This is a genomic window from Bradyrhizobium sp. LLZ17, assembly GCF_041200145.1.
In the GTDB taxonomy this organism is placed as follows: Bacteria; Pseudomonadota; Alphaproteobacteria; order Rhizobiales; family Xanthobacteraceae; genus Bradyrhizobium.
In genome coordinates, this window is record NZ_CP165734.1 from 5,741,380 (window position 1) to 5,799,050 (window position 57,671).

Genomic DNA, 57,671 nt, shown 5'->3' on the forward strand with positions numbered 1-57,671 from the left:
CGGTCGATCCGAACGAGCTCAATGCGGTGGCGACCGATCTTCAGCACCTGCCGGGGGTGCGCCACGCCACCTGGGAACTCAGCACCACTGACTAATGGCGGCGCGCTAGCGGCGCAAAGCGTGCGGTTCCCGTCTTGTCGGGCACGGAACCGCTGTCGGGCAAATTCGTTGATCCCGCGGACAAAGGCGGTGATCGAGATGGCCGGCAAAAACCAAAAGGGCAAACTGACACGAGACGTGTTGATCGCCTGCTCGCTGTTTATGGCTGGCGTCGTGATCTCGGGCCTGTCGCTGGCACAAATCCGGGCCGAACGCCGGATGGAACTGGCGCAGGGGACGCAGCCGCTCCAGGGCACGCCCTCGGACAATCAGACCAGGACGCCGGCGGAATCAAAACCCGGCGGTGAGCGCCCGACCACCCCGGCGCCGGAGCCCGCGCGCCCCGATCCGCAGACCCAGGGCGCGGCCACCAAACCGGTGCTGCCGCAGGCGCCCGCGGAGAAGATCGCGCCGCCGATCAAGGAGAAGTAGAAGCGGTCACCATGCAATTGGTGTCATCGTCCGCGAAAGCGGACGATCCAGTATTCCAGCGACCATGCGTGGATACGGAGAGGCCGCGGCGTACTGGATGCCCCGCCTTCGCGGAGCATGACAGCGGAGTGTTGGGCTGGCCCCCGGAATGACGAGCATTAAGTCCGCGTCGTCACCGCACCAGAATATTCCGGAACTGCCAGGGATCGCTGGTATCGATGTCCTCCGGGAACAGCCCCGGACGATCCGTCAGCGGCGTCCAGTCGGTATAAAAACCCTTCACCGGGCCGAGATAGGGCAGCTGGATTTCCAGCAGGCGATCGAAATCCATCTCGTCGGCTTCGACGATGCCTTCGTTGGGGTTTTCCAGCGCCCAGACCATGCCGCCGAGCACGGCGGAGGTCACTTGCAGGCCGGTGGCGTTCTGATAGGGCGCGAGCTTGCGAGTCTCCTCGATCGAGAGCTGCGAGCCGTACCAGTAGGCGTTGTTGTCGTGGCCGAACAGCAGCACGCCGAGCTCGTCGATGCCGTCGACGATCTCGTTCTCGTCGAGGATGTGGTGCTTTTCCTGCATCTTCGCAGCGCGGCCGAACATTTCATGCAGCGACAGCACGGCATCGTCGGCCGGATGATAGGCATAGTGGCAGGTCGGCCGATAGACCGCCGTGCCCGATCCGTCGCGTACCGTGAAATAATCGGCGATCGAGATCGACTCGTTGTGGGTGACGAGGAAGCCGTACTGCGCGCCCCGGGTCGGGCACCATGTGCGCACGCGCGTGTTGGCGCCGGGCTGCATCAGATAGATGGCGGCGCCGCAGCCGGCTTCGTGGGTCCGGGCATTCTCGGGCATCCATTTTTCGTGGGTGCCCCAACCCAGTTCGGAGGGCTGCACGCCTTCGGACAGGAAACCTTCCACCGACCAGGTGTTGACGAAGACATCCGGCTCTTTCGGCTTTTTGGAGCGCTGGGTGTCGCGTTCGGCGATGTGGATGCCTTTGATGCCGGCCTGCCGCATCAAGTCGGCCCATTCCGCCTTGGTCTTCGGCTTGGGAGCGTTGAGCTTCAGATCAGCGGCGACATTGAGCAGCGCCTGCTTGACGAAAAAGGAGACCATGCCGGGGTTGGCGCCACAGCACGACACGGCCGTTGTCGAGCCCGCCGGGCGCGCCTTCTTGGCGGCCAGCGTCGCTTCGCGAAGGGCGTAGTTGGAGCGCGCTTCCGGGCCCTTCGAGGAATCGAAATAGAAGCCGAGCCAAGGCTCGTTGACGGTGTCGATATAGAGAGCGCCAAGCTCGTTGCAGAGCTCCATGATGTCGGTGGAGCCGGTGTCGACCGAGAGATTGACGCAAAAACCCTGGCCTCCGCCTTCAGTGAGCAGCGGGGTCAGCAACTCGCGATAATTGTCCTTGGTCACGCCCTTCTGGATGAAGCGGACATTGTGCTTCTCGCAATGCGCCTTGCGGCCCTCGTCCTTGGGATCGATCACGGTGACGCGCGACTTGTCGTAGTCGAGATGCCGCTCTATCAGCGGCAACGTGCCTTTGCCGATGGAGCCGAAGCCGACCATGACGATGGGACCAGTGATCTTCGCGTAGATCTGCGAGGCGGGGCTCATGGGATGGTTTCTCCGGAACGTGCTGGCGGACAAGTTGTGAGGGATGGATCAGGCGCTGCGGCGCTTGGCGGTCGCTTCGATCTCGACTTTCATCTCGGGCTTGTAGAGCGCCGAGACGACCAGAAGCGTTGCCGCCGGACGGATCGCGCCAAGGACTTCGCCGCAGACCGCGAAGTGCGCGTCTGCGTCATTGGCGTCGGTGAGGTAGTAGGTCACGCGGACGATGTCGGCCATCTCGAATCCGCCCTCCTTCAGGGCAGCTTCGATGGTCTTGAAGCAGTTGCGTGACTGGCTGGTGACATCGGCCGGCATCGTCATCGTAGTGTAGTCATAGCCGGTGGTTCCTGCGACGAACGCGAACTCGCCGTCGATCACGGCGCGGCTGTAGCCGGCGGTCTTCTCAAAGGGAGAGCCAGTGGAGATCAGGCGACGGGACATCGGTTTCGGCCTCGACTGAAGGGCTGTTTCGCGGGTTAAAGGGCGTTTCCGGGGCGCGCGCAACCCCAAAGGAATAGGCACGCGCGAGCATCGCGGCTCGATGCGGCTCTGGTCGTCGCCATCATGGCAATCCCTTAGGCCGCGTGCGCCTGGAGGGCGCGAACTACCCTCCGTTTGGGCAAGGCCGCGCCGGTCGGGACGATCATCCCCTCGGCGCCATCCAGCGCACCGGCCTGGAATTCGATCGCCAGCAGGCGGTCGCGCTCGAATGGGCCGGGCAGCACCAGCGCGCCGGTCTTCTCGGGCGAGAAGCCGAAGCGGGCGTAATAGGAGGCATCGCCGAGCAGGACCACGGCGGCATGTCCGCGTGCCCGGGCGGCGGCCAGCGCTTGTTGCATCAGCGCGGCGCCGATCCCGAGCTCGCGGCAAGTAGGGTCCACCGCCAGCGGTCCGAGGACCAGAGCGGGCCTGCCTCCGGCGCTGACGTGCCACAGCCGCACGGTTCCCACGAGTGTCCCCTCGTGCACCGCGGCCAGCGCGAGGCCGGCAGCGGGTGCGCGTCCGTCGCGCAGGCGCTGGCAGGTGCGGCCATGGCGGTTCTCGCCAAAGCTGGCATCGAGCAGCGCTTCACGGGCGGCGACGTCGGCAGCACGCTCGTTGCGGATCGCGAACGGAGCGGTTTTCGAAGTGGCGGCGATCTGTGGCTTCCGAAGAGCAGTCATGGCGCGTCAGTCCCCGCTTGAGACCTGCGTGCCAAAAGCACGCCGGTCCAAGGCGTCGTCAGAAATCAGGATGTCAGGGAAGGGAGCCGGCGGACCGGCTCCCGGGTTCGTCGGGCCTCGAGAGAGAGGCTGCTTAGATGTGGTACGTCTTCAGCGGCGGGATGCCGTTGAACGCCACCGCCGAGTAGGTCGACGTATAGGCTCCGGTGCCTTCGATCAGCAGCTTGTCGCCGATCTCCAGCGTCACCGGAAGCGGATACGGGTTCTTCTCATACAGCACGTCGGCGCTGTCGCAGGTGGGTCCGGCGAGCACGCACGGCGTCATGTCGGCCCCGTCATGCGGGGTGCGGATGGCGTAACGGATCGACTCGTCCATGGTCTCGGCGAGACCACCGAACTTGCCGATGTCCAGGTACACCCAGCGCACCTCGTCCTCGTCGCTCTTCTTCGAGATCAGCACGACCTCGGACTCGATGATGCCGGCGTTGCCCACCATGCCGCGGCCGGGCTCGATGATGGTCTCCGGGATCTGGTTGCCGAAGTGCTTGCGCAGCGCCCGGAAGATCGAGCGGCCGTAGGTCACCACCGGCGGCACGTCCTTCAGGTACTTGGTCGGGAAGCCGCCACCCATGTTGACCATGCTCAGGTTGATGCCGCGCTCGGCGCAGTCGCGGAACACCTGCGAGGCCATCGCCAGCGCACGGTCCCACGCCTTCACCTTGCGCTGCTGCGAGCCGACATGGAACGAGATGCCGCACGGCTCCAGGCCCAGGCGCTTGGCGACGTCGAGCACCTCGACGGCCATTTCCGGGTCGCAGCCGAACTTCCGCGACAGCGGCCATTCGGCGCCGGCGCAGTCATAGAGAATGCGGCAAAACACCTTCGCGCCGGGAGCGGCACGGGCGACCTTCTCCACCTCGGCGGTGCAGTCGACCGCGAACAGCCGAATGCCGAGCGCGAAGGCGCGCGCGATGTCGCGCTCCTTCTTGATCGTGTTGCCGAACGAGATGCGGTCGGCCGTCGCACCGGCGGCCAGCGCCATCTCGATCTCGGCAACCGTCGCGGTGTCGAAGCAGGAACCCATGGACGCGAGCAGCGCCAGCACTTCCGGCGCCGGGTTCGCCTTGACGGCATAGAACACGCGGCTGTCGGGCAGCGCCTTGGCAAAGGTCTGGTAATTGTCGCGCACGACTTCGAGATCGACCACGAGGCAGGGCTCGGTGTCCCGGCCCTCGCTGCGGCGGTTGCGCAGGAATTCCTGAATACGTTCGGTCATAGCACTCTCCCAAACGGCCCAGCGACGGGGATCCGTTCAAAAAATGACGTCAGATAAGAGCGCTCCGGCCAGATCGCGCGATGGAGGCGCGACAAGCCAAAGACTCAAACCAGACTGTGCTGCCGTGGATTGGTTGGGAATTTTCCCGCCCGCACACCTGGCAATGAAGGACAAGCCTTTTCAGTAGCCCGCGCCGGCGTTGGACTGCCGGTAGAGACCAAAAAAGCCCGATCCGTCGTTGCTTTAAGTCGCGTCCCCCGTTGAGAGCGGGGTGCGCCGGTTCGCCTCCGGCTGCCAGTCACGGTTGCAAAGAGTGAAGTCACCTTCGACAAGGCATCTCTTGAGAGAGATGCTGGACGCTCCGGGTTTGCTTTCGTCTTCCGGCTATGAGCCTTCCGACTTCCACACTTCCGAAGAGCCCCTCGGCTTCTTCACCCCTTGGCGGCTGTCCGGCCTCTTGTCCGGATACCTACCGACTGACACACGACCACAGGCACGTGCGAAATTGGGCAAGTCCGCACATAAGTGTTTTGACTCTGGTTCGCAAGAGATTTTTTAGGCTGCGAACAGAATTGCCTAACATCTGCTTGCGCAGTGTCGCGCGAGCGATGCTGAAGATGAACGCGCGTTAAGCTTTGTGCGCAGTGCGCGTGTCTCTCGCGCGCGAGAGGCGTCAGCCGCGCTTCGTGAAGGGCTCGACGCGCCGAGCCGCGCGGATGAAGGCAGTCATCACGAGCACGCCCAGTGCAAATAGCGCGGCCTGAAGGATGTGCGCGCCCTGCTCGCCGAGTCCGGTCAGAACTGCGAGTGCCCAGCCGCCGGCAAACGCCGCGCCGAACACCTCAGCGCCGATCAGGATGGCGGCGCTGACGACGGTGATGACGTTCGGCCAGACGATCTGACGGGAGGATGAGGAAGGCGCGTTCATGTGCTGTGGGGTCCGTGTCTGCGAGGGCCGCAATCTCCTCGAAAAGGCGGTCCGGAGCAAGGCCAAATGGCCCAAAAAAGCCCTATGGCGTGCTATAGCTCGGCCCAACAATCGAGCCTCGAAAACGGGACGAACGATGTCAGAAACCCGCCAAACTACGGACTCCGAGACCAACCCCCTGCTGAAGGCCTGGGTGACGCCGTTTGCGACCCCGCCGTTCCACGAGATCCAGCCGGAGCACTTCCTGCCGGCGTTCGAGCAGGCCTTCGCCGATCATTCCGCGGAGATCGCGGCCATCACCAATGATCCCGCCGCGCCCGACTTCGCCAACACCATCACGGCGCTGGAGCGCTCCGGCAAGCTTCTGAACAAGGTCGCTTCCGTCTTCTACGACCTGGTCTCGGCGCATTCCAACCCGGCCATCCTGGAGATCGACAAGGAGGTCTCCTTGCGGATGGCACGGCATTGGAATCCGATCACGATGAATGCCGTGCTGTTTGGCCGCATCGCTCAGCTGCATGAGAACCGCGCCAATCTCGGCCTCGACCCCGAGCAGCTCCGCCTTCTGGAGCGCACCTACACCCGCTTCCACCGCTCGGGTGCCGGTCTGTCCGAAGAGGCCAAGAAGCGCATGGCCGAGATCAACGAGCAGCTCGCCCAGCTCGGCACCGGCTTCAGCCATCATCTGCTCGGCGACGAGCAGGACTGGTTCATGGAGCTCGGCGATGCCGATCGTCAGGGCCTGCCGGAAAGTTTCGTCGCGGCTGCCAAGGCCGCGGCTGAAGAGCACGGCCTGCCCGGCAAGGCTATCGTCACCCTGTCGCGCTCCTCGGTCGAGCCGTTCCTGAAGAGCTCGGCCCGGCGCGACCTGCGCGAGAAGGTCTACAAGGCTTTCACGGCGCGCGGCGACAACGGCAATTCCAACGACAACAACGGAACCATCGTCGAGATCCTGAAGCTGCGCGAGGAGAGCGCCACGCTGCTGGGTTACCCGACTTTTGCCGCCTACCGGCTCGAGGATTCCATGGCCAAGACGCCGGAGGCGGTGCGGGGCCTGCTCGAGCGGGTCTGGAAGCCGGCCCGCGCCCGGGCGCTGGCCGATCGTGACGAGATGCAGGCGCTGATCACGACCGAGGGCGGCAATTTCAAGCTCGCGCCCTGGGACTGGCGCTTCTACGCCGAAAAGCTCCGCCTGCAGCGCGCCAATTTCGACGACGCCGCGATCAAGCCGTATCTCACGCTCGACCACATGATCGCCGCCGCCTTCGACTGCGCCACGCGCCTGTTCGGCATCACCTTCGAGGAGCGCAAGGACGTTCCGGTCTGGCATCCTGACGTCCGGGTCTGGGAGGTGAGGGGCCCGGACGGCAAGCACAAGGCGCTGTTCTACGGCGATTACTATGCCCGGTCCTCGAAGCGCTCAGGCGCCTGGATGACCTCGTTGCGCGACCAGCAAAAGCTCGACGGCGAGATCGCGCCCTTGATCATCAATGTCTGCAACTTCGCCAAGGGCGCCGGCGGCGAGCCCTCGCTGCTGTCGCCAGACGACGCCCGCACCCTGTTCCACGAGTTCGGCCACGGGCTGCACGGCATGCTCTCCAATGTGATCTATCCGTCGCTGTCGGGCACCTCCGTGTTCACCGATTTCGTCGAGCTGCCCTCCCAGCTCTACGAGCATTGGCAGGAACGCCCCGAGGTGCTCCAGCAGTTCGCAAAGCATTACCAGACCGGCGAACCCTTGCCGGACGACTTGCTGCAACGGTTCCTCGCCGCGCGCAAATTCAACCAGGGCTTCGCCACCGTCGAGTTCGTCTCCTCGGCGCTGATCGACCTCGAATTCCACACCCAGCCGGCCGCGGCAGCCGCGGACGTGCGCGCCTTCGAGAGACGCGAGCTGGAGAAGATCGGTATGCCCGAGGAGATCTCGCTGCGCCACCGGCCCACGCAGTTCGGCCACATCTTCTCCGGCGACCATTATGCCGCGGGCTATTACAGCTACATGTGGTCGGAGGTGATGGACGCCGACGCCTTCGGCGCGTTCGAGGAGGCCGGCAACATCTTCGATCCGGCGGTCGCGAAACGCCTGCACGACGACATCTATTCGAGCGGCGGATCGGTCGATCCGGAAGCCGCCTACGAGGCCTTCCGCGGCCGTCCGCCGGAGCCGGACGCGCTGCTGCGCCGTCGCGGCCTGCTCGACGCTCCCAAGGCGGCCTGACGGGCATGCGCGCTCTGCTGGGATGGCTTCTTGCCACTGCCCTGATGTTCGCATCAGGCGCGGCGAGCGCGCATCCGCATGTCTGGATCACCGCGACCAGCGAATTGCTGTACGCCGAGGATGGCTCGATCACCGGCGTGCGCCACGCCTGGACCTTTGACGACATGTTCTCGGCCTATGCAGTGCAGGGGCTCGAGAGCAAGACCAAGGGCGCCTACACGCGCGAGGAGCTCGGGCCGCTGGCGCAGACCAACGTCGAGTCGCTGAAGGAATACGCCTACTTCACCTTTGCGCGCGCCGACGGCAAGAAGGAGCGCTTCAACGAGCCGGTCGACTATTTCCTCGACTACAAGGATACGGTGCTGACCCTGCACTTCACTTTGCCGCTGAAGACGCCGGTCAAGCCGAAGCAGCTGATGCTGGAAGTGTTCGACCGCTCCTTCTTCATCGACTTCCAGATGGCCAAGGACAATCCGGTCAAGCTGGTCGGCGCGCCCGCGGGCTGCCAGATGAAGCTGGAGCGTCCGAGCGACGGCACCGCGACCGCGCAGAAGCTCAACGAGCAGACCTTCATGGACGGCCCGAATGCCAATTTCGGCATGATGTTCGCCAACAAGATCACGGTGGATTGCCCTTGAGACCGCAACTCTCTCCGTTTGCACGCGGCCTGCTCGCCTGCGCCGCAGCTGTCGTCGTGGTCGGCCTGGCTGATGCGGCGCTTCACGACCTGCTCGCGCAAAATCCGTTTGGCGCGCCGCGGCCGACGCAGGCGGCTCAGCCAGAGGCCAGCGGCATCGTTGGCTGGCTATTGGCAAAGCAGTCGGAATTCTATCGCCAGATGTCGGCGACCATCCGCGCCGCCAAATCCGACGGCTCGGCGGTGTGGACGCTGCTCTTCATCTCGTTTGCGTACGGCATCTTCCATGCCGCCGGTCCCGGCCACGGCAAGGCGGTGATCGCCTCCTATCTCGTCGCCAATCGCGAGACCGCGCGGCGCGGCATCGCGCTGTCGTTTGCCTCGGCCCTGATGCAGTCGCTGGTGGCGATCCTGATCGTCGGCATCTCGGCCTGGGTGCTGAACGCGACCGCGAAAACCATGTGCAAGGCGGAAGGCGCGATCGAGATCGCAAGCTACGGCCTGATCGCGCTGTTCGGCCTGCGGCTGGTCTGGGTCAAGGGCGGCACCTTCATCCGCGCGCTCCAGGCGTCTCAGCCGGTGCCGGCGATCGCGGGCGTGCCGCATGAGCATGATCACGGTCATCACCATCATCATGATGCGCATGACGATCACGGCCATGGTCACGCCCACACCCATCATGCCAACGCCCATCACGGGCACGCCCACGTCCACGACGAGCATTGCGGCCATTCCCATGGCCCCGCGCCGAGCGAGCTTGCCGGGCCCGGCGGCTGGCGTCGTGGCTTCGGTGCGATCCTCACGGTCGGCATCCGCCCCTGCTCGGGCGCGATCCTGGTGCTGGTGTTCGCGCTCGCCCAGGGCCTGTTCTGGGCCGGCATCGCCGCCACCCTGCTGATGGGGTTGGGCACGGCGATCACGGTCGCGGCCATCGCGGTCGTCGCCGTTTCCGCCAAGACCATCGCCGGCCGCCTCAGCGCGGGCCGCGACGGCGGCGGCGCGCTGTTCATGCGTGGCGTCGAATTCGCAGCCGCCGGGCTCGTGCTGCTGTTCGGTGCGGGGCTGCTGTTCGGCTACATCGCGGCCGAGCGGACGACGTGTTTTTGAGCTCTTCCCCTCTCCCCTTGTGGGAGAGGGTGGCTCGCCGCGTAGCGGCGAGACGGGTGAGGGGTTGTCTCCGCGGGCGATTCTCTTGCAGCTGTGCTCGCGGATCGAACCCCTCATCCGGCGCTTCGCGCCACCTTCTCCCACAAGGGGAGAAGGAAAAAAGAGTCACACCGGCAAGAACCGCTTCAACATCGGCATGAAGAAGATCCCGAGATTGATCGCAAAGCCGATGCTCCACAGGATCGAGCGCAGCGTCGGGCGGTTGCCGAGATAGGTCAGCACGTAGGCGACCCGCACGATCAGGAACAGCACGGCGAGCTCGTCGATCAGCCGCTGCGGCGAGTCGCGGAATTCGGCAAGCAGCACCGCGAAGGTGAAGAACGGGAAGGTCTCGATGCCGTTCTGGTGCGCGCCGAGCGCGCGCTGCGCGATCGCGTCCTCGTAGAAGGCGGGATCGCGCGGCCGCGAATTGTCGAAGCCGCGAAACCTGATCCATTTGATCGAGACGATCGTCAAGAGATAGAGCAGCAGCGCCCCAAATACGCACCATTCCGCCAGCGTCATGGTTCCTCCCCCTCCACGCCGACCCTAGCGAAACCGGCCCAATCTTGACAAGTTCCGAGCAACGCGCGACGCAACAGAGCATGACGACAATAGTCCCCCTCGAGACTGCGAAGCCGGCGGTGCAAGCCGCCTTGCCGCGCGTCGGCGTGCTCCTGGTCAATCTCGGCACGCCCGATACCGCCGATGCGCCCGGCGTGCGGGTCTACCTCAAGGAATTCCTATCCGATCCCCGCGTCATCGAGGACCAGGGCCTGATCTGGCAGCTGGTGCTGAACGGCATCATCCTGCGCAGCCGTCCCCGGACCAAGGCGCTCGATTACCGGAAGATATGGAACACCGAGAAGAACGAGTCGCCGCTCAAGACGATTACGCGGTCGCAGCGTGACAAGCTCGCTGCTGCGCTGTCGGATCGCTCCCATGTCGTGGTGGATTGGGCCATGCGCTACGGCAATCCGTCGATCAAGGCCGGCATCGACGCGCTGATCGCGAAGGGATGCGAACGCATTCTGGCCGTGCCGCTCTATCCGCAATATTCCGCACCGACCTCGGCGACCGTCTGCGACGAAGTGTACCGTGTGCTCGCGCGCCTGCGGGCGCAGCCGACGTTGCGGGTGACGCCGCCTTACTACGAGGACGAGGCGTATATCGAGGCGCTCGCGACCTCGGTCGAGGCGCATCTGGCGTCGCTGCCGTTCAAGCCGGAGCTGATCGTCGCCTCCTTTCACGGCATGCCGAAATCCTATGTCGAGCAGGGCGATCCCTATCTGGGTCACTGCGTCGCCACCACCGAGGCGCTGCGCCGCCGGCTCGGGATGGACGAGACGCAACTGCTGCTGACCTTCCAGTCGCGCTTTGGCAATGCCGAATGGCTGCAGCCCTACACCGACAAGACGATGGAGCGCCTCGCGAAAGAGGGCGTGCGTCGCATCGCGGTGGTGACGCCGGGATTTTCCGCCGACTGCCTGGAGACGCTGGAGGAGATCGCGCAGGAGAATGCCGAGATTTTCAAGCATAACGGCGGCCAGCAGTTTTCCGCGATCCCCTGCCTCAACGACAGCGGGCCCGGCATGGACGTGATCCGTACGCTGGTTTTGCGCGAGCTTCAGGGCTGGGTTTAGGGAGGGCTCCGTGAACCGCCGCGACTGTCTGGCGCTTCTTGGGACCATTGCGGCGTGGCCGGTCTCAGTGCTGGCGCAGCAGCCGACCGCGCAACGTCGGCTCGGTGTGCTCTCGGTCACCGCCGCCGATGACGTGATCGGGCAGACGCGCAGCGCCATCCTGGTCGAGGCGCTCGCGGCCGACGGCTGGAAGGAGAACGGCAACCTCACGATCGATTGGCGCAGCGGCGCCGGCGACCGGGCGCGGATTTCAGGGCTTGCCGATGAGCTGATCGCGCTCAAGCCCGACATCCTGCTCGCGGTCGGTACGCCCTCGGTCGAAGAGCTGCGCCGGCGTACCGCGACGACCCCGATCGTGTTCGCCGTGGTCACCGATCCCGTCAGCCAGGGCTTTGTCGAAACCCTCGCTCATCCCGGCGGCAACATCACCGGCTTCACCGACTACGACGGTCCGCTCGCCGGCAAATGGCTGGAGATGCTGACGCAGATCTCGCCGAAAGTGTCCCGCGTTGTCATCGTCTACAATCCCGCCACCGCACCGTTCGCGCCCCTCATGCTGCGCACGATTGAGGACGCCGCGCGGACGCTTCACGTGACGATCGAGCCCGCGCCGGTCCACGATGCCGCAGGTATCGCGGCGCTGGCCTCACGCAAAGACGGCGGCTTCCTGATCTTGCCGGACTTCTTCACCATGGCCAACCGCGCCAATCTGCTCGCGGCGATCAGCGAGGCGCACGTGCCCGCGGTGTTCTGGAGTCGCAGCTTCGTCGACGAGGGCGGGCTGATGTCCTACAGCACGGACAGCGCCGAGCAGCTGCGCCGCGCCGCGTCCTATATCGACCGCATCCTCAGGGGCGCGGAAGCCGCCGACCTCCCGGTCCAGAATCCCACCAAGTTCGAGCTGGCGATCAACCTCAAGACAGCCAGGGAGCTTGGTGTCACGCTGTCCCCAAACCTGCTCGCGACCGCGAACGAGGTCATTGAATAGCAGCGAGTTTATTAACCTTTGCCGCTAGGTCTGCGCCTTCATGCTTTCAAGAGCGCTTCGCAAATACATAATCGTGGCCGTTTCTTCCCGTGGCGTCTTGTGCAGAATGGCGTGGATGCCGACGTGAAGAGCGGCCGCTGAACCGGTAGGGTCGTGATCCCGACCAATGACAGCGCGGGAAGGGTCTTTTTCCCGCCTTGGAGGAAATATGAGCGGTTTCGATATTTTCGCGATTGTCCTGGTACTGCTCGTCATCATCACGCTGTTCGCCGGCGTCAAGACGGTGCCGCAGGGGTTTGACTGGACCATCGAACGCTTCGGCAAATACACCCGCACGCTGGCACCGGGACTGAACCTGATCGTGCCCTATTTCGATCGGGTCGGGCGCAAGATGAACATGATGGAGCAGGTGATCAATATTCCCGAACAGGAAGTGATCACCAAGGACAACGCCACCGTGACGGTCGACGGCGTCGCCTTCTTCCAGGTGTTCGACGCCGCCAAGGCGAGCTATGAGGTCGCCAACCTGACCCAGGCGATCATCGTGCTGACCATGACCAATATCCGATCGGTGATGGGCTCGATGGACCTCGACCAGGTGCTGTCGCATCGCGACGAGATCAACGAGCGCCTGCTGCGCGTGGTCGATGCCGCGGTCTCGCCCTGGGGGCTCAAGGTCAACCGCATCGAGATCAAGGACATCGTGCCGCCGGCCGATCTGGTCGAGGCGATGGGCCGGCAGATGAAGGCGGAGCGCGTCAAGCGCGCCGACATTCTCCAGGCCGAAGGCCAGCGCCAGTCTGAAATCCTGCGCGCCGAGGGCGCCAAGCAGGGGCAGATCCTCCAGGCGGAAGGCCGCAAGGAAGCCGCGTTTCGCGACGCCGAGGCCCGTGAACGCTCCGCCGAGGCCGAGGCCAAGGCAACCCAGATGGTCAGCGAAGCCATCGCCAAGGGCGACGTGGCTGCGCTGAACTACTTCATCGCCGACAAATATATCAAGGCGTTCGGCCAGTTTGCGGATGCGCCGAACCAGAAGATCATCATGCTGCCGATAGAGGCCGTGAGCCTGCTGGGCTCGCTCGCCGGTATCGGCGAGATCGCCAAGGCGACGTTCGGCGAAAGCGCTGCGTCCGCGACAGCGGCAGCCCGCCGCGGTTCGGTGCCGCCGGTCAGCGGCACGCCGCCGACGGTGCCGCCGCGGTAACGCTCTTCAAAGAGGTCGTGTCATGACCGACATGTTCGTATCGCTCGGCACCTGGAACTGGTTGGTCTTCGGCTTCGTCCTGATGGCGCTGGAGGTGCTGGCGCCTGGCGTGTTCCTGTTCTGGCTGGGGCTTGCGGCCCTGCTGGTCGGCCTGATCTCGTTCGCCTTTGTCATGTCCTGGCAGATCCAGCTTGTGATGTTCGCGGTGTTCGCAGCCGCCGCCGTGCCGGTGTGGCGCCGGCTGGCGCGCGGACGGACGGACGCAAGCACGAGCCCATTCCTCAACAAGCGCACCGAGGCGTTGTTGGGCCGCGAGTTCACGCTGGAGAAACCGATCATCGACGGCAACGGCACCGTGCGCATCGGCGACACCGTGTGGCGTGTCGCGGGTCCGGATACACCGGCCGGGACGAGGGTGAAGGTGGTGCAGGTGGACGGTGCAGATCTGACGGTCGCGGCGGCGTAGTCCGCCGTCATTGCGAGCCATCGGGCCGCGCTTTGCGCGGACCCGGTGGCTCGCAATGACGGTGGAGCGGGCGCGCCACACCCTCACTGTCATTCCGGGGCACGCGAAGCGTGAACCCGGGATCTCGAGATCCCGGGCTCATCGCTTCGCGATGCCCCGGGATGACGATCAGGCCACACCCGCCCGCAACAGATCGTGCAGATGCACGATGCCGACCACCTTGTTCGCCTCGGTCACGACCAGCGTCGTGATCTTGCGTGCGTTGAGCACCTCGATCATCTCGGTCGCGAGCATCGAGGGCGGCACGGTCTTGGGCTGCTTCGTCATGATGTCGTCAACGGACGCCGTCAGAAGATCGGGCCGCATGTGGCGGCGCAGATCGCCATCGGTGATGATGCCGATGGCTTCGTTCGCATTGTTGACGATGCAGACGCAGCCCAGGCCCTTGGCGGACATCTCCATCACCGCATCCGACATCTTGGTGCCGACCGGCTTGACCGGGATCTCCGCGCCGGTGCGCATGTAGTCGCGGACGAATTTCAGCATCGCCCCTAACTTCCCGCCGGGGTGGAAATGCGCGAACTCCAGCGCGGTGAAGCCGCGGCCTTCGAGCAGCGCGATGGCGATGGCGTCGCCGATCGCCGCCTGCATCAGCGTCGAGGTGGTCGGCGCCAGATTGTGCGGACAGGCCTCGCGCGCCTTCGGCAGCTCGATCACGATGTCGGCGGCCTGGCCGAGCGAGGAGGCGGCGTTCGAGGTCACCGCGATCATGGGGATCGCGAACCGCGCCGAATAATTCACGAGGTTCTTCATCTCCGGCTGCTCGCCGGACCAGGACAGCGCCATGATCACGTCGTCTGTCGTGATCATGCCGAGATCGCCATGGCCGGCTTCGGCGGCGTGCACGAAGAAGGCGGGCGTGCCGGTCGAGGCCAGCGTCGCCGCGAGCTTGCGCGCCATGTGGCCGGACTTGCCGAGCCCGGTGACGATGACGCGGCCCTTCGCCTGCCGGATCAGGTCGACCGCGTTGGCAAAGCTCTCGCCGAGCGGGCCGCGCAGCGCAGCTGCGAGCGCGTTGATGCCGCCGCTCTCAGTCTCCAGCGTGCGGAGCGCGGATTCGACGCTTGTGGGGGTGGGGCCGGATGATTGGGTCATCAGCGGTTTCGAACTCGGCATGCTCTGATCCAGGGAGGTCAATTGGCGCTTGCTTTAGCACGCCCAAACCGACGAGGCGACGCGCGACCCAGGACCCGCAACGGGTCATTAACCATAATTGTTTTAACTCCATTAACGATGGTTCCCGCGGTTCGCGGAGGATCGTCGTTGAAGTAGCTGATTTCGTTGGAGTTATTCCATCGTGGGGTCGCCTCCAGGTAGGGGCCGGAGCCATCGCGCGTTCGCCTTTCGCGCCGCTTTGCCATGCCTGCTACTGGCGGCGCTGGAAACTGCGCCCGTGGTCGCCCAGACCCTGACGCCCGAGCTCTTCAATCCCACCCGCGGCGGCTTCGCCGCGCCCGACACGCTGCCGACGCGTCGCACGGCCGCCGTGCCGCAACCGCCGTCGGATGCGGAGCCGGATCCCAACGACGATCCGCGCAAGCGCCGCGAGACGCCCGCGCCGTCGCGCATCGGTCAGGTCCCGACCTACGGCCTGCCTGCCGCCAACGGCGCGAGCAGCTCCGGCTACGACTCGCTCAATCGCAAGCGCCAGCAACCCAAGCTCTATCCGGGACAGCCGAAGCCGAAGCGTGCCGCCGGTCCCGGCTCGCCGCTGCCGCCGGCGACACCGGACAGAAGCCTCGGCCCGCCGCGCATCGCGCCGCCACCGTCCGAGACCGCGCATAAGGCGCCGGTGCCGGCGGCGATGGCCGGCACGGTGCCCGGTCAGCCGTTACGCCGCCGCCTCAAGGCCGACGACGATGCGTTCGGGGCGGTCGGCGACTACGCCGGCAGCTTCCTGATCAAGGGCGGCCTCGAGCTCTCGGCCGGCTACGACACCAATCCGGCGCGGCTCAACAAGCCGATCGGTTCGCCGGTCTACGTGGTTGCGCCCGATCTCCTGGTGATGTCGGATTGGGAGCGCCATGCGCTGGTTGCCGATTTGCGCGGCTCATTCTCGGGCTACACCAACAACATGCCGGCCACGATCGACGGCTTTGCCTCGCCCTCGCCGGTCGATATCGATCGCCCGGATTTCACCGGTCATGTTGACGGTCGCTTCGACGTCGATCGCGATCTCAAGCTAACCTCGCAACTGCGGCTGCGGCTCGCCACCGACAATCCCGGCAGCCCCAACGTGCAGGCGGGCTTGCAGAAATATCCGGTCTACGCCAGCTATGGCGGCACCTTCGGCTTCGACCAGACCTTCAATCGCTTCCAGGTCGCCGCCGGCGCCACCGTCGATCGCACCGCCTACACGGATTCAAAGCTCACCGACGGCTCGACCTTCAGCAACAATGATCGCGACTTCAACCAGTATGGCGGCGTCGGCCGCTTCTCCTACGAGCTGAAGCCGGGACTGAAGCCGTTCGTCGAGGTCCAGGGCGACAGCCGCGTTCACGATCAGGCCGCCGACCGCAACGGCTATCTCCGCGATTCGAACGGCGGCTATGCCAAGGTGGGCTCGTCGTTCGAGTTCTCGCGCATCCTCACCGGCGAAATCTCCGTCGGCTATTCCGCGCGCAATTATGTCGATCCGCGGCTGAGCCAGCTCGCGGGCTTCCTGACCACGGGCTCGCTGATCTGGAACGCCAGCGGCCTAACCACGGTGAAATTCTTCACCGACACCCAGATCGCCGAGACCACGATCCCCGGCTCCTCCGGCGTGCTGGTGCGCACCTATTCCGCCGAAGTCGACCACGACTTCCGGCGCTGGCTCACGGCCGTGGGCAAATTCACCTACGGCACGCTCGACTACCAGGGCCAGAACCGCAACGACAAGACCTACTCGCTCGAAGGCAATCTGATCTACAAGCTCAACCGCAACGTCTGGATCAAGGGCACGCTGCGCCACGACATCCTGGATTCAAACCAGCCGGGCTCAAGCTCGCAGGGCACGGTGGTGATGGTCGGGGTGAGGCTGCAGAACTAATTCCGCTGTCATGCCCCGCGAAGGCGGGGCATCCAGTACGCCGCGGCTTCTCGACTCGATCACTACCGTCTCTGGAATACTGGATCGCCCGCCTTCGCGGGCGATGACAGCCTCGGTTGTGGTAATTAGCTCGCCTAAAGCTTACCGCGGCAAATCGGTCTTCCCCATCAGGAACGTATCGATCGACCTGGCACACAGCCGGCCCTCGCGGATCGCCCACACCACGAGTGACTGTCCGCGGCGCATGTCGCCGGCCGAGAACACGTTCGGGCGCGAGGTCTGGTAGTCGAGTGTGTTGGCCTTGACGTTGCCGCGCGGATCGAGCTCGACCGAGAGCAGCTTCAACAGGCCCTCGTGCACGGGATGGACGAAGCCCATGGCGAGCAGGACGAGGTCGGCGTCGAGGTCGAACTCGGTGCCGGCAATCGGCTTGAACTTGTCGTCGACGCGCACGCAGTGCAGCTTCTTGACCTTGCCGTTCTCGCCGGAAAATTTCTGGGTCAGCACCGCGAATTCGCGGATGGCGCCTTCGGCCTGGCTGGAGGACGTCCGCATCTTCAGCGGCCAGTTCGGCCAGGTTAGGCCCTTGTTCTCGTGCTCGGGCGGGGCGGGCATGATCTCGAGCTGGGTCACGGAGAGCGCGCCCTGGCGCAGCGAGGTGCCGATGCAGTCGGAGCCGGTGTCGCCGCCGCCGATCACGACGACATGCTTGCCGCCGGCCAGAATCTCTTTGACGCCGCCGAGCGGCTCCTCGGAGACGCGGCGGTTCTGCTGCGGCAGGAAATCCATCGCATAATGGATACCGTCGAGTTCGCGGCCGGGGATCGCCAGGTCGCGCGGGGCTTCCGCGCCGCCGGTCAACGCAACCGCGTCGTACTCATTGAGCATCTCGCGCGGATCGACATTGCCGTCGACGCCGACATGGCTGTTGTAGTGGAAGGTGACGCCTTCGCCTTCCATCTGCGTCACACGGCGGTCGATAATGCCCTTCTCCATCTTGAAGTCGGGAATGCCGTAACGAAGCAGGCCGCCGGCCTTGGCGTATTTCTCGAACAGATGCACGTCGTGGCCGGCGCGCGCCAGCTGTTGCGCGCAGGCCATGCCGGCCGGACCCGAGCCGATCACCGCGACCTTCTTGCCGGTCTTGACGGCGGCGACCTCCGGCTTGGCCAGCCATTGTCCCAGGCGCGGTCGACGATCGCGCATTCGATGGTCTTGATGGTGACCGGGTTGTCGTCGATGTTGAGCGTGCAGGAGGCTTCACACGGCGCCGGACAGATGCGGCCGGTGAACTCCGGAAAATTGTTGGTCGAATGCAGGTTGCGCGAGGCTTCTTCCCAATTGCCTTGGTAGACGAGATCGTTCCAGTCGGGGATCTGGTTGTTGACGGGGCAGCCGGGCGTGCCGGGCGCGACCGAGCCGGTGCCGTGGCAATAGGGAATGCCGCAATTCATGCAGCGCGCGGCCTGGTCCCGCGTTTCCTTTTCGGAGAGGGGAACGACGAATTCGTGAAAATGCTTCACGCGCTCGGCGACCGGTGTGTACTTGCGGTCATGCCGTTCGATTTCGAGAAAACCCGTGATCTTGCCCATTAAACCCGAAGTCCCTGCCGCTCTAACTCGTTTGCTGTTTCCTCACCGTCATTGGGAGGAGCTCTTGCGACGAAGCAATCCAGTCTGCTTCCGAGGAGAAAGTCTGGATTGCTTCGCTTCGCTCGCAATGACGGGGTGTGATGCCTAGGCCCCGATCGCGATTTTCGGCTCGGCGTCCGCGTTGGCGGCCAGTTCGCGCAGCGCGCGCCGGTACTCGACCGGCATCACCTTGCGGAATTTGGGCAGCCAATCCTTCCAGTTGGCAAGGATGTCGGCGGCGCGCTTGGAGCCGGTCGCTTTGGCATGGCGCGAGATCAGGACGTGCAACCGCTCGACGTCGGAGGCGAGCAGGTTCTTGAACACGTCGACGCGGCCATGCGCCTCGAGGTCACCGGCGTGATGATAGGTGCCGGCGTTGATCAGCTCTTCCGACAGCACCGGCTCGAGCTCGACCATCGCCATGTTGCAAAGCTTGTCGAACTCGCCGGTCTCGTCCAGCACATAGGCGATGCCGCCGGACATGCCGGCCGCGAAGTTGCGCCCGGTCTTGCCGAGCACGACCACGATGCCGCCGGTCATGTATTCGCAGCAATGATCGCCCGCGCCTTCGACGACGGCGACCGCGCCGGAATTGCGCACGGCGAAACGTTCGCCGGCGACGCCGCGGAAATAGCACTCGCCCTGGATCGCGCCGTACATCACGGTGTTGCCGACGATGATGCTCTCTTCCGGCACGATGCTGCTGTTCCTCGGCGGCTTGACGATGATCTTGCCGCCCGAGAGGCCCTTGCCGACATAGTCGTTGGCCTCGCCCTCGAGTTCGAAGGTGACGCCTTGCGCCAGCCACGCGCCGAAGGCCTGGCCCGCGGTGCCCTTCAGGCTGACATGGATGGTGTCATGCGGCAGCCCGGCATGGCCGTAGATCTTGGCGACCGCGCCCGACAGCATCGCGCCGGCGGAACGGTTGGTGCTGTTGATGGCGGCCTCGATCTTCACCGGTGCGCCGCGGTCGAGCGCGGGCGTCGCCTTCTGGATCAGCGAACGATCGAGCACGGCCTCCAGATGATGGTTCTGGCGCTCCGAGTGGTAGATCTTCTGGCCCTTCTCCTCCTTCTGCCGCACGAACAGCTTGGAGAAATCGAGCCCCTTGGCCTTCCAGTGCGCGACCAGCTTGGTCTGGTCCAGCAACTGGGTCTGGCCGATCATCTCGTTGAAGGTGCGGAAGCCGAGGCTCGCCATGATCTCGCGGACTTCTTCCGCGACGAAGAAGAAGTAGTTGATGACGTGCTCGGGCTGGCCGGTGAAGCGCTTGCGCAGGACGGGGTCCTGCGTCGCGACGCCAACCGGGCAGGTGTTGAGATGGCACTTGCGCATCATGATGCAGCCGGCCGCGATCAGCGGCGCGGTGGCAAAGCCGAACTCGTCGGCGCCGAGCAGCGCGCCGATCACGACGTCACGGCCGGTGCGGAAGCCGCCGTCGACCTGGACCACGATGCGGCTGCGCAGCCGCTCGCGCACCAGCGTCTGGTGGGTTTCGGCGAGACCGATCTCCCAGGGGCTGCCGGCATGCTTGATCGAGGTCAGCGGGGAAGCGCCGGTGCCGCCCTCGAAACCTGCGATGGTGACATGATCGGCGCGCGCCTTGGCGACGCCGGCCGCGACCGTGCCGACGCCGATCTCGGAGACGAGCTTCACCGACACGTCGCCGGTCGGGTTGACGTTCTTGAGGTCGTAGATGAGCTGCGCCAGATCCTCGATCGAGTAGATGTCGTGGTGTGGCGGCGGCGAGATCAGGCCGACACCCGGCGTCGAATGCCGGACCTTGGCAATGGTCGCGTCGACCTTGTGGCCGGGCAGCTGGCCGCCTTCGCCGGGCTTGGCGCCTTGCGCCATCTTGATCTGCATCATGTCGGAGTTGACCAGATACTCCGTGGTGACGCCGAAGCGGCCGGACGCAACCTGCTTGATCGCCGAGCGCATGCTGTCGCCGTTCGGCAGCGGCTTGAAGCGGTCGGCTTCCTCGCCGCCTTCGCCAGTGTTCGACTTGCCGCCGATCCTATTCATGGCGATCGCGAGCGTGGTGTGCGCCTCGCGCGAGATCGAGCCGAAGCTCATCGCGCCGGTGGCGAAGCGCCTGACGATGTCCTTGGCCGGCTCGACCTGGTCGAGCGCGACGGGCTTGCGCTTTTCCTCCTCCGCGCTCTTGACCCGGAACAGGCCGCGCAGCGCCAGCAGGCGCTCCGACTGCTCATTGAGGATCTTCGCGAAGGCGCGGTAGCGCTCCAGCGAGTTGCCGCGCGCGGCATGCTGCAGCAGCCCGACCGACTCCGCAGTCCAAGCATGGTCCTCGCCGCGGCTGCGATAGGCATATTCGCCGCCGACGTCGAGCGAGGTCTTGTAGACCAGCGCATCGCCGAACGCGTCGGCATGGCGGCGCACCGCCTCTTCCGCGATCTCGGCGAGACCCACGCCCTCGACGCGGGTATGCGTGCCGGCAAAGAATTTTCCGACGAAGTCGGCCTTGAGGCCGATGGCGTCGAAGATCTGCGCGCCGCAATAGGACTGGTAGGTCGAGATGCCCATCTTGGACATCACCTTGAGCAGGCCCTTGCCGATCGACTTGATGTAGCGCTTGACGATCTCGTAATCGTCGAGCGAGCCGGGCAGGCGGTCCTTCATCGCGACGATGGTCTCGAACGCGAGATAGGGATTGATCGCTTCGGCGCCGTAGCCTGCGAGGCAGGCGAAATGGTGCACTTCGCGCGGCTCGCCGGATTCGACGACGAGGCCGACCGAGGTGCGCAATCCGGTGCGAATCAGATGGTGATGCACGGCGGCGCAGGCCAGCAGCGAGGGGATCGGCACCCGGTCGGTACCGACCATGCGGTCGGACAGGATGATGATGTTGACGCCTTCGCGCACCGCGCTTTCGGCGCGCGCGCAGAGCTCGTCCAGCACCTGGTCCATGCCGGCCGCACCGAGGCCGGCGTGGAAGGTGGTGTCGAGTGTGCGAGACTTGAAGTGGGTTTCGGCCACGTCCGAGATCGAGCGGATCTTTTCGAGGTCCGCGTCGGTCAGGATCGGCTGGCGCGCTTCGAGGCGCTTGGTGGTGGCAAGGCCCTGCAGGTCGAACAGGTTCGGCCGCGGCCCGATGATCGAGACCAGGCTCATCACCAACTCCTCGCGGATCGGGTCGATCGGCGGATTGGTGACCTGCGCGAAGTTCTGCTTGAAATAGGTGAACAGCGGCTTGGCCCGGGCTGACAGCGCCGAGATCGGCGTGTCGTTGCCCATCGAGCCGGCCGCTTCCTCGCCGATCGAGGCCATCGGCGTCATCAGGATGGTGATGTCTTCCTGGCTGTAGCCGAACGCCTGCTGGCGATCGAGCAGCGACAGGTTCGAGCGCACGCCGGTGGTCGGCACCTTCGGCAGATCTTCCAGCACGATCTGGGTGCGCTCGAGCCACTCCTTGTAGGGATGGCTGCGGGCGAGGTCGGCCTTGATCTCGTCGTCGGGGATCAGCCGGCCCTGTTCGAGGTCGACCAGCAGCATCTTGCCGGGCTGCAGCCGCCACTTGGTGATGATCTGGTCCTCGGGGATCGTCAGCACGCCCATCTCGGACGCCATCACGATGCGGTCGTCCTTGGTCACGAGATAGCGTGCCGGCCGCAATCCATTGCGGTCGAGCGTGGCGCCAATCTTGCGGCCGTCGGTGAACGCGATCGCGGCGGGGCCGTCCCACGGCTCCATCAGCGCGGCGTGATATTCGTAGAAGGCGCGGCGCGTTTCATCCATCAGAGGATTGCCGGCCCATGCTTCCGGATCATCATCATGACCGCGTGCGGCAGCGAGTAGCCGCCCTGCACCAGGAATTCGAGCGCGTTGTCGAAGCAGGCGGTGTCGCTTTGGCCTTCGTACGAGATCGGCCAGAGCCGGTTGATGTCCTTGCCGTAGAGCTCGGAGCTGACCGAGGCCTGGCGCGCCGCCATCCAGTTGGTGTTACCGCGCAGCGTGTTGATCTCGCCGTTATGGGCGATCATGCGGTAGGGATGCGCCAGCGACCACGCCGGGAAGGTGTTGGTCGAAAAGCGCTGATGCACCAGCGCCAGCGCACTCTCGAAGTCTTTCTCGTGCAGATCGGGATAGTACTTGCCGAGCTGGTCGGCGAGGAACATGCCCTTGTAGATCACGGTGCGGCAGGACATCGAGCAGGGATAGTAGCCCGCCAATCCGCGGTCGCGGCGCTGGTAGATCGCCTGCGAGATCGACTTGCGCAGGATGTAGAGCCGGCGCTCGAAATCGTCCTCGGTCCTGGCGGTGCCGTTGCGGCCGATGAACACCTGCATGCAGGCGGGCTCGGTCGGCTTCACGGTGACGCCGAGCGAGGAATTGTCGGTCGGCACGTCGCGCCAGCCGAGCAGGGTCAGGCCCTCTTCCTTGATCTGGTCGGCGATGATGCTCTTGATGACATTGCGCCAGGCGGTGTCGCGCGGCATGAACAGCGCGCCGATGGCGTATTCACCGGGATTGGGCAGCGCGAAGCCAAGCTCCCTGGCCTTGCGGCTGAAGAAGGCGTGCGGGATCTGCACCAGGATGCCGGCGCCATCGCCGGCGCGCGGGTCGGCACCGACAGCGCCGCGGTGTTCGAGGTTGCAGAGGATGCTCAGCGCGTCCGCGACGATCTCGTGCGATTTCTGGCCGTTGATGTTGGCGATGAAGCCGACGCCGCAGGAATCCTTTTCGAGCGAGGGATCGTAGAGGCCTTCGGCCGGCGGGCGCGAATTGTGTTCCTGAATCGGATCAGTCGTTTTCGAGGCGACCGTCGCCGACAGCTCTTCTGCCACGATGTTTGCGCGCTCGAATTGCGACCCGTTCATGTCCTCGTCCTCTCCATGCGGCAAGCTGCCTCACCGCGATCTTCGGCGCACCTTGGGCGTTCCGCGGCACCCGCTTCTGGGCCACCGCTCGTCCGTTGCGAGCCGCATTTTCTTAAATTCAGGCCAAGGCGCTCTTCGTCCCCGAGAACGGCTTTGCCTGTTGCCTTCCTGGCGCTCGAAAGCACCGATTTTCGTTGCAATCCCTATGCCGGAACCGCAAGCAAAATTGAGACAGTCTTCCTGTCCTAACAACCACCTTGCCAAATTTTTGTGTAACACACAAGCGCGCGGAAGTCCCGATTCCCGAAGTGTCAATCGCCGCTTTCCGCATGGCGCGCGGCCCCGGTTTTGAAGCAAACGCGCCCTGATCCGGCCGCGCCGACGCCGAAATCCCCAATGAAGCTTCGGATCAACCCTCGAAAGGCGCGCCAAGCCGCAAGAAGCGAAAGCGCGCGAGGCATTCGGGGGCCTGACAGGAGCGTGTCGACCATGAAGTTTTTCACAGGATGTGTGGCCGCCGCCGCGCTGGCGCTGGTGGCAACAGCCGCTGAGTCCCAAGTGCGGGCGAACGGAGTGGCGCCAGGGCCCTACGTTGCGGTCTCGGATTTCGATGGACCCTACGAGCCGGCAGAAGCCGCCCCGCCACCGCCGCCGCGTTACGGCTATCGCTCTGACGAGCGCGGCCCGGCGCTGCTGCCGGCCACCGAGGTCTATACAGTGCTGCGCGACAACGGCTTCTCCCCGCTCGGGATCCCGCGCCTGCGCGGCGCCGTCTACACCATCGCGGTGATCGACCGCCGCGGCGATGACGGCCGGCTGGTGATCGACGCCCGCGACGGGCGGATTTTGCGGTTCATGCCGGCCGCTGATGCCTACGGCATGGCGCCTCCCTATGAGGAGCACGCCGTTGCGCCTTACGGCCCGCAAAGCGCACTGCCGCCGCCGATCGCCATCCGTGGCTGGCCGCCGCGCCCGCCCGCCTCGATCCCCCATGTCGCCAGTCGCACCGTCCCGATGCCGAAGGCCGCCCCGCCCCGCGGCGAGGCGCCGGTCGCCGCCATCAAGCCGACCGCGCCGGCGCCGGCGCCGCAACAGGCCCAGGCGCAGCCCGTGCAGCAAACGGCCGCCGCGAAGCCCGCCGATGCGCCACAAGCTGTCGCGCCAACGATCGGTCAGGCCAACCCCGCTCCAACGATCCTGCCGACCCAGGATATGCCGGCGGCGCAGGGACTGGAGTAGCGCGGATCGTTTGACGCGACGGAGCAGCCAAACTCAGCCGGTCGTCCCGGCGAAGGCCGGGACCCATACCGCGAGGTTTAAGTCTGGTGGGAGTACCGAACTCAGAATCGCCGTCAAACTTCTCCCTGTGGTTATGGGTCCCGGCCTTCGCCGGGACGACGGCTGGGAGAGAGTTGTGCCAACAAAAGGCGCCTGAGCACTCAGGCGCCTTTTGCATCGTGACAACCGCCACTCAGCTCCGTCCATACCCCGCCGCTTCCAAAATCAAGTTCGCCACCTCCTTCGGATGCGACACCAGCGAGAGGTGGCCGGCATCGAGCTCGATGGTGGTGGCATTCATGCGCTTGGCAAGGAAGCGCTCGAAGTCGGGATTGATGGTGTCGTCGTTCTTCGACACCGCGTACCAGCTCGGCTTCGAATGCCAGGCGGCCTCGGTGGTGCGGCCCGCAAAGATCGAGGCCGCCGTCGGCCATTGCACGGCGTAGAGCTCCTTGGCGCGCTCCGGCGCGATGCCGTTGGCGAAATATTTCAGGAAGGCGTCTTCCGCGAGCTTTGTAAAACCGTCGTGCTCGACGATGCCGGCACGGACGGGGCCGGTCGGGAATTGCTTCGAGAGCGCGACAAAATCCTCGTTCGCATCGGGCGCGCGTGCGGCGATGTAGACGAGCGCGGTGACCTTCGGATCGGTGCCGACCTGGCTGATCACGGTGCCGCCCCAGGAATGTGCGACCAGAACGGTCGGACCATCCTGCTCGGCCAGTGCGCGCTTGGTCGCCTCGACGGAGTCCGCCAGCGATGACAGCGGATTCTGCACGGCGGTCACGGTGAGCCCCGCAGCCTGGAGGATCGGGATCACCTCCGACCAGCTCGAGCCGTCCGCCCAGGCGCCGTGCACCAGCACGACGTTCTTCGCCTTCACGGTCTGCGCGGTCTGGGCGTGGGCAAGGCTGACGGGGGCTGCCAGCAGGCTCGCGGCGACGAAAAGGCTGCGCCAGAAAGTCATGATCGTTCTCCGTCTTTTTTGGGTTCGATCCCCAAAGGACGGAGCACGCGGCGGCGGCGTTACGCCTCCTCACTGCCCTGTGATGCAGTGCAAAAAGTGCAATAAGCGACCAAGTACAAGGTGTCGTCCTGGCGAAGGCCAGGACCCATATCGCGAGGTCTATCGATCCTGAGCGGCCGGAGTACCGAACAACAAGTCTTCGTCAAATCTCTCCTTGGGGTAATGGGTCCTGGCTTTCGCCAGGACGACGATGGGGGCGGGAGTTCATCAAAGAAAAAAAACGCCCCGGGGCACCGGGGCGTTCTCGCAACCTGGAAGTGGCTTACGTGCTTTACGCGGCCTGCGCGGCCGAGTTCTCGATCGCCTGGGCGCCTTGCGCACTGGTGTTGATCGCGATCTGGCGCGGCTTCTTGGCCTCGGGAATCTCGCGCACGAGATCGACGTGAAGCAGCCCGTTCTCGAGCGAGGCATCCTTCACCTGCACGAAATCGGCGAGCTGGAAGGCGCGCTCGAAGGCACGCGCGGCGATGCCGCGGTAGAGCACTTCGGATTTCGAGTTCTCGTTGGCGACTTTCCCGCCCTTGATCGTCAGCGTGTTTTCCTTCGCGACGATGGAGAGCTCATCCTTGGCGAAGCCGGAGACCGCGACTGTAATGCGGTAGGCGTTCTCGCCGGTGCGCTCGATATTGTAGGGGGGATAGCCGGGGCTGCCGTCCGAGCTCGTCTGGTCGAGCAGGTTGAAGAGACGGTCGAAGCCGACGGTGGAACGATAGAACGGGGTCAGATCGTAGGTACGCATGGTTCAAGTCCTCCATTGAGCGACTGTTGGTAACCCGCCCGCCTATCGGGCCGGGCCTCGTCTGTGTGCAGCCTGATGTTCCGGTTCCGAAACACTGGTAGCGGCCTGCACGGTGATGATATGGGTTTTGGGAAACTGCGTTCAAGAGGGCGGCACTCGCGCCTTTTCGGCGCTCCCGCCCCTTGATCTTCAGCAGCCCCTCCAATCATGACGCTGATCTCGATTCCGTCCAATCCCGTTCCCGAAGACGTCGTCAGCGGCACCATCAAGACGCCCGACGGCGCCGAACTGCGCTTCGCGCGCTGGGCGCCGCCGGCGAACCGCAAGGGCACCGTCTGCGTCTTCACCGGCCGTAGCGAGCAGATCGAAAAGTATTTCGAGACCGTGCGCGACCTGCGCGATCGCGGCTTCGCGGTGGCGATGATCGACTGGCGCGGGCAGGGCCATTCCTCGCGCCGGCTGCGCGATCCGCGCAAGGGCTATGTGCGCGACTTCGCGGACTTCGAGATCGACGTCGAGAGCTTCGTACAGCAGGTGGTGCTGCCCGATTGCCCGCCGCCTTTCTTCGCGCTCGCCCATTCGATGGGCGGCGCGGTGATGCTGCGGGTGGCGCATGCAGGCAAGCGCTGGTTCGATCGCATGGTGCTGTCGGCGCCGATGATCGACCTGCCCGGCCGGGCCACCTCGTTTCCGGTACGCGCGCTGCTCAAGGCGATGCGCCTGACCGGGCAGGGCGGCAGCTACGTTCCCGGCGGCAGCGATCGCCTCACCGGGCTCGCCCCCTTCATCAACAATCCCCTTACCAGCGACCCCGTGCGCTACGCGCGCAATGCTGCGATCCTGGAGGAGGATCCGACGCTCGGCCTGGCATCACCGACCGTTGCCTGGGCCGATACGGCCTTCAGGGCGATGAAAACCTTCAAGGGCATGAGCTATCCGTCCGAAATCCGCCAGCCGATCCTGATGCTGGCGGCATCCAACGACACCGTGGTTTCGACCGCGGCGATCGAGGAATTCGCCTATCATCTGCGCGCCGGCTCTCATCTCGTGATCGCCGGCTCGAAGCACGAGATCCTCCAGGAGCAGGACCGCTACCGCTCGCAATTCTGGGCCGCCTTCGACGCCTTCGTGCCTGGCACGCCGCTGTTCAAGTGAGAGGGAAGTCTCCGCGGGAGCAGTGAGAATTGCGCTCGCGGAGAGTCCTCATCCTCCGTCATTGCGAGGAGCCCTTGCGACGACGCAATCCAGGCTGCCTCCGCGGATATATTTCTGGATTGCTTCGCTTCGCTCGCAATGACGGTGGAGATGAAGTCGGACCTCTCCCTGCAAGCAAGCGACGTCAAGCGGCAGCTTACAGCGTCTTCAGATACTCGATCAGATCGTAGCGCTCCTCGTCATCCTTGAACCCGCGTCCGATCACACCGTCTTTCTTCGGCGCATCCGACGCGCCCTCGAACGAGTGGCCCTCCACCTTGTTGCCGGCAACGGCCCTGCCGTCGGGCCATGTCGTCGTGAATTGCGTTTCGCCGGTCTTGCATGTTTCGCCGTCGACCACGGCAAAGCCGACCTGCTTCGGATCGTAGTCGCGCATGCCCATGCAGAATTTCTTCGGACGCTCGGCCGCGGGCTTGAGCAACCAATAGAGCGAGGGTACGGAGCCGTTGTGCAGATAGGGTGCGGTGGCCCAGACGCCGTTCAATGGCCGCGTGCGATAGACCGCCACGGGCGTCGGGTTGGGGCAGTTCTGTCGCGCGCCCCACCACGCCTTCTGCTGCTCTTGCGGCATCTGCGCCTCGCTCATCCACTTCCGCGCGACGAGATCAACGGTGGTCATAAGCGCGAGCGAGTACGGCATCTCGGCCGTGCTCTTCAGACCTTTGCAGTCCCACCAGGCAGTGAGCTGGCGTGTGGGGTCGACCTTGAGGAAACCGGGCACCTCGATCGTCCGCTTCATCAGCACTTCGGCTTGCCCCGGGTCGGTGTTGACATGCGTAACCGGGATCTGGATCGGATCCAGCACCTTGCTGGTGCCGCTGGTTTCCCAACGTTTGGAATCCGGGGACCACAGGCTCTTCGCCGAATAATCCTGATCGAACGCAGGGTCGTTGACGGGTCCAAGATGGCATCCCGCGCACATCTCCGCGTAAAGCTTTCGGCCCTTGCTGACGCGCTCGTCGTCGATCTTCCACGCGCTGTCGCCGAACAGCTGCGATGGCCATTTCGGCGCCTGGAGCCCACTGAACTTCTTCTCGGCCAGCGTATCGGGGCCGGCTATGAGCCGCTCGATCCATTCCAGATTTTGCAGCGCGACGGACGAGCGCCAGATCTTGTCCGGCGCATAGCCGTCAGACAGGTTGAGCAGCGCTGTGACACCGAGCGCCTCGCCGGCATTGCGGATCAGCGGTTGCTCGATCGACGCGTCATACTGCGCGAACTTGAACCACGGCACGGTCCAAATCGGCGGGAAGCTGACGGGCGCGTCCTGAGCGTGCAGGTTCTTTTCGAAACCGCCGACACCGCTGAGCGCAAAATCCTGCGAGAAGACCTGGTTGCCGATACGGTTCAGCGCGTCGAGCCGGCCAAAGCCTTCCTCGGTATCGCGCTGCTGCTCCTTGCCGTCGTAGGTCTTCTTGCCGGCAATCGTCTGGTTATACGTGTTCTGCCAGTCGAGCAGGAACTGTCCGATCTCACCGAGCTTCTGCTTCAGCTCGTGACGTTCCACGTCGCTGGCATTCGGGCCGAGCACGCGATCGGCAAAACGCTTGAAGCGCGTCGGCAGCTTCCAGGTGTAGACGATCGACAGGCCGGTCACGAGCTCGAGCTTCTTCAGGTCGGTCATCGCGGGTCCGCCGTCGAAGCGGACATCGACGCCTTTGTAGCGGATATGGCCGGTGTGACATGCCGCGCAGGTCAGCCCGATCTTGTCCTCCTCGCGGCGGCCCGAGGCGGGATCGAGGACGCCGGTCAGCCGCGCAAACCCAACCGGCAGTCCGTCCACGTTTTCGACCGGCGTCTTCCAGAGCCCTGAGGGCGGCGGGGCCGGGTTCGTGTCGTAGACGTTGGCATAGCCAAAGCGGCGGAGCGTGGTTTCGTCGGTGTGGATGGTCTGCGGGCTCGGGATGAAGCCGAAGCGCTCGAGATAGGCGCTGTCCTTCAGCATGCCGTTCCTGCTGAACAGGTTGAACGTCGGCTGCTCCAGCGCGACAAACCAGGCATAGGGTATGGGGAATGTCGCAGTGCCCTGGCTCACATGGTGGAACCAGTACCGGTCCTCCAGCGACCAGTTCTGCTCGAGCCAATAGGCGGTAGTGGTCCTGGGAAGCCGCGGCAGGGGCGGCGGCAGCGCCACCTTGAATTTCTCGGGCAGGATCGCCCGAACCTGGTTGGGGAATTCGGCCACCGCAAACACGATCGCCAGCGCGACAACCACGAGCGCGGCTGCGGCGATGCCGATCCCGCGCGCGATGTGCTGACCGCGCGACAGCACCGGCTGGTCGAGCAGCCGCTGCTCGATCCGAGCGGGAAGCTTGCGCTTTTCGAACAGTGTCCGGACCTCGGCCACGCTGAGGTATCGGTTCTTGCCCTCGCCCTTGCCGAGGATCTTCAGCAGCACCGGCCATTCGCCCTTCATCAGGATCGGGAAGTACCAGCGCTTGTTGTCTGCGCGCGCGAGGTTCGCACGCATATAGGTGGTGATCTCGGCTTCGTTCAGGCCGCGCTCGACGCCGCCGCAGGGATCGGGGTAATCGCGGCCGAAGCTCGCAAGACGCTCGATCTCGCTCTCCTGCACCACAGCGTGCTCGTTGAGGATCCGCGAGCCGGCGCCGTGCTTGTCCAGCGGGCCGTTGCGCAGCTGATCGAGTTGTGCGCCAGAAAAGATGCTCTTCGGCAAATGGAGGGCGCCGTTCGCGCCGAGAGCGATCAGATAAGCCGCAATCCGCGCCCGGACCTTCCTGAAGCCGGTCTCGCCGCTAGCCGCCCCGATGCTCTGCGACAGGGTGTTGAGCGGGACGGTCCCGCCGGCAACAAAGCCCTCGCCAACGAGACCGCGCAGGAACGGACAGGGATTGTCAGGCGAGACCTCGATCGATGGAACGAAGGGTTTCGAGGTGGGATCGTGCATGGCCCAAAATCCTGAAAACAGCGATACGTGAAAAGCAGGACGCTCTGATAGAGCGCGGAATTCCAAACCAATGGACTGCGCGGACGCGGCGCAATGTTACTACTTCCGCGTGTGACGAAGTGTGGCCGAATTCACGGTCGTGTCAATAATGTCCAGCGCGAGATCGCGGCGCACGCGCGGCTTGCGCTCAGGATTCGGCGGCGCGTTTGACGTCGCTCTGGACCAAAGTGAGCTTGCCGAGCGGCACGCCGGCCTTCAGCAACCCGTCGCGGTAATGTGCGAGGTCCTCAGGCCGCTTCCAGTGAAAATTCCGCAAGTGCCGGTCGACGTTCAGGGTCGGGTAATTGCTCAGGAGCACGGAGGTTGCCTCGACCGCCTCGCCGGTCCGTCCCAGCTGCGCCAGCGCCGCGGCGCGGATCGCAAGGGCCTGCAAGTGGTTCGGATTGACGTAGAGCTGCTCGCGAGCCCACGACAGCGTGGCGTCGTATTGGCCGACGAGATAATGGCTGAACGCGTTCAGCGCCGCCCATTGATAGCGTGGGTCGCTGTTGTCGCGCTGCGCTGCCATCGAAAACAGCTCGATCGCCTGGCGATGCTCGCCGATGACGAAATGGCAGATCCCGAGCACGCCGCGCGCGCCCATGTCGTAGGGGTTGAGCGCGACCGCGCGCTTGGCGGCGTCCATCGCGGCCTCGTCATGGCCTTCCAGCGCGTGCGCCCAGGACAGGATCGAGAAGGCGAAGGAGGAGCGCGGGTCGAGCCGGACGCTGGTTTCGGCGAGGCTCATCGCCTCGGCCCACATCTGGCGCGTGCCCTTGACCCAGCCGAACTGAACGCTCTGGAGCTGGATGGTGGCGAGATAGGCATGTGCGATCGACAGTTTGGGCTCGAGTCTGATGGCCTCCCGGAACAGCTCGACCGCGGCGTTCAGGTCCTCCTTGGTCTGCCGGTAATAGTGCGACAGTCCTTTGAGAAAGCGGTCCCAGGCGGTCACGTCGGTCGAGAGCCGCGCCGGCGCCGAGGCCTCGGCCCGGACGATCTCGGTGGCGATGGCGGCGGACAGATTCGTGGTGATCTCGTCCTGCATGGCGAAGAGGTCGCCGATGTCGCGGTCGTAGCGGCCGGTCCAGAGCTGCTCGCCGGTTTCCGGTGCAATCAACTCGGCGGTGACGCGGATCTTGGCTCCGGCGCGCCGCACCGAACCCTGGATCAAATAGGTGGCGTCGATCTCCCGCGCGATCAGGCGGGTGCTCGCGTTGTTGCCCTTGAACGCGAAGGTCGAGTTGCGGCTCAGCACGCGATAGAAGGATTGCAGCGACAGCGCGTGGATCAAATCCTCGGTCAGGCCGTCGGAGAAATATTCGTCCTGGGCGTCGCTGAGATTGGCGAAGGGCAGCACGCCAACGATCGCGGTCCGGTTCTGCTGCGCGAGGGTGGATGCCTCCTTCAGCGCGGGCGCAAGCGCCGATGCGCCCTCGTGCGTCCAGGTCCAGACGCCGACCGGGTCCTTGATGTTCTTGAAGCGGTGGTTGCCCGCATCGACCAGCGGCACGGTGAGATGTTTGCTGGCCTCCTTGTAGGCCTTGGCCGAGATGGCGAAGCCGCCGGGGCTCGCCACGGATTCGAGGCGGACGGCGATGTTGACATCGTCGCCGAACACCTCGTCCTCGTCGGCGATCACGTCGCCCATGTGGATGCCGAGCCGGAACTGCATGGCGCGGTCGGCGGGCAGATGCTGATTGCGCTCCGCCATCAGCAGCTGCATCGCGACCGCCGCCTCGGCGGCGCCGACGATGGAGGGAAACTCGAGCAGGAAGCCGTCGCCGGTGTTCTTCACGACGCGGCCGCCGTGATTGAGGATGATGGGGTGGATCGCGCTGCGATGGGCTTTGAAGGCGGCATGGGTGCCGGCCTCGTCACTGCCCATCATCCGCGAATAGCCGGCGACATCGGCGCAGACGATGGCAGCCAGACGTCTTTCCATCCTCGGAGCTCCAAGGGAGGGGGGACCAGCCACGGGGTGGCAGCCGCCTCGAATCCCGCATTTCACGAACCCGGCCTTTATAGAGCAGATGAGGCCGAGCGAAACTATGATCCACATTGCAAATTCGATACAAACCCCACGCAATTCCGGTAGTGGACGACGCGGTGCGAACCGATTAAGCCGAATCCCCTTCAGACCGCCCGGCCGGGGCGGCGGGAGCCTCTCGCATGCTGGGCATTCACGAAATCTGGCTGTTCGTCCTGTCCGGCATCCTGCTCAACATCACGCCGGGGCCGGATACGGTCTACGTCATCGGCCGCAGCATGCAGATGGGCTGGCGAGGCGGGGCCGCTGCCGCCTTCGGCATCAGCTGCGGCTGCTTTTTCCACGTCGCGGGCGCTGCGATCGGCCTTTCGGCCCTCCTGATGGCCTCATCCACCGCGTTCTCGATCCTGAAGCTGGTCGGCGCGGCCTATCTCGTCTTGACGGGACTTCAGATGCTGTGGTCGCGGCCAACGTTGGCGGCGGACAAGCACGAGGCGGAGCGGAGTTCGCTGCGGCGGGTTTTCCTCCAGGGCGTCTTCACCAACGCGCTCAATCCCAAGGTCGCGCTGTTCTTCCTGGCCTTCCTGCCTCAATTCGTCGCAGCCGACGCCGCCCACAAGCCGCTCGCGTTCCTGACGCTCGGCCTGATCTTCATCTGCACGGGAACGTTGTGGTGCCTGGTGCTGGCGGCGTTCGCGGCGAGGGCCGCCCACCGCCTGAGGCAATCGGAAGGCGTGATCGCCTGGGTCAACCGGGCCCTCGGGGGTCTCTTCATCTATCTCGGCATCCGCGTCGCCATGCTGGAGACGCGGTAACTTGTCTCACGCGAATTGCTTGGCCAGCGCGCTGCCCGCCAGATAAACGCCGAGCAGGATCATCGCGATCAGGAACCAGTGGCGAAAGGCTTCGGCCGGCATCCGCGCCCGCACCGACTGGCCGATGAACATGCCGGCAAAGGCGCAGGCCATCGCGATGGCGCCGGGCACGGCGTTGGCCGGCGTGAGCAGGCCGCCCGCGGTGAGGTTGAAGGCGAGCGCTATCGTCGCTGTCGTGAAGAACACGCCGAGCGCCTGCACCAGCTCGTCCTTCTCGATGCCGATCGCCTGCATGAACGGCATCGAGGGGATCACCTGCACGCCGGTCGAGGCCGAGATCACGCCGGTGACGACCCCGACCACGCCGCCGACCCATTTCTCGTTCTGCGGCGCGACCCGGAATTGAAACTTCTTCAGCCCGATGACGGCGTAGACCACCAGCAGCACGCCGAGCACGAGCGTGCCGTAGCGCGCATAGGGTCCGGTCAGCGCGCCGGCATTGAGCCAGCATCCGATCACGGTGCCGATCATCAGCGGCCACAGCCGTTTGAGGATGTCGCGCAGATGCGGGCCGACAAAGGTCTGCCAGATGTTGGTGACGATGGCGGGCACGATCACGATGGCGATCGCGCGCCCCGGCGCCATGCTCACGGCGAGCAGTCCCATGGAGACGGTCGGCAGCCCAAGTCCGACCACGCCCTTGACGAATCCGGCGATCAGGAAAACGGCGGCGATGAGGATCAGGAGCGGGTCGATCATGCCGCCCACATTGACCGAAGCCGCGCGCCGGCACAATCTGGAGGTTACGGAGACAGCCTTCGTGCACGACGAAGGCTAGCATTTGGGGAGGCAACTGATGCGTTTCGACCTGGTCGATCTCCAGCTCTTCATCGCGGTCGCCGACCAGCGCAGCATCACCCGCGGCGCGGAGCGGTCGAATCTGGCGCTGGCTTCGGCCAGCGCGCGCATCAAGGGCTCGAAGACGCCTTCGGCGTCGCGCTGCTCAAGCGCGGGCGTCGCGGTGTCGAGTTGACCGCGGCTGGCGAGAATTTGCTCGACCACGCGCGCCTCGTCATTCACCAGGTCGATGCCATGCGCGGCGATCTCGCCGGTTTTGCCAGCGGCGTGCGGGCGAGCGTGCATTTCCTCGCCAACACGTCCGGGCTGTCGGAGCATCTTCCGAAGGCGCTTGCCGGCTTCCTGCGTGAGCATCGCGACGTCGCCATCGACATCGAGGAACGCGAGAGCACCGACATCGCGGCCGCCATCACCGCCGGCGCTGCCGATCTCGGCTTCGCGGCCGAGCACGCGCTGCCCGGCCATATCGAGCGCTTTGCCTTCAGCGAGGATCGCCTGACGCTGGTGACGTCGCGGCGCGGTCCGTTTGGCGGCCGCCGGCAGATCGATTTCCAGGAGGCGGGCGATTGCGAGTTTATCGGACTGACCAGCGCCACCGCGCTTCAGGTCCATATTTCCAAGCACGCGGCTCGGCTCGGCATGCGCCCGCATTACCGCGCCCGGCTGCGTGACTTCGACGCGATCTGCCAGATGGTCGCCGCCGACGTCGGCGTAGCCTTGGTACCCGAAGCCGCCGCCCGCCGCTGCGCCAGGCTGATGCCTCTCGTCACGGTCCGTCTGCGCGACGCCTGGGCCAACCGGAAACTCGTGATCTGCGCGCGCAGCTCCAAGACACTGCCGCGGCCCGCGAAGATGCTGGTGGAGCATCTGCGCGCGGCGGCGGTGTGAGGCCGAATGCGATGTGCTTCCATATGGGCGGTCGGCTCCCTCCCCCGCTTGCGGGGGAGGGCTGGGGAGAGGGTGTCTCCGCGAGAAGGATTCCCCAAGAGGAGGAGAGCCCTCACCCGCCGCGCTCTAAGAGCGCGTCGGCCACTGCTTCACGCCAGCCCCACGTCACTAGCCGTTGAGCAGTTTCAGGGCTTCTTCGTGAACCCGCGCATCGCCGGCGGCGATGATGCGGCCGCCGCCCTGGGCCGGCTTGCCTTCCCAGGTGGTGACGATGCCGCCGGCGCCGGTCACGATCGGGATCAGGGCTGCGATATCGTAGGGTTTCAGCTCGGTCTCGACCACGAGATCGACGTGGCCGGCCGCCAGCATGCAATAGGAGTAGCAGTCGCCACCATAGCGCGACAGCCGCGCGCCCTGCTCGATGCGGCCGAAGATGGCGCGGTCGCGGTCGTTCATCAGAAGCGGGCTGGTGGTGTAGGTCGTGGCCTCCGCAAGAGAGGCACAGCGGCGGACCTGGAGCCGGCGCTCGCCGGACGGGCCTTTGTAGATGGCCGAGCCGTTGTCGCCGGAGAAGCGCTCGCCGATGAAGGGCTGGTGCATCATGCCGTACACCGGCGCGCCCTTGTGCAACAGCGCGATCAGCGTGCCCCAGATCGGAAAGCCGCCGATGAAGGACTTGGTGCCGTCGATGGGGTCGAGCACCCAGACATAGTCCGAATCCTCGCGCTCATTGCCGAATTCCTCGCCGACGATGCCGTGCTGGGGGAAGTTGGCCTTGATCAGCCGCCGCATCACCGCTTCCGCGGCGCGGTCGGCTTCCGTGACCGGATCGAAATCCTTGGTCTTGCTCTTGTCGTCGATCGACAGCGAGGTGCGGAAGAACGGCAGGATGGTTTCGCCGGACGTGGTGGCGAGCCGTCCGATGAAGGCGGAGAAGTCGATCACCGTCACAGGCCGAATCCTCAAAACGAAAGTCGGGTGAAGCTCGCAACTGCCTAGCTCAAATTGCCGAAGACAGGCAGCGCTGTCTTGATCTTGCGCCCGGGTATTTTCGGATGCGGCGGTTATTGCCTCGGACCGGCCATCTCTCGGGCAACAATCGATCATTGAGTTGAATGCTTAGTTCCGAGCCTGCCTCGTTCGTATGCAAACAGCTATCAACCCATTGAATTTCCTTATCAAAGGAACTGAATCTGGGTTTCTCTGGGAGCAATTGAGCCATGTGTTTTTGCATGGGAAACGGCTCAAAAGCCCTTGCACTTTGTGCGACGCGGCCGCATATTGTTGCGGTGCGGTAGCGCTTCTCGCGTTACCGCTGCCCTCCTTGGGCGTTTCCTCCCTAGACTTGGGCCGCTTCTTCATCAGAAGCGGCCCTTTTTTCTTTCGGCCTGTTTTCAGTTGAACGCGCGTGTTGGCGCAAAGCGAAACACGTCCGCGCCCGATCCGCGCGGACCTGATGGTCCGAACAAAAAGCTCTCGTCTATTCGGCTGCGGCCTGGAACGGGCCGAGATCGCCGAACGGGATCGTCGTCGCCAGCACGTCAGCGAGCACTCGAAGTCGGCGGCCACTTTCGCAAAGCGCGGGCCGCGTTCGCGCCGCCGTTCGTCCATGTAGACCGCGCGGTTGAGCTCGAGCTGCACGGCGTGCAGGCCGCTCGCCGGGTTGCCGTAATGCTCGGTGATGAAGCCGCCGGCATAGGGCTTGTTGCGGCCGATCGAATAGCCGAGCCCGCTCATGGTCTCCTCGACCCGGTCCGGCAAAAGCGGCGTGCAGCTCGTGCCGTAGCGGTCGCCGATGACGATTTCGGGCCGGCGCGGCTCGTCGCTGGAGACGCCGACCGAGGGCATCGAGTGGCAATCGACCAGCACCACCGTACCGAACATCTGGTGCACCTTGTTGATCAGCCGGCGCAGCGCGCGATGATAGGGCTTGTAGAGGGTCTCGATCCGCGCCAGCGCATCGTCGACTGCGATCCGCTCGCGATAGATCTCCTGGCCGTCGCCGACCACGCGCGGGATGGTGCCGAGGCCGCCGGCGACCCGCATCGAGCGGGTATTGGCGAAGCTCGGCAGGCGGCCGGTGAACATCCGGGGATCGAGCTCATACGGCTCGCGATTGACGTCGACATAGGAGCGGGGAAAATTGACCCGCACGGTCGGAAAGCCGCGTTCGCTGAGATGGCCGATCAGCTCGTCCATGAAAGAATCTTCCGAGCGCCGCAGCGTCGGCAGATCGATCCGCGAGGCACTCAGGAAATGATCCGGATAGGTCGAGCCGGAATGGGGCGAGTTGAAGATAACAGGCGCGCGCCATTCGGCGGGCTCCACGATCTCGAACGCTGGCGACTTGTCGCCGTCAAATCGTGTCATCTTCTCGGGCTTCGTCCCTTCGTGCCGCAAGATCCTGGCGTCCAAAGATCCTGGCGCCGCACGATCCGGCAAGGCAGGGATCCGTGATTCGGCCGGTCGAGCGGCTCTTATGTGTCGTCATTGTCCGGAATCGCAACCATTCTGCCAAGCGAAAAAGTGGGATCGACACTGGAACATGTCTTAACCCTGCGGGCACCGAGGCGGGGACCGCACCGAGCTAGTCGATTGCGTCACGCCGCGTTCGGGTTCACAAGGGGCGCGCCGGTCGGCGCCAGGGTAAAGACTTTCACTCGAAATTTACCCTCTGTCGGGCTTAGTGACCTCTGCCGATGCCTTCTGATTGTGTTGTGACTGCTTTGGGGATTCGACGTTCCAGCCATGCCAAAGATCCTGCTCGCCGAAGACGACAACGACATGCGACGTTTCCTGGTCAAGGCGCTCGAAAACGCCGGTTTTCAGGTCTCGTCCCATGACAACGGCATGGCCGCCTATCAGCGGTTGCGCGAAGAGCCGTTCGAGATGCTCCTGACCGACATCGTGATGCCGGAGATGGACGGCATCGAGCTCGCCCGCCGGGCCTCGGAACTCGATCCCGACATCAAGATCATGTTCATCACCGGATTCGCCGCGGTGGCCCTGAACTCCGATTCGGACGCCCCCAAGAATGCCAAGGTGCTGTCGAAACCGGTGCATCTGCGCGAATTGGTCAGCGAAGTGAACAAGATGCTGGCGGCCTAAATCGGCCGGTTCCGTCCTTGCGCGCGCTCCCCTGAGCCGTTATAGGGACCCCACCCGATCTAGATATCTCTAGGGCACGTAGCTCAGCGGGAGAGCACTACCTTGACATGGTAGGGGTCACAGGTTCGATCCCTGTCGTGCCCACCATCCTTCGCTCGCGCTAGCGGAGAAGGATGCCACGCCGAAGCCCAAAGGGCGCAGGCCGGGCTTGCCTCAGCGAGCTACGGCTCGGCAGGCGGCCTTGCAGAAGCGGTTACTCCGGGGGTGACAGGAAGAGCATCTCATGGCTCATCCATTTTTCACGATCGGACACGCCACACGCCCGATCGATGAATTCATCGCATTGTTGCACGGCGCCTCGGTCACCCTCGTTGCCGATGTTCGCACCGTGCCCCGCTCGCGCACCAATCCGCAGTACAACCGCGAGACCTTGCCGCAAGCGCTCGCAGCCGCGTCGATCGGCTACGAGCATATCGCTTCGCTCGGCGGTCTGCGCAGCCGCAAGCGCGAGGTGCCGCGCGAAACCAATGCGTTCTGGCAGAACGACAGCTTTCATAACTACGCCGACTACGCCATGAGCGACAGCTTTCGCGACGGCCTCGCTCACTTGCGCGAACTCGGGCAGGCGCAGCGCTGCGCCATCATGTGCGCGGAGACATTGTGGTGGCGGTGCCACCGCCGGATCATCACCGATTATTTGCTCGCCGCCGGCGAGAGCGTATTTCACATTCTGGGACCCGGAAAGGTCGAGGAGGCGGCGATCAACTCAGCCGCGCGCGTCCTGCCCGGCGCCTGCTTGAGCTATCCCGCGCAATATCGGCAGGCTGCATCGCCTGATGCGTGATCACGGGCGGTCCACGTCTGAGAAAGATGTGGTCTGAGAAAATCGTGGTCTGAAAAAGACGTGGTCTGAAAAAGACGTGGACCTCCGCGCGAACGTCTCCATAATCGACGTAGAAACTGGACTACTGCGGCAGTCGACTCGCCAACAAAGAATGCGGCACGCCGCAAAGGGACAGGAGATGCCCATGTTCACAACCCCGATCCCCAAATTCGCGATGGCGCTAGCCATCATAACAGGCCTCGCGATGGCGCAGGCGCACGCGGACTCGTCGCTTCCCGTGGGACCGAGCGTGGGCGATCGGGATTTGTCCGCCTTTTATCGCGGGCCTCAAACCCTGCCGGAAAGCCCCGGCGTGATGCTGCGCAGCGAGCCGATGCTGGCGCAGCCGGAGATCACGGCGGCAGGTATCGCCGAGCGCATCCTCTACACGTCGGCGGATGTGCGCTGGCACGCCGGCATCGTACCGGTCAGCGGCACGCTCTATCTGCCGAAAGGCGAGCCGCCGGCCGGAGGCTGGCCGCTGGTGGCTTGGGCGCACGGCACGCTCGGCGTGTCGGACGTCTGTGCGCCGTCCTGGACCGGGCACAAGCCGCGCGATGCCACCTACATCCAGCGCTGGCTCGAGAACGGTTTTGCGGTGGTGGCGACCGATTATCAGGGGCTCGGCGGACCGGGGCCGCATCCCTATCTGATCTGGCAGTCGGAAGGGCGCTCGGTGCTCGACGGCGTGCGCGCGGCGCTCGCCGCATATCGCGGCAAGCTCGCTTCGAAGGTTTTCGTCAGCGGACAGTCGCAGGGCTCGGGCGCGGCAATAGGCGCGACCGTGATCGCGGAAAGTTACGCGCCCGATGTGCCGCTCGTCGCCACCGTCGCGACGGGCCTGGTGTCCACGTTCCCCGATGGTCCCTATAAGCCGCCGCAGACCACCGCGATCGGCTCGCCGATCTACACGTCGCTGATGCTGCTCGGCGGATCGTTGCCGGATGGCGCGCCGTCGGCCGACGATCTCGTCGCCGACAAGGGCAAGCCGGTGTTGAAGGCGGCGCGCGAAAGCTGCACGCCGGAGATGCGCGAGATCGCGGGCCGCGACGGCATCACCGCCGAGAATGTCTATGTCGAGCCGATGGCCAATGTGCTGGCGCGGTTGACGCCGATTACGGACATGCCGGCGGTGCGCCTCAAGGTGCCGGTGCTGCTCGGCACCGGCCTTGCCGATTCCACACTGGTGCCGACCCGGCAATATGCCGAAGTCGCGGCCCTGTGCGCGGCCGGCAATGATGTGGTCTGGAAGACCTATCCCGGTTACACGCATAATGGCGGCTTGCATGCGGCGTTCCCGGATGCGCTCGCGTTTTTCCGCGGCATGCTCGCCGGACAAAAGCCGCAGGGCAATTGCGCTGGGATCGTCGAACCCGGTCCTCCCGGCGAAGCTGCCAAGGGCCTCGCTTTCAACGACTAGCTCACGAGATATCGGGTGACCGCCGCCTCGTCCCACGCAATCCCGTTGCCGGGCTCCTCGCTCGGCAGCGCAAAGCCGTCCTTGATCTGCAATCGTGTCGCCAGCACCGCATCGGCCCAGTCGACATATTCCAGCCAGTGTGCGGTCGGCGTTACGCAGAGCAGATGCGCGCTCACCTCCGAGAACAGATGCGTCGACATCTCGATCCCGGCGGCGTGCGCCAGCGCTGCCGCGCGCAGCCAGCCGGTGACGCCGCCGATGCGCTGCACGTCGGGCATCACGTAGTCGCAGGCCTCAGCGGCGAGCGCCGATTGCATCGCGAAGGCGCTGTCAAAATTCTCGCCGATCTGGACCGGCGTGCGCAGCGCGTCCGCGATGCGGGCGCAGCCCTCATAATCATCGTGGCGGATCGGCTCCTCGATCCAGGTCAGGCCCTCGTCGTCGAGCATCTCGCCGCGGCGGATCGCTTCCGCCACCGTCAGCGCCTGGTTGTAGTCGCACATCAGCGTCACCTGGTCGCCGACGGCTTTGCGCACCGCGCGCACGACCGCGAGATCCTCCCGCGCATCGGGCCGGCCGACGCGGATTTTTGCGGCCTGAAAGCCCTCGGCCAGCAGCTTGTGCGCCTCTTCGACCGCGGCGCCCGCCGGCATGATGCCGAGCCCCTTCGAATTATAGGCCTTGACCGGCTTCGGCGCGCCACCGAGCAGGCGGGCCAGCGGGAAGCCCCTGCTGCGCGCCAGCGCATCCCACACCGCCATGTCGATGCCGGATTGCGCCAGCCGTTGCAGGCCGGCGAGCCCGAGCAGCGTGAAGCGCTGGGTCAGCTTGCGCTCGATCTCGAACGGCAGCAGCTCGTCGCCCGTGAGCAGCTCTGACATTTCCGTGACCATCGCCGTCAGCGGCTTCAACGCCGGCGGCGTGATCGAGAACAAATAGCCATGTCCCTGCACGCCCTGGTCGGTCTCGCAATCGATCAGCACCAGCGGCGCCTTGGCGATCACCCCTGTCGAGGTCTGGAGCGGCAGGTTCATCGGCACGATCACGGGGCGCACGACGAAGCGCTTGATGCGGACGGTCTCGGTCATGACGGTCTCCGGCGCAGCTAAAGAATAATGCCGATTTTAATCGTGCATTGTGAAACGAAAAGCGGCCTGCGGCGACTCCCATACAATGGGGATTGTGCGGGCTCGCGTTCACGGGCCCTCTGGCGCCGCATGCCGGGCCGCAATCCCTGGGAATTGCGACAAAAATGCAGATAAGGGCCACAGAGTGAAACAACAGATTTCCGAACAACAGCGCAAGAGCAGCCTTGTCACGGGCGCCGCGATCGCCTTCCTGCTGCTCGCTTTGCCGGTCGCGGTGTGGCTGGACCTGACTGAGCTGAGCAAGACGGCGCTGCGCCGGCAGGCTGCGGATCTCAATTCGGTGATCACGAGCGTGCGGAGCTATTACGCGACCAACGTGGTCGGGCGGGTTTTGGCCAACCCGAACGGCGCGACCAAAGTCATCCACAATTATGAATCCGTCCCCGGTGCCATCCCGATCCCGGCCACGCTGTCGCTGGAACTCGGGCGGGTGATCGGCGCCCAGCAGGAAAATATCACCTACCGCTTCGTCTCGGATTTTCCGTTCCAGAACCGGGCGCCGCACCAGCTCGACGCGTTCGAGAAGGACGCGCTGGAAGCCCTGCGCGCAGACCCCGAGAAGAAGATCGTCGAGACCGATACCTCGCTCTTCAACGACAAGGTGCGCCTGATCGCCCCCGTGACGATGGGACCGGCCTGCGTCAGCTGTCACAACAGCCATCCCGAGAGCCCGAAGCGGGACTGGAAGGTCGGCGATGTCAGAGGAATCCAGGAGGTGGTCATCGCCCAGCCGATCGCCGCCAACATCTTCTCGTTCAAGTTCCTGCTGGCGTATTTCCTGATCGCCGCCGGCAGCGGCCTGTCTTTCCTCTCGCTGCAGCGCCGCCAGGCCGGCCGCATCAAGACCATGAACAGGGAACTCGAATCTGCCAACGACTTCCTCGCCGCGCTCTCGATGAAGATCTCGCGCTACATCCCGCCCCAGGTCTACAAGAGCATCTTCTCCGGCCAGAAGGACGTCACCATCCACACTGAGCGCAAGAAGCTGACGATCTTCTTCTCCGACATCCAGAACTTCACCGCGACCGCGGAGCGGCTCCAGCCCGAATTGCTGACCCAGCTCCTCAACGAGTACTTCACCGAGATGTCGGCGATCGCGCTTGAATATGGCGGCACCATCGACAAGTTCATCGGCGATGCCATGCTGATCTTCTTCGGCGATCCCGAGACCAGGGGCGACCGAGCCGACGCGCAGGCCTGCCTCCAGATGGCCTGGCGCATGCAGCATCGCCTCACCGAGCTCAATGCCAAGTGGCGCGCCTCCGGCATCGAGCTGCCGTTCAAGGCCCGCATGGGCATCAATTCCGGCTATTGCAACGTCGGCAATTTCGGCAGCAGCGATCGCATGGACTACACCATCATCGGTGCCGAGGCGAACCTCGCCGCACGGCTGCAATCCATCGCCGAGCCCGGCGGCATTGTCCTGAGCTACGAGAGCTTTGCACTCGTCAGCGACATCGTCAGCGCCCACGCGCTGCCCGCGATCACCATGAAGGGCATCAGCCGCGAAATCATTCCGTATTCGGTCGATGCGCTCAGCGATGGTTCAGCGGAGCGAAGCGGAATCATCACCGAGCGCGCACCCGGCCTCGAGCTCTATCTCGACCCCGCGGTGGTGAAGTCCGGCGATACCGCGCGCGTGCGCTCTCTGCTGGAAAGCGCACTCGCCTCGCTGAAGCCGGCGTGAGGACTCAGAAGCTTCCGCAGCGTCATGGCCGGGCTTGTCCCGGCCATCCACGACCGTCTTTTGCAGATCGAAGAACGAGGATGCCCGGGACAAGCCCGGGCATGACGACCTCTTGTGAATCACATTGTGGCAAGTCACCTCATCGCGCTGCGCCTTCCGTGAACGCCGTCTCGATCACCGCGCCGAATAATTGCCAGGAGCGGCCGTCAAATTGCACAAGCCGCGTCTGCTTGATCGGCAGATAGCTGTCCGGCGAGGTATTCATCCTGATGCTGGGCAGCGCAACGGTGGGGTGATAATTCCTGAGCGAAGCCGCCTGACGCATGACGTTGTCGCGGGACAGGTCGCCGCCGCATTGCTTCAGCACCTGCGTCAGCGTCTCGGCCGCGGCGTAGCCGTAGAGCGCGGCGCTGTTGTTGGTGCTTTCGACGTGATGATATTTATCCATGAAGGCGAACCAGTCCTTCATGGCAGGATCGTCTTTCCATGCGGGATCACTTGGATCCTTGAGAAAAGCGGTCGAGATCACCCCGGCCGAATTCTGCAGGCCGGCAGGCGCCATCGCATTGGCGATCGAGGCGGACGCATCGTTCACGATCATGACCGGGTGCCAGTTGAGCGAGGCGGCCAGCTGGATCACCCTGGACGCGGTCGACGGCACGCCGAGAAAGACGAAGATATCGGCGCCCGCGCGTTTGAGCACCGAGACGTGGCCTTCGAGATGCTCGTCGGCAATGTCGAAGGCGATGTCGACGAGGACGAGACGGTTCAGATCGCCAAGACCTTCCTCCATGCCCTTGAGCAGCGCGCGTCCGAACTGGTCGTTCTGCCAGAGCACCACGATCTTGCGATGCGGATAATAGGCCTGGATGTAGTTGGCGTAGATGCGCCCTTCCGACCGGAATGCCGGCTGCCAGCCCATGGTCCAGGGAAACGCCTTGGCCTGGCTCAGCGCCTCGTCGCCGGAGGCGACGAAAAGCTGCGGCACTTTCTTCTCGTTCAGATACCGGCGCGTGGCGAGGTTGCCGGGCGTGCCGAACGAACCGAACATGAAGAGGACATCGTCCTTCTCGACAAGGCTGCGCGTGAGCTCCAGCGCGGTCGCCGGATCGGAATTGTCGTCGCGCGTGATGAAGCGGATCTTGCGGCCGTTGATGCCGCCGCGATCGTTGATCATGTCGAAATAGGCGGCCTCCGCCTTGCCGATCGCGCTGAATTCGGACAGCGGTCCGGAATACGGCATGAGATTGCCAATGCGGATTTCCGGCTCGCCCGCGGATTGATCGGCGCGTTGCTCGGACATCGCTCCCAGCGACGCGAAGGCGACCGCCACAACCAACAGCATCCTGCCGATGACGCGCATGCTCGACACCTTGTCGTTGGCCCCCAACGAGGTCGGCTCAATCCGCACCGAGGCGAGTTGATCTACGTCAAGCGTTGGGCGATCGTGTGGCCGGGCAGCCGCGATGGAAGCGGCAGGCGTGCTGACGCGCTGCTTGCAAGAGTGCCCGTGCGGTACCCCCCACTAGCCCTTCCAACAGGCGGGGGGTCGATCGTATTTGAGTGCGGGCTTGTGGCCATCCTTCGAGACGCCCGCCTTTGGCGGGCCCTCAGGATGAGGACCGAGTGTACGGCGGAAGTTTCAACGGGCGCCGATGCCGCTTAGCCTCATCCTGAGGAGACCGCGGAGCGGTCGTCTCGAAGGAGAGGCGTGCGCTCAGGCCGGCCAGCGCGGCTGTTGCGGCCTAATCTCCGAACCAGGTCGTGAGGGCATCCACGAGACCCTCGCATTCGCCCATGCTGACCCAGGCGACATGGCCGTCGGGCCGGACGAGAACGGCGGCGGGGTCGGAACGACACCGATCACGGGCATCTCGCAGATTCCGTGATCGTCGCGCTGACCTGCCTGACGCGTTCGACCCAGCGCGCGGGAACGGCGCAGCTGGGCGTGCCGAGATTGAGCAGGAGCGGCCGCGCATCTCGCATCAGCTCGAATACGCGCGTCGGGCCATCGGCGGTGACAAGGTCCAGATCGGGCATGCGGCTGCCGAGCAGAGGGTGGCATCCTTCCTCGCCGTAGCGGATGTCCAGGCCGGACACCTTGGCGGAATACCATCTCCTCGGCCGATCCATCTTCATCATATTGGCGACGAACCCGCGCAGCGCCGTGGTGTGCTCGTCGCCGCGATTGAGAGCGGTGAGCGCCAGGGTCAGCTCGAGCAGCGCGGCCCCAACCGGATGCCGCTCCGCGTGGTAGGTGTCGAGCAGGGCGTCGGTTGAGATCCCCTTCACCACCTGGGCGAGCTTCCACCCGAGATTCACGGCGTCCTGCAGTCCGACGTTCAGCCCCTGTCCTCCCACGGGAGAGTGGACGTGCGCGGCATCCCCCGCGAGCAGGATGCGGTTCTTCCGGTACGCTTCCGCCTGCCGCGCGGCGTCCGTGAACCGCGACATCCACGTGATCTCATGGACACCCAGATCCGATCCGTAGGCCGCTTGCAGCGCTGCCCTGAGATCTGCGTCCGTGGGGCTGGCGCCCCGCTCGAGCCGCTCCTCCGTCACGATGCCGCGCACGCGCGCGCCGCCGTCGAGCCGCCCCAGCGCATACAGGCCCCGGTCCCCGTAGCGGATGCCAAGCGGCGGCTCGTCACTCATGTCGGCTTCGAAGATGAGGTAGCTCGCCTGTGGCTCCGATCCGGGAAACCCGATTCCCGCGGTCTTGCGCACGAGGCTGCGGCCGCCGTCGCAGCCGACGAGATAGCGTGAACCGAGCCTGCGCCCGTCCGTCAGGTGAACGTCGACCCGCTCGGTTGCTTCGACAAAAGTGGCCATCTCGCAGCCTCGATAGAGCGTCACGGCGAGTTCAGAGACCCAGTCGGCGAGACCGCGCTCGATTTCTCCTGCCAGAGCCCGAGCGTGTAGTTGTGGCGGCTCGGCCGGTCGCGCGCGTCCAGGATAATGCCGGCGAGCGGGACGGCGTAGTGTTTGGTCCCTTGCGGCAGGAACTTTTCCGCTATGCCTCGCTGGTCGAGAAGCTCGATCGTCCGTGGATGCAGACCGCTCGCACGCGAGCCCTCCACGTCCTGGTTCGGACGCCTCTCGACGATCGCGGCGTTCACGCCGGCCACGGCCAGCTCCCCGGCCAGCATCAATCCAGTTGGACCGCCGCCGACGATGATCACGTCATGTTCCGTCATTTGCCACCTCCGATACGGCAGGAGGCCTGGCTTCTACGCGGGAGGCGGGGTCTTGAAGCAAGAGGGTGGCGCGCCACATATATGAACTGGAAGGAATGCGTGGCCTTGCGCGCGCCTTCGCCCGCTACATTGCTCCCGATAATGTTGTGCTTCTCTGGCGTCGTGTCGATACACGCGGCGTGAGGCCAGTCGTTCGCGCATGGTTGCCTGGCGGGTTCGACGAATTAGTTTGCGGGCATTGGAGCAACCCGATGACCAATCTTGTCAAAAACCTGATTTTCCTCGACGAAACCGCCGCTCGCGAATGGCTCGAAGCCCGCGTTTGGGCGAACGGTCGGGTTTGCCCGCATTGCGGCAATGCCGATCAGGAGAAGATTACCAAGCTTGAAGGTGATGACGGACCAAGCCAAGATCTGCCAGACCTATCGACGGCTAACAAAGCCAACCTACCGTCATAAGGCGAAGCGTTTTCTGCGCTGGCGAACGAAAAACGGCTAGCTCGTAGAGCGGCCAAAGATGAAGCCTAGTGTGAGACTGACAAATCCCCCCACTAAGGCTAACTCATCTTTCTTTGAAATGCTCGGCGTATCAGTCCCAAAAACCAGAATCGCGGCCAACAGCAGCAGAAGTACGGTCATCGTTAGGCCAGCGATATTTCCCGGCTTCTCGGTCGCTGAACCGAATACGCGGCCTATGAGGCCCATATCCATCGCCTTGTCTTTTGATGCGTGTGCATGGATGGCATTGAGTTTCGCGATTTCTTTATCGTCAAATGCGATTTCGAGCTTTTCTCCGGTCATCATCACGCCCCTCTCTGAGAGAAGGTGTAGGTGATGACACGATGATTGGTGTGAACATCTAGGTGCACAGCCAAATCCATTACGCGGTCGGAAATCGTCCCTACCTGAAATTTGAAAGTTAAATCGCCGCCTTGCCACACGTTTATGGTGATCATCACGTGGTCGCGGGCAATGCTTTTTATCGTTATCGCACCCAGACTGCGGTCATTTGCGGACCCGATAGAGAATTTTAGACCTCGGATATCGATACTAAGATAATTGTCGTCCGGCCCAAGAACAGCAACGCCACTGTCAACGACAATGCTGCCGCCAACGTATTTGGTAAAATTGCTCATACTCGCCTCCCGGTGGCGAGAGGCTAGCACTAAACGGTTTTTTGAGTCTTAGATGCCTTGCGCTTTTTCGCGGGTTTCTTTTTTGACGTCCGATGCTGCGGCGGACTCTGCGCCACTGCCCCAGCGGCGCACTCAAAGCGCTCTCATGCGTCGGGATGAAGTTCAATCTCGGGTGCCTTGGAGTCCTTCGACATGCCTCAGCCTCTCAGCCGGGTTAAACCTGGTGCTACGGTCCGCCAGCGCCCCAGCGTATTAAGCCATCTACCACCGAACTACGCTCAGTTGGTAGCGGCTATCTTCTCCCACTCCAGCCTTGTCGAATACCGGTTGGGCGCGCTTTTGGTTCGTATTTTGGGAGCTGATGCAGCGCCGGCAATAGCAATGTTCGCTACCCTTGAGGCTCAACACCAGCAGTTGAGGGCGTTAGAGGCGGCTGCCAAGGCAGGCCTAACCGAACATGAGTTTGACGTCTTCAAGGCGACCATGAGTGTCACAAAAAGCGTTCAAACGCCACGCAATCAACTGGCCCATTGGATATGGGCACACTCCCCGGAATTGCCGGACGCCTTGCTCCTCGCTGAACCAAAATCTGCCAAGGACAGAGACCGTGAATTCACCCTCGCCTTGGAATCTGGAGAAACTGACCCAGCTAAAATTGCCGCCCTCAACACGTTCGACCCGGCAAACGTGCAGGTCTACAGGGAAGGCGATCTTGAGCGCGCACGAGATGATCTCGCGGAGGCTACTCAGATCACGTTCCTTACGGTCGTCTACCTCGACGGAACCTTTAGAGGGCGCATTAAGCCGCTGCCTTGGGCTTCGCGGACCGCAACACGCGATTGCTCCACCAATTATGCAGTCAACGGCTATTTCGGGAAGCTTGGGACCGTATACAAACGGATCGGAAAAAGACGCGTCTACCGCCCGCCTGATGGCGGAGGCCAGTTCAGCATGGGTCGTTACGAACGTTTCGGGCGCGCCAGTCCCGGGATGATCCAGGGCAGCACGAGAACTAGATTTCGGCATGCGCTTTGCCAAGGTTATGTGCAATTCGAGCGTCCCGCTTAGCGCTTACGGCAGCCCGCGCGCCTCGAGCTGATGCACCAGCAACAGGGTCGGCTCGGCGAGGCTGTCGCCGGAGCCGTCCAGCCCAAATGCGCTGGCGATGCCGTCGTGGCTGCGCAGGATCGTGCTGCGCGGGCAGTGGCCGGCGCCGCAGAGCGTCTTCTTCAGGATCTCGCCCTGTACCACGAGGTTTGCAGGATCGCCCGCGGCCCAGGCCAGCAGGATCGGCTCCTCGACGTTGAGGATGCCGGGAAACACCGAGCGCTTGTCATACTGGCTGGCGTCAGTGCCGAGATAGGCCTTTTCGCTGTCGCTGGCGTCCTTGCCGGCGCGATAGATGCCCGACACCAGCACGACGGCCGCGACGTCGGCGCGGTCGGTCTGGAGCTCGGGATGCGCCAACAGGCTTGCGACATGGAAGGCACCGGCGCCATAGCCGACCGCCACGATCTCGCGGGCATCGCCGTTGAACAGGTCGATATTCGCGTGAACCCAGGACAGCGCCGCCGCGACATCGGTCGCACCGTTGGGCCAGGTCGCCGCCGGCGCCAGGCGGTAGTTCACGCGCACCCCGATCATGTCGTTGCGCGCGGCAAAGCACATCGCGGCGTCCTGGATGTCGCGGGAGAGCTCCGGCGCGGACCGGTCCCCGGTGAAGGTGTCGCCCGCCACGAACAGCAGCACCGGCCGTGGCGTATCCGCCTTGGTGGTGCTGGCGGCGACATCGAGCACATTGGCCTCGCTCTCGCCGTAGCGCAGCCCGCGCGAGAAGGTGACCTGATCGCACAGCCGCGCTGTGCCGCCGGCGATCGTATCGGAGTCCGTGAGGCCCACCCGGACGAGATCAGAGGGGGACAGTCAGCGGCGCCGGCAACGGACCATGCGCGGACGCCGCAGTGAGAGTCAGAACAAGGAAAAATGCGAGATAATTCTTCATGTTGGTGCCGGCCTTGCGGGCCTGATGGGGGCTCGCTTTTGGCCTGTCTTTTCCATTCGCCTTATTAGTCAGTTCGTCTTGCGGCGATTTCGCGGCACCTTTGGCTTCTCCAGGCTGGGTTCAATTTCCCGGCTCGAATGTGCAATCCGCCCCGCTGCCGTCCTTTTGCCTGATCGCATTGGGGTCGATGGTGCAGCTCAGCCGGCTCAGACTCTCGAAATTCGATCCCGCCGCGCCGTCGGACGGAACGCCGGCCAGCGCCTCGGTGGCGAAGATCTCGTTCGCCGTCGCGCCGTTCACGTTTCTGATCTTTTTGCCGAACGTCACCTCGCAACTGCGCACGGTGATGTCGACATTGCCGGTGCGGCAGACGATTCTATCAGCGGTCACCACGATCGGCTTCTTGTAAGGGATGTCGCTGTTGGCGGCGAACAGCATCGCCATGGCCTTCCTCTCGGCGCCGGACAGCTGCGGCGACAGCGGCGCGATCACGCCCGCGAGCGCCAGCGCGGTGGAGCCCGAGATCTTGCTGGGCGTAGCGCCGGAGGCGGCCGCGACAGGGGAGGCGCCGGCGACGACCAGCGCGCAGGTGAGAATCAATCGGCTGGCTTTCATCCTTGCCTCCCTGTCTCGGCTTCGCTCCGCGGCGGGACGCGTGGAACCACTCTAGCACGCAAACGCCAATTGGAAGGCAAGTTCCCCAGGCCCACGCCTTTGCGCCGCGCGGCTGCTTTGCTCAGAGGCGCCAAACGGTTACGCGGCGCGGCCGCGCCTGATGCGGCAAGCCGGTTCTACTGTGCATGGGGTTGTTTTCGCGGTTTTTGTTCAGGCCGAGCTGTTACTCCGAGTTCATGGTCCGAAACGTGATGGAATACCGCCGCGACTCGACCGGTGGGATGCTGTGCTCCCATCGCGACCGCGCCTCGCCGTCCATCATGTAAAGCGAGCGCGGTGCGGCCTCGAGCGTGTGGCGCTCCCATCTATCGCCGTTGCGACGGCGGAAGCGGAATTTGCAGGCCGAGCCGAGCGAGAGGCCGAGGATCTTGTCGAACTGCGGCTTGTCGCGGTGCCAGCCGATGCCGACGCCGGCCTCATATTCGGTGCAGAGCACCTGCCGCACGCTGCCACTCGCGAGCCCGGCCCATGCCTCGACCTGCCGCGCCACGGGCAGCACCCAGTCCGGAATCGGCTCGGCCTCGGTCAGCATTTGCAGCGAATAGTCATAGCGGTAGCCGAAGGACGCCACCCGGCGATTGCCCTCGAAGGCGCCGAACTGGAAGCGCTGGAGCGGCAATGCTGCGATGCGGCCGATCAAGGCCTGCTCGACGGCGGCCTCGATGAAATCGCCGGTGTAGCGAAGCCCCGCGGGCCCGCCGCGCGGGTCGGCAAACAAACCAAGCTGCGTCATTCCAGCTGCTCTCTTCCTCGTCCGGCCGCCGTCGCGGTTCGTCGCATTTCCGTGATGGAACCTAATGGCCGGTGACGCGACTTACATAAGACGCGGGAAGAAACGTGCGAGGCTGTCATGGCAGAGCAGTGGAAGCATACCGCCGATCCGGCCGAGATCATGCGGGCGAATGGTCACCCTGAACTGGAATATGCCGCAGGCTGGACCATCGCCGGCCTTGTCACCATCGGTACCATCGTCGCCGCTTGGGTGTTTGCGATCTAGGTGATAGGCCCTGGTCGCGGCTCCGGCAATGCTGCATGCAAGCGCGGCGCGGCTGGAAAGGGGGCTGTCCCATCGACCAGCCGCGCGCGACTTCAAGCGCCGTCCGCGTGGTCGACAAGAATTAGCCCTTCGCGAACTGACGGTAGTCCGGCTCGCGGTGAAACCAGAACTCGTAGCCGGACACGCCCTTCTGCATGGCCACGTCGTGGATCGGCTGGTTGAGCGGGATGACGGGAACGTCGCGCATGCAGAGCGCGATGAAGTCTTTCACGGCCTTCTCGTACTCAGCCGTATCCGTGGTGAACCGCGCCTTGTCGATCAGCGCGTCCATTTCCTTGTTCTGGTACGAGGAGATGTTGAAAATCGAATTGTTGCCGTGGAAATTCCAGTAGAAATAGTACTCGGGATAATCGAGCCAGCCGCTGAAGCGGTTGAGCGCGATCGGCAGCTCCTTCTTGTTCAGCGTCGTGCGCCAGTTCGCGCCGGGAATTTTCTCGATCGACGCCTTGATCCCAATCTTGGCAAGACTTTCTCCTGGATCAAGATGGCGGTCGGCTCGCCGACCGTCGCAGTCCCTGCGTCGAGCGATAGCGTCGTCTCCAGTCCGGACTCGAATCCTGCCTCCTTCATCAAAGCCTTGGCCTTGTCGAGATCGGTGACATAGGGAGACGGTTGCGGCCACACCGGTTTTGAGACATCCACCGCGCCGCCATGCATCGGAACGGCGCGCCCGAAGAAGGCGCTGCTCTGAATCTGCTCATAGGGCATCGCCCAGGCGATCGCTTGCCGAAGCTTGACATTGTCGAATGGCGGTTTGGCGGTATTTAGCGCCACGGACCAGAGTGCGTTGGGGATGGGGACGCCGGAAACCTTGACCTTGCCCTCCTTGATGATCTGGTCGAAATCGCGCGGTGCAAAACCGCTGGAGAGGTCGGCATCGCCCCGTTCCAGCATCGCCCGGCGCGTGCCTGCGGAAGGAACGTCGCGTGCGATCACGCGCCTGATCCTCGGCAGCGGTCCGCTGGTCCAGTCGTCGAACCGCGACAGCACGGTTTCGCTGCCCGGCTTCCAGCTTTCCATCTTGTAGGCGCCGCCGCCGGCCTCGTTGGTCCTGAGCCACGCCAGCGCCCAAGGATCGTCGGCCGTCGCGTTCTTCTTCGCGAGTTCGGAGTTGATGATGAAGGGCACGACGACGGCCACGTTGAACAGCAGCATTTTGTCCCGGCGCAGATAGTCGATGCGGAAGGTGTAATCGTCGACGACCACGAACTGCTCGGGCTTCTCGAGCGATCCCGCCGACATCTGGAAGGTCGGAAAGCCACCGACCTTCACGGCGCGGTCGAACGACCATTTGACGTCCTTGGCCGTGACCGGCGTGCCGTCGTGGAATTTCGCGTTCTGCCGCAGCTTGAAGGTGCAGGACATGCCATCGGCGGCAACTTCCCAGCTCTCGGCGAGTTCAGGCGCGAGCTTCTCGCGGTCATATGATGTCGTGCCGTCTGCGAGCGTCTTGGACGCATAGGTCAGCAGGCGATCGTAGCAGTTCCAGGAGAGGCCGTTCACGGTCTGGTTCGAGCCGACGCCTTGCATGTCCAGCGAGTTCGGCCCGAGCTCCTGCACCACCAGCAGCGTTTCCGCGCGCCCTTGCGCCCAGGCGAAGCGCGGCGCGATCGCCGTCATTCCAGCGGCACCGAGACCGCCGAGGACGAGGTTACGGCGGCTCATGTCGAAACGTGATGCGCTCATTGGTGCCTCCACGGGAAAGAGATTTGCGACATAAAGAGGCAAGGCGCATGCCATCGGCCGCGCTTCACGGCGTCGCATCCCGCGAGGATTGCGTTCCTAGGGGGTGACGGCGCCACGGCTAACGGCCCGCGGGGCGATCAGTTCTTTCCAGGTCGAGTTGGCGACATGCACCGGCGAGAAGGCGGGCCGCTCGACATAGTGGCCGTCACCGGCTTCGGCGCGCAGATCGCCATCCCTCCAGACGACGCGGCCGCGCGACAGCGTCGCGGCTGGTCCACCGGTGCAGGAAAAGCCCTCGAACACGTTGTAATCGATCCGGCTCATCTGCCGCTTGGCGCTGATGGTCTTCGTTGCCTTTGGATCCCACACCACGACATCGGCATCCGAGCCGACGGCGACGGCACCCTTGCGCGGATAGATGTTGAGGATGCGGGCGATGTTGGCCGAGGTCACCGCGACGAACTCCTCTTTCGTCAGCCGCCCGGTGGCCACACCCGCGGTCCACAGCAGCGCCAGGCGATCTTCCAGGCCGCCGGTGCCGTTCGGATCTTTCTGAAGTCGTCGAGCCCGAACCGCTTCTGCTCGGTGGTGAAGGCGCAGTGATCGGTCGCGACCACCTGGGCGAGCCGGATTGCAGGCCCGCCCAGAGACTGTCCTGATGCGATCTGTCGCGGAATGGCGGCGACATCACGCGCTGTGCGGAATGATCCCAGTTCTTGTTCTGATATTCGCCCGCGTCGAGCAGCAGGTGCTGGATCAGCGGTTCGCCATAGACACGTTTTCCCGCCGCGCGCGCCCGCGCGATCGCCTCATGCGCTTCACGGCAGCTGGTGTGCACGATGTAGACCGGCGTGCCCGTCATGTCGGCGATCATGATGGCGCGGTTGGTGGCCTCGCCCTCGACCTCCGGCGGCCGTGAATAAGCGTGGCCCTCGGGGCCGGTGACGCCGCGCGCGATCAACGCCTCCTGCATCAGCGCGACAACGTCGCCATTCTCCGCATGCACCACCGGCATGGCGCCGAGATGGGCGCAGCGCGCGAACGAATTGTAGAGCTCGTCATCATTCACCATCAGCGCGCCCTTGTAGGCCATGAAATGCTTGAAGGTGTTAATGCCGTAGGTTTTGACTACGGTCTCCATCTCGTCATGGATCTGCTTCGACCACGACGTCACCGCCATGTGGAAGCCGTAGTCGGACGCCGCCTTCTCGGATTTGTGCCGCCACTCCTGATAGGCCGCGAGCATCGACTGGCCGGGATCGGGCAGGCAGAAATCCACCACCATCGTGGTGCCGCCGGCCAGCGCCGCCTTCGTTCCGGATTCGAAATCGTCCGCGGTGACGGTGCCCATGAACGGCATCTCGAGATGGGTGTGCGGATCGATGCCGCCGGGGATGACGTACGCGCCGCCCGCGTCGATGATCGCGGCACCCGTGGGCGCATCGATCGACGCGCCGACCGCGACGATGGTGTCGCCCTCGATCAGCACGTCCGCACGGCGGGAGTGATCATGATTGACGACGGTGCCGCCGCGGATGAGGAGGGGCATGGGAACTCCGGGGGAGAGTGCGCGAGGACGGAAACGCTGCGAAAGCTAAGCGCGCCGGGCGCGATACGACAGGCGAAATATTAGTCAGAAGCTGGGCCGTCCTTGAGCGCTCGCATTTCTTGAACGCCGCTTTGTTGCAGCTGCGAAATGCAATCGAGCCATGACGGATCACGCAGGTCTGCGCCCTTGCGCCGCCGCACCGGCCGGAGCACTCTGCGCGGGCGGCGCACAGAATGCCCGCCAATAAGGGCTGCGCGAGGAAGCATCCATGGCGGTGACGCGGATCGACTGCGATATCCCACCCGGCGGTTGGTGGCACGCGCACGACGCTGTTGCCCTATCTCAGCGATCACTGGAAAGAACAGGTGGTGAGCCGCGCGATCGACGGGCTCGATCTCACAAGCTATCCGCCGAGCATGCCGTTTTCGGCCCGCGCCGACTGGCGGCCGCCCGACGGCACCAAGCCGGGCTCCGACCTCGCGATGGTGCAGAAGGGCGCGTTCGAGCAGCTCGGCGCCAGCCACGCGATCCTCAACGTGCTCTATGGCGCGCAGGCGGTGTTCGATTCCTACATGGCGGCTGATTTCTGCAAAGCCATCAACGACTGGATCGCTGCCGAGTGGCTTTCGCGCGACCCGCGCCTGCGCGCTTCCATCGTGGTGCCGATGCAGGCGCCGGATCTCGCGATCGAGGAGATCGAGCGCCGCGCCGGCGACAATCGCTTCGTCTCCATCCTGATGCTGGCGCAGGGCGAGACGCTGCTGGGGCGGCGGCACTTCTGGCCGGTCTATCAGCTCGCGGAAAAGTACCAGCTGCCGCTCGCGATCCACGCCGGCACGCAATATCGGCAGGCGCCGAGTTCGGCCGGCTGGCCCTCGCATCGCTATGAATATTACTTCGTCGAGGCGCAGGCGTTTCAGGCGCAGATCCTGAGCCTGATCTACGAAGGCGTGTTCGGAAAATATCCGGAGCTCAAGGTCGTGCTGATGGAATCCGGCGTGAGCTGGCTGCCGGCCTTCATGTGGCGCGCCAACAAAACCTGGCGCGGCGTGCGCGTCGAGGTGCCCTGGGTCGAGCGCGAGCCGGCTGCGATCATCCGCGACAATTTCCGCGTCACCATGCAGCCGTTCGATGCGCCGGGCGACGCGCGGAGCGTCGAGGAGATCATCGACCAGATCGGTTCCGACAAGATGTTCCTGTTCGCGTCCGACTATCCGCACTGGCAGTTCGACGGCGACGATCCGATCCCGCCGAACTTGCCAAAGAGCATCATCTCGAAGATGTGCGTCGACAATCCGCTGGAGACCTTTCCGCGATTGTCGCTCAACTAGATTTTGGAGGTTCTCATGAGTGAGGTGATCGACCGTCCGCTGCGCGAAGACGAGAAGCCGGCCGCGACGCGGCTGCGCATCGTCGATTGCGACGTGCATCCGAGCCTGCATTCCATCGATGACCTCAACGAGTTCCTGCCAAAGCGCTGGCAGCGGCATCTGAAGGAATATGGCAGCCATCTGCGCACGCCCTATCTCTTCACGACGCCCTATCCGCGATCATCTCCGCTGATCGCGCGGCGCGATGCCTGGCCGCCGACCGGCGGGCCGCCGGGCTCGGACCTCGCCTTCATGCAGAAGCAGCATCTCGATCCGCTCGACGTCGAGTTCGGGATCTTGCAGGTGCTCGATCTCTTCATCTTCTCGCAGCAGAACCTCGAATTTGGCGCCGCGATCCAGCGCGCCATCAACGATTGGCAGCTGGCGTTCTGGACCCACAGGGATCCACGCCTGAAGGCCTCGATCCTGGTCGGCCAGGACGGCACGGATCTGGCGATTGCCGAGATCGAGCGCTGCGCCAAAGTCGGCGAGTACATCCAGATCAACGTCTCGCCGCGCGCCAACGAGCCGCTCGGCCGCCGCCGCTATTGGCCGATCTACGAGCGCGCGCAGGCGCTGGACTTGCCGCTCGGCATCCACGTCGGCGGCTACGGCGGACATGCGCCGACCGGCGGCGGCTGGCCGTCCTATTATGTCGAGGAACACCAGTCCAACGCCCACACCATCGCGGCGCAGCTTGCGAGCCTCGTCATCGAGGGTGTGCTGGAGCGCTTCCCAAAATTGAAGATCGTCTTCATCGAGGGCGGTTTTGGCTGGATCCCGTCGGCGGTGTGGCGGATGGATCAGCATTTCGAGCGTTTCCGCAGCGAGGTGCCGCATCTCAAGCGAAAACCGTCGGAATATGTGCGCGAGCATTTCTGGTTCACGACCCAGCCGATCGACGAGCCAGACGAGGCGCGGCATCTGCGCTCGTTGATCGAATGGGTCGGAATCGACCGGCTGCTGTTCTCGTCGGACTATCCGCACTGGGATTTCGACGATCCGCGCTTCGCCTTCAAGACGCCGCTGACCGACGCCGAGCGCAAGAAAATCTTCTCGACCAATGCCCGCGCGGTCTACAAGTTTTGAGACCAGCATGGCCCGTCACATCGTCGCCCGCACCACCGAGATCCCGCCTGGCGGCAACAAGGTCGTCGACATCGCGGGCCGCGACATCGTCGTGTTCCATATCAATGGCGAGTTCTTCGCGCTGTTGAACCGCTGCCCGCACGAAGGCGCGCCGCTCGAAAAGGCGGCCTGCGTCGCGCGGCTGACCTCGCCCGAGCCCGGCGTCTACCAGCGCTCGCGCGTCGGCGAGATGCTGCGCTGTGCTTGGCACGGCTGGGAATTCGACATGCGCAACGGCCAATCCTGGTTCGACCCGAAGCGGGTCAAGATCCGCTCATATCCCGTCGCGGTCGAGCGCGGAGAGGAACTGCAAAAGGGGCCGTATGTCGCCGAGACCTTTCCGGTACATGTCGAAGACAGCTATGTGATTGTCGAGGTCTGAGCAGGCTTTGCCGATTGTGATTTCGACGCAGGTGCGATATGGCTCTCGCGCTTTCAGAGGCGGAGACGAGCTTTGTCGAAACAATCGCTGCGAGAGGAGGCCGAGCGCCTGATCCGCG

At 64.3% G+C, this 57,671-nt stretch carries 42 protein-coding genes, 1 tRNA gene and 9 pseudogenes (2 of these 52 only partly in view); 26 read left to right on the plus strand and 26 right to left on the minus strand.

The features are described 5' to 3' along the window. A protein-coding gene (locus AB8Z38_RS27540; protein ID WP_369720839.1) for an MgtC/SapB family protein crosses the window boundary here: on the plus strand, positions 1–95 show its 3' end. It extends 622 nt beyond the left edge of the window; the window shows 95 of its 717 coding nt (coding positions 623–717); its start codon lies beyond the left edge, outside the window; its stop codon occupies positions 93–95. A gap of 103 nt (positions 96–198) precedes the next feature. After that, complete coding sequence (locus AB8Z38_RS27545) at positions 199–531, plus strand: hypothetical protein (RefSeq protein WP_369726624.1); 333 nt, start codon at positions 199–201, stop codon at positions 529–531. 172 nt (positions 532–703) lie between these two features. Here AB8Z38_RS27545 and AB8Z38_RS27550 read toward each other — a convergent pair whose 3' ends face one another. The 5 genes from AB8Z38_RS27550 to AB8Z38_RS27570 form a co-directional block, all read right to left on the minus strand. Next, the gene (locus tag AB8Z38_RS27550; protein ID WP_369720840.1) at positions 704–2,146 is read right to left on the minus strand and encodes a homospermidine synthase; all 1,443 of its coding nucleotides are present in this window, start codon (positions 2,144–2,146) and stop codon (positions 704–706) included. Positions 2,147–2,194: 48 nt separating this feature from the next. Further along, positions 2,195–2,584 carry a RidA family protein gene (locus AB8Z38_RS27555; RefSeq protein WP_369720841.1) on the minus strand — a complete coding sequence of 130 codons (390 nt, stop codon included), beginning with the start codon at positions 2,582–2,584 and terminating at the stop codon, positions 2,195–2,197. Positions 2,585–2,718: 134 nt separating this feature from the next. Continuing rightward, positions 2,719–3,306, minus strand: a complete 588-nt coding sequence (locus AB8Z38_RS27560; RefSeq protein WP_369720842.1) for a GNAT family N-acetyltransferase — start codon at positions 3,304–3,306, stop codon at positions 2,719–2,721. 133 nt (positions 3,307–3,439) lie between these two features. Continuing rightward, positions 3,440–4,582: a type III PLP-dependent enzyme gene (locus AB8Z38_RS27565; protein ID WP_369720843.1), complete on the minus strand. Its 1,143-nt coding sequence runs from the start codon at positions 4,580–4,582 to the stop codon at positions 3,440–3,442. 673 nt (positions 4,583–5,255) lie between these two features. Next, positions 5,256–5,510 carry a hypothetical protein gene (locus AB8Z38_RS27570; RefSeq protein WP_369720844.1) on the minus strand — a complete coding sequence of 85 codons (255 nt, stop codon included), beginning with the start codon at positions 5,508–5,510 and terminating at the stop codon, positions 5,256–5,258. 136 nt (positions 5,511–5,646) lie between these two features. On the opposite strand from AB8Z38_RS27570, the gene AB8Z38_RS27575 reads away from it, so the two are divergent. The 3 genes from AB8Z38_RS27575 to AB8Z38_RS27585 are packed head-to-tail and all read left to right on the plus strand — an operon-like array spanning position 5,647 to position 9,472. After that, complete coding sequence (locus tag AB8Z38_RS27575; RefSeq protein ID WP_369720845.1) at positions 5,647–7,728, plus strand: M3 family metallopeptidase; 2,082 nt, start codon at positions 5,647–5,649, stop codon at positions 7,726–7,728. 5 nt (positions 7,729–7,733) lie between these two features. Next, a complete protein-coding gene (locus AB8Z38_RS27580; protein ID WP_369720846.1) occupies positions 7,734–8,366 on the plus strand; it encodes a DUF1007 family protein in 633 nt (210 codons plus the stop codon). Beyond that, the gene (locus AB8Z38_RS27585) at positions 8,363–9,472 is read left to right on the plus strand and encodes a nickel/cobalt transporter (RefSeq protein WP_369720847.1); all 1,110 of its coding nucleotides are present in this window, start codon (positions 8,363–8,365) and stop codon (positions 9,470–9,472) included. Before AB8Z38_RS27580 ends, AB8Z38_RS27585 begins: the two co-directional genes overlap by 4 nt. 165 nt (positions 9,473–9,637) lie before the next feature. Here AB8Z38_RS27585 and AB8Z38_RS27590 read toward each other — a convergent pair whose 3' ends face one another. Further along, positions 9,638–10,036: an MAPEG family protein gene (locus AB8Z38_RS27590; RefSeq protein ID WP_369720848.1), complete on the minus strand. Its 399-nt coding sequence runs from the start codon at positions 10,034–10,036 to the stop codon at positions 9,638–9,640. 80 nt (positions 10,037–10,116) lie between these two features. Between AB8Z38_RS27590 and hemH the strand changes: the two genes are divergently transcribed. The 4 genes from hemH to AB8Z38_RS27610 all read left to right on the plus strand — a co-directional run bounded on the left by hemH (position 10,117) and on the right by AB8Z38_RS27610 (position 13,812). Continuing rightward, on the plus strand, positions 10,117–11,154 hold the full coding sequence (gene hemH / locus AB8Z38_RS27595) for a ferrochelatase (protein WP_369720849.1): 1,038 nt from the start codon (positions 10,117–10,119) through the stop codon (positions 11,152–11,154). A gap of 10 nt (positions 11,155–11,164) precedes the next feature. After that, positions 11,165–12,142 carry an ABC transporter substrate-binding protein gene (locus tag AB8Z38_RS27600; RefSeq protein WP_369720850.1) on the plus strand — a complete coding sequence of 326 codons (978 nt, stop codon included), beginning with the start codon at positions 11,165–11,167 and terminating at the stop codon, positions 12,140–12,142. Positions 12,143–12,350: 208 nt separating this feature from the next. Next, positions 12,351–13,346 (plus strand): SPFH domain-containing protein, encoded by a 996-nt coding sequence (locus tag AB8Z38_RS27605; RefSeq protein WP_369720851.1) that lies wholly within the window; start codon positions 12,351–12,353, stop codon positions 13,344–13,346. 22 nt (positions 13,347–13,368) lie between these two features. Then, complete coding sequence (locus AB8Z38_RS27610) at positions 13,369–13,812, plus strand: NfeD family protein (RefSeq protein ID WP_369720852.1); 444 nt, start codon at positions 13,369–13,371, stop codon at positions 13,810–13,812. Positions 13,813–13,980: 168 nt separating this feature from the next. Here AB8Z38_RS27610 and AB8Z38_RS27615 read toward each other — a convergent pair whose 3' ends face one another. Then, complete coding sequence (locus AB8Z38_RS27615; protein ID WP_369720853.1) at positions 13,981–14,988, minus strand: SIS domain-containing protein; 1,008 nt, start codon at positions 14,986–14,988, stop codon at positions 13,981–13,983. Positions 14,989–15,169: 181 nt separating this feature from the next. Here AB8Z38_RS27615 and AB8Z38_RS27620 point away from each other — a divergent pair, with 181 nt between their 5' ends. Beyond that, positions 15,170–16,903, plus strand: a complete 1,734-nt coding sequence (locus tag AB8Z38_RS27620; protein ID WP_369720854.1) for an outer membrane beta-barrel protein — start codon at positions 15,170–15,172, stop codon at positions 16,901–16,903. 141 nt (positions 16,904–17,044) lie between these two features. On the opposite strand, the pseudogene AB8Z38_RS27625 reads toward AB8Z38_RS27620, so the two are convergent. Together AB8Z38_RS27625 and gltB are read right to left on the minus strand one after the other, a co-directional pair. After that, positions 17,045–18,495, minus strand: a pseudogene (locus tag AB8Z38_RS27625) (glutamate synthase subunit beta). Between the two features lie 144 nt (positions 18,496–18,639). Next, positions 18,640–23,372, minus strand: a pseudogene (gltB, locus tag AB8Z38_RS27630) (glutamate synthase large subunit). A 489-nt stretch (positions 23,373–23,861) separates the two neighbouring features. Here gltB and AB8Z38_RS27635 point away from each other — a divergent pair. Then, entirely contained in the window at positions 23,862–24,611 is a 750-nt protein-coding gene (locus tag AB8Z38_RS27635; RefSeq protein WP_369720855.1) for a hypothetical protein, read from the plus strand. Positions 24,612–24,843: 232 nt separating this feature from the next. Here AB8Z38_RS27635 and AB8Z38_RS27640 read toward each other — a convergent pair whose 3' ends face one another. Further along, complete coding sequence (locus AB8Z38_RS27640; RefSeq protein WP_369720856.1) at positions 24,844–25,614, minus strand: alpha/beta fold hydrolase; 771 nt, start codon at positions 25,612–25,614, stop codon at positions 24,844–24,846. 331 nt (positions 25,615–25,945) lie between these two features. Beyond that, positions 25,946–26,413 (minus strand): Hsp20 family protein, encoded by a 468-nt coding sequence (locus AB8Z38_RS27645; protein WP_369720857.1) that lies wholly within the window; start codon positions 26,411–26,413, stop codon positions 25,946–25,948. Positions 26,414–26,620: 207 nt separating this feature from the next. Between AB8Z38_RS27645 and AB8Z38_RS27650 the strand changes: the two genes are divergently transcribed. Next, a complete protein-coding gene (locus AB8Z38_RS27650; RefSeq protein WP_369720858.1) occupies positions 26,621–27,568 on the plus strand; it encodes an alpha/beta fold hydrolase in 948 nt (315 codons plus the stop codon). Between the two features lie 196 nt (positions 27,569–27,764). Here the strand turns inward: AB8Z38_RS27650 and AB8Z38_RS27655 are convergent, their stop codons facing one another. Further along, entirely contained in the window at positions 27,765–30,536 is a 2,772-nt protein-coding gene (locus tag AB8Z38_RS27655; protein WP_369720859.1) for a di-heme-cytochrome C peroxidase, read from the minus strand. Between the two features lie 187 nt (positions 30,537–30,723). After that, complete coding sequence (locus tag AB8Z38_RS27660; protein WP_369720860.1) at positions 30,724–32,520, minus strand: adenylate/guanylate cyclase domain-containing protein; 1,797 nt, start codon at positions 32,518–32,520, stop codon at positions 30,724–30,726. 227 nt (positions 32,521–32,747) lie between these two features. Between AB8Z38_RS27660 and AB8Z38_RS27665 the strand changes: the two genes are divergently transcribed. After that, positions 32,748–33,380 carry a LysE family translocator gene (locus AB8Z38_RS27665; RefSeq protein ID WP_369720861.1) on the plus strand — a complete coding sequence of 211 codons (633 nt, stop codon included), beginning with the start codon at positions 32,748–32,750 and terminating at the stop codon, positions 33,378–33,380. Between the two features lie 6 nt (positions 33,381–33,386). On the opposite strand, the gene AB8Z38_RS27670 is transcribed toward AB8Z38_RS27665, so the two are convergent. Continuing rightward, complete coding sequence (locus AB8Z38_RS27670) at positions 33,387–34,139, minus strand: sulfite exporter TauE/SafE family protein (protein ID WP_369720862.1); 753 nt, start codon at positions 34,137–34,139, stop codon at positions 33,387–33,389. 97 nt (positions 34,140–34,236) lie between these two features. On the opposite strand from AB8Z38_RS27670, the pseudogene AB8Z38_RS27675 reads away from it, so the two are divergent. Continuing rightward, a pseudogene (locus AB8Z38_RS27675) lies at positions 34,237–35,126 on the plus strand (LysR substrate-binding domain-containing protein). Between the two features lie 168 nt (positions 35,127–35,294). Here AB8Z38_RS27675 and hisN read toward each other — a convergent pair. After that, complete coding sequence (gene hisN, locus AB8Z38_RS27680) at positions 35,295–36,077, minus strand: histidinol-phosphatase (RefSeq protein WP_369720863.1); 783 nt, start codon at positions 36,075–36,077, stop codon at positions 35,295–35,297. Positions 36,078–36,606: 529 nt separating this feature from the next. Then, a pseudogene (locus tag AB8Z38_RS27685) lies at positions 36,607–37,496 on the minus strand (N-formylglutamate amidohydrolase). Positions 37,497–37,874: 378 nt separating this feature from the next. Here AB8Z38_RS27685 and cpdR point away from each other — a divergent pair. The 4 genes from cpdR (at position 37,875) to AB8Z38_RS27705 (ending at position 40,537) form a co-directional block, all read left to right on the plus strand. Further along, a complete protein-coding gene (gene cpdR, locus AB8Z38_RS27690; RefSeq protein WP_007597092.1) occupies positions 37,875–38,234 on the plus strand; it encodes a cell cycle two-component system response regulator CpdR in 360 nt (119 codons plus the stop codon). A 72-nt stretch (positions 38,235–38,306) separates the two neighbouring features. Next, positions 38,307–38,381, plus strand: a tRNA-Val gene (locus AB8Z38_RS27695). A 136-nt stretch (positions 38,382–38,517) separates the two neighbouring features. Continuing rightward, positions 38,518–39,078 (plus strand): DUF488 family protein, encoded by a 561-nt coding sequence (locus AB8Z38_RS27700; protein WP_369720864.1) that lies wholly within the window; start codon positions 38,518–38,520, stop codon positions 39,076–39,078. 184 nt (positions 39,079–39,262) lie between these two features. Beyond that, positions 39,263–40,537 (plus strand): lipase family protein, encoded by a 1,275-nt coding sequence (locus tag AB8Z38_RS27705; RefSeq protein WP_369720865.1) that lies wholly within the window; start codon positions 39,263–39,265, stop codon positions 40,535–40,537. On the opposite strand, the gene AB8Z38_RS27710 is transcribed toward AB8Z38_RS27705, so the two are convergent. Beyond that, a complete protein-coding gene (locus tag AB8Z38_RS27710; RefSeq protein ID WP_369720866.1) occupies positions 40,534–41,625 on the minus strand; it encodes an enolase C-terminal domain-like protein in 1,092 nt (363 codons plus the stop codon). The genes AB8Z38_RS27705 and AB8Z38_RS27710 overlap by 4 nt on opposite strands. Positions 41,626–41,809: 184 nt before the next feature. On the opposite strand from AB8Z38_RS27710, the gene AB8Z38_RS27715 reads away from it, so the two are divergent. After that, positions 41,810–43,372: an adenylate/guanylate cyclase domain-containing protein gene (locus AB8Z38_RS27715; protein ID WP_369720867.1), complete on the plus strand. Its 1,563-nt coding sequence runs from the start codon at positions 41,810–41,812 to the stop codon at positions 43,370–43,372. A gap of 139 nt (positions 43,373–43,511) precedes the next feature. Here AB8Z38_RS27715 and AB8Z38_RS27720 read toward each other — a convergent pair whose 3' ends face one another. Together AB8Z38_RS27720 and AB8Z38_RS27725 are read right to left on the minus strand one after the other, a co-directional pair. Next, entirely contained in the window at positions 43,512–44,735 is a 1,224-nt protein-coding gene (locus AB8Z38_RS27720) for an ABC transporter substrate-binding protein (protein ID WP_369720868.1), read from the minus strand. 382 nt (positions 44,736–45,117) lie between these two features. Next, a pseudogene (locus tag AB8Z38_RS27725) lies at positions 45,118–46,569 on the minus strand (FAD-dependent monooxygenase). A 251-nt stretch (positions 46,570–46,820) separates the two neighbouring features. Here AB8Z38_RS27725 and AB8Z38_RS27730 point away from each other — a divergent pair. Continuing rightward, positions 46,821–46,961 (plus strand): annotated as a pseudogene (locus AB8Z38_RS27730) (transposase); the annotation flags it as partial. Positions 46,962–47,063: 102 nt separating this feature from the next. Here AB8Z38_RS27730 and AB8Z38_RS27735 read toward each other — a convergent pair. Both AB8Z38_RS27735 and AB8Z38_RS27740 read right to left on the minus strand, forming a co-directional pair. Further along, positions 47,064–47,375: a hypothetical protein gene (locus tag AB8Z38_RS27735; protein WP_369720869.1), complete on the minus strand. Its 312-nt coding sequence runs from the start codon at positions 47,373–47,375 to the stop codon at positions 47,064–47,066. Next, positions 47,372–47,704, minus strand: a complete 333-nt coding sequence (locus tag AB8Z38_RS27740; protein WP_369720870.1) for a hypothetical protein — start codon at positions 47,702–47,704, stop codon at positions 47,372–47,374. The genes AB8Z38_RS27735 and AB8Z38_RS27740 overlap by 4 nt, the downstream gene beginning before the upstream one ends. Before the next feature lie 192 nt (positions 47,705–47,896). Here AB8Z38_RS27740 and AB8Z38_RS27745 point away from each other — a divergent pair, with 192 nt between their 5' ends. Continuing rightward, positions 47,897–48,772, plus strand: a complete 876-nt coding sequence (locus AB8Z38_RS27745; RefSeq protein ID WP_369720871.1) for a hypothetical protein — start codon at positions 47,897–47,899, stop codon at positions 48,770–48,772. A gap of 3 nt (positions 48,773–48,775) precedes the next feature. Here the strand turns inward: AB8Z38_RS27745 and AB8Z38_RS27750 are convergent, their stop codons facing one another. From AB8Z38_RS27750 to AB8Z38_RS27760, 3 genes are all read right to left on the minus strand, one after another. Then, entirely contained in the window at positions 48,776–49,603 is an 828-nt protein-coding gene (locus AB8Z38_RS27750; protein ID WP_369720872.1) for an alpha/beta hydrolase, read from the minus strand. 223 nt (positions 49,604–49,826) lie between these two features. Continuing rightward, positions 49,827–50,321: a hypothetical protein gene (locus AB8Z38_RS27755; protein WP_369720873.1), complete on the minus strand. Its 495-nt coding sequence runs from the start codon at positions 50,319–50,321 to the stop codon at positions 49,827–49,829. Between the two features lie 223 nt (positions 50,322–50,544). Next, on the minus strand, positions 50,545–51,114 hold the full coding sequence (locus tag AB8Z38_RS27760) for an alpha-ketoglutarate-dependent dioxygenase AlkB (protein WP_369720874.1): 570 nt from the start codon (positions 51,112–51,114) through the stop codon (positions 50,545–50,547). A 117-nt stretch (positions 51,115–51,231) separates the two neighbouring features. Between AB8Z38_RS27760 and AB8Z38_RS27765 the strand changes: the two genes are divergently transcribed. Further along, positions 51,232–51,378, plus strand: coding sequence for a hypothetical protein (locus AB8Z38_RS27765; protein WP_369720875.1), 147 nt, complete (start codon positions 51,232–51,234; stop codon positions 51,376–51,378). Positions 51,379–51,499: 121 nt separating this feature from the next. Here AB8Z38_RS27765 and AB8Z38_RS27770 read toward each other — a convergent pair. Beyond that, positions 51,500–53,124 (minus strand): annotated as a pseudogene (locus tag AB8Z38_RS27770) (ABC transporter substrate-binding protein). Between the two features lie 96 nt (positions 53,125–53,220). Beyond that, positions 53,221–54,673, minus strand: a pseudogene (gene hydA / locus AB8Z38_RS27775) (dihydropyrimidinase). A gap of 268 nt (positions 54,674–54,941) precedes the next feature. On the opposite strand from hydA, the pseudogene AB8Z38_RS27780 reads away from it, so the two are divergent. From AB8Z38_RS27780 to AB8Z38_RS27795, 4 genes and pseudogenes are all read left to right on the plus strand, one after another. After that, positions 54,942–56,004, plus strand: a pseudogene (locus tag AB8Z38_RS27780) (amidohydrolase family protein). Positions 56,005–56,019: 15 nt separating this feature from the next. After that, entirely contained in the window at positions 56,020–57,132 is a 1,113-nt protein-coding gene (locus tag AB8Z38_RS27785; protein ID WP_369720876.1) for an amidohydrolase family protein, read from the plus strand. Between the two features lie 7 nt (positions 57,133–57,139). Continuing rightward, complete coding sequence (locus AB8Z38_RS27790; RefSeq protein ID WP_369720877.1) at positions 57,140–57,553, plus strand: Rieske (2Fe-2S) protein; 414 nt, start codon at positions 57,140–57,142, stop codon at positions 57,551–57,553. Between the two features lie 72 nt (positions 57,554–57,625). Beyond that, positions 57,626–57,671: the 5' end (the start) of a hypothetical protein gene (locus tag AB8Z38_RS27795; protein WP_028134265.1), read on the plus strand. Its footprint extends 161 nt past the window's final position; 46 of the gene's 207 nt are visible here — the first part of the coding sequence; the start codon lies at positions 57,626–57,628; its stop codon lies beyond the right edge, outside the window.

Coding starts and splice junctions, on each gene's coding strand:
- AB8Z38_RS27545 (WP_369726624.1), top strand. CDS start 199: ATGGCCGGCAAAAACCAAAAGGGCAAACTGACACGAGACGTGTTGATC.
- AB8Z38_RS27550 (WP_369720840.1), bottom strand. CDS start 2,146: ATGAGCCCCGCCTCGCAGATCTACGCGAAGATCACTGGTCCCATCGTC.
- AB8Z38_RS27555 (WP_369720841.1), bottom strand. CDS start 2,584: ATGTCCCGTCGCCTGATCTCCACTGGCTCTCCCTTTGAGAAGACCGCC.
- AB8Z38_RS27560 (WP_369720842.1), bottom strand. CDS start 3,306: ATGACTGCTCTTCGGAAGCCACAGATCGCCGCCACTTCGAAAACCGCT.
- AB8Z38_RS27565 (WP_369720843.1), bottom strand. CDS start 4,582: ATGACCGAACGTATTCAGGAATTCCTGCGCAACCGCCGCAGCGAGGGC.
- AB8Z38_RS27570 (WP_369720844.1), bottom strand. CDS start 5,510: ATGAACGCGCCTTCCTCATCCTCCCGTCAGATCGTCTGGCCGAACGTC.
- AB8Z38_RS27575 (WP_369720845.1), top strand. CDS start 5,647: ATGTCAGAAACCCGCCAAACTACGGACTCCGAGACCAACCCCCTGCTG.
- AB8Z38_RS27580 (WP_369720846.1), top strand. CDS start 7,734: ATGCGCGCTCTGCTGGGATGGCTTCTTGCCACTGCCCTGATGTTCGCA.
- AB8Z38_RS27590 (WP_369720848.1), bottom strand. CDS start 10,036: ATGACGCTGGCGGAATGGTGCGTATTTGGGGCGCTGCTGCTCTATCTC.
- hemH (WP_369720849.1), top strand. CDS start 10,117: ATGACGACAATAGTCCCCCTCGAGACTGCGAAGCCGGCGGTGCAAGCC.
- AB8Z38_RS27605 (WP_369720851.1), top strand. CDS start 12,351: ATGAGCGGTTTCGATATTTTCGCGATTGTCCTGGTACTGCTCGTCATC.
- AB8Z38_RS27610 (WP_369720852.1), top strand. CDS start 13,369: ATGACCGACATGTTCGTATCGCTCGGCACCTGGAACTGGTTGGTCTTC.
- AB8Z38_RS27615 (WP_369720853.1), bottom strand. CDS start 14,988: ATGCCGAGTTCGAAACCGCTGATGACCCAATCATCCGGCCCCACCCCC.
- AB8Z38_RS27635 (WP_369720855.1), top strand. CDS start 23,862: ATGAAGTTTTTCACAGGATGTGTGGCCGCCGCCGCGCTGGCGCTGGTG.
- AB8Z38_RS27640 (WP_369720856.1), bottom strand. CDS start 25,614: ATGACTTTCTGGCGCAGCCTTTTCGTCGCCGCGAGCCTGCTGGCAGCC.
- AB8Z38_RS27645 (WP_369720857.1), bottom strand. CDS start 26,413: ATGCGTACCTACGATCTGACCCCGTTCTATCGTTCCACCGTCGGCTTC.
- AB8Z38_RS27650 (WP_369720858.1), top strand. CDS start 26,621: ATGACGCTGATCTCGATTCCGTCCAATCCCGTTCCCGAAGACGTCGTC.
- AB8Z38_RS27655 (WP_369720859.1), bottom strand. CDS start 30,536: ATGCACGATCCCACCTCGAAACCCTTCGTTCCATCGATCGAGGTCTCG.
- AB8Z38_RS27660 (WP_369720860.1), bottom strand. CDS start 32,520: ATGGAAAGACGTCTGGCTGCCATCGTCTGCGCCGATGTCGCCGGCTAT.
- AB8Z38_RS27665 (WP_369720861.1), top strand. CDS start 32,748: ATGCTGGGCATTCACGAAATCTGGCTGTTCGTCCTGTCCGGCATCCTG.
- AB8Z38_RS27670 (WP_369720862.1), bottom strand. CDS start 34,139: ATGATCGACCCGCTCCTGATCCTCATCGCCGCCGTTTTCCTGATCGCC.
- cpdR (WP_007597092.1), top strand. CDS start 37,875: ATGCCAAAGATCCTGCTCGCCGAAGACGACAACGACATGCGACGTTTC.
- AB8Z38_RS27700 (WP_369720864.1), top strand. CDS start 38,518: ATGGCTCATCCATTTTTCACGATCGGACACGCCACACGCCCGATCGAT.
- AB8Z38_RS27705 (WP_369720865.1), top strand. CDS start 39,263: ATGTTCACAACCCCGATCCCCAAATTCGCGATGGCGCTAGCCATCATA.
- AB8Z38_RS27710 (WP_369720866.1), bottom strand. CDS start 41,625: ATGACCGAGACCGTCCGCATCAAGCGCTTCGTCGTGCGCCCCGTGATC.
- AB8Z38_RS27720 (WP_369720868.1), bottom strand. CDS start 44,735: ATGCGCGTCATCGGCAGGATGCTGTTGGTTGTGGCGGTCGCCTTCGCG.
- AB8Z38_RS27740 (WP_369720870.1), bottom strand. CDS start 47,704: ATGAGCAATTTTACCAAATACGTTGGCGGCAGCATTGTCGTTGACAGT.
- AB8Z38_RS27745 (WP_369720871.1), top strand. CDS start 47,897: ATGCCTCAGCCTCTCAGCCGGGTTAAACCTGGTGCTACGGTCCGCCAG.
- AB8Z38_RS27755 (WP_369720873.1), bottom strand. CDS start 50,321: ATGAAAGCCAGCCGATTGATTCTCACCTGCGCGCTGGTCGTCGCCGGC.
- AB8Z38_RS27760 (WP_369720874.1), bottom strand. CDS start 51,114: ATGACGCAGCTTGGTTTGTTTGCCGACCCGCGCGGCGGGCCCGCGGGG.
- AB8Z38_RS27765 (WP_369720875.1), top strand. CDS start 51,232: ATGGCAGAGCAGTGGAAGCATACCGCCGATCCGGCCGAGATCATGCGG.
- AB8Z38_RS27785 (WP_369720876.1), top strand. CDS start 56,020: ATGAGTGAGGTGATCGACCGTCCGCTGCGCGAAGACGAGAAGCCGGCC.
- AB8Z38_RS27790 (WP_369720877.1), top strand. CDS start 57,140: ATGGCCCGTCACATCGTCGCCCGCACCACCGAGATCCCGCCTGGCGGC.